The organism is Sphingomonas sp. LY54, assembly GCF_035594035.1.
Lineage (GTDB): Bacteria > Pseudomonadota > Alphaproteobacteria > Sphingomonadales > Sphingomonadaceae > Allosphingosinicella.
Window position 1 is genome coordinate 1,171,523 of sequence record NZ_CP141588.1, and the last position, 57,671, is coordinate 1,229,193.

Consider the following 57,671-nt stretch of genomic DNA (forward strand, 5'->3'; position numbering starts at 1 on the left):
AACGAAGACCGGCCGGGACCCCGCGTCCCGGCCACTTTGGCCTTCCGGGTCCTTTGCCCCGGCTGCGTTATTGGCTAAGCTGAGCGGGCAATGACACGTAAGATCGACATCGAGACCCTCTGCGCGGAAAAGGGCCTGCGCATCACCGAGCAAAGGCGGGTGATCGCCCGCGTCCTCTCCGAGGCCGACGACCATCCCGACGTGGAGGCGCTGCACGCCCGCGCATCGGCGGTGGACCCCGGCATCTCGATCGCGACCGTCTACCGCACTCTGCGCCTCTTCGAGGAAGCGGGCATCCTCGAGCGCCACGATTTCGGCGACGGCCGCGCCCGCTACGAAGCGGCGAGCGAGGCGCATCACGACCATCTGATCGACGTCGAGACCGGCCAGGTGCTCGAGTTCGTCGACGACGAGCTGGAGGCGCTCCAGCGCCGAATCGCGGAGAAGCTCGGCTTCCGCCTCGTCGACCACCGCATGGAATTGTACGGCGTCGCGCTCAACCGCAAATAGACGATGCGGCTGACGCTGCGCCTTGTCGCCATTGCCGGCGGTCTGCTCGTCTATGTACCGCTCCATTATCTGTGGAAGCTGCTGGGGTGGCGTTCGCCTTGGCCGCGCCATTTCCTCGCCTGGGCGGCCCGCGCCGCCGGCATGCGCGTCCGCACGACCGGCCGGCCGCTGCCCGGCAACGTGCTGTTCGTCTCGAACCACCTGAGCTGGCTCGACATATTGATCGTCGCCGGCGCGACCGGGGCGGCCTTCGTCTCGCGCGACGACATCGCCCGCTGGCCGGTGATCGGCTGGCTGGCCCGGCTCAACAACACTATCTTCGTCGCACGCAGCCAGCGCGGCGCCGTCCGTGATCAGGCGGACGCGCTGCGCGACGCCCTAGCCAGCGGCCAGCCGGTCGCGCTCTTCCCGGAAGGCACGACCGAAGGGGGGCACGAAGTGCTGCCGTTCCGCGCCAGCCTGTTCTCCTCGCTCCTCCCGCCGCTCCCCGGCGTGAAGGTGCAGCCGATCGCGATCGACTATGGCGCAGCCGCTCGAGAGATCGCTTGGGTCGGCCAGGAGCCGGCCGCGGCCAATGCCGGGCGCGTCCTGTCACGGCGCGGCAGCACGGAGGTGACGCTGCATTTCCTGGAGCCGGTCGATCCCGAGACGGTGGGCGACCGCAAGGCGTTGGCCGAGATGAGCCGGGCCGAAGTGGTCGACGCGCTCTTCCCTTCCGCCGCCGCCCGCCTTCCACTATAGGCGCTGCGATGAACGAGCGGAATCCAAAGACTTTTCACGTCAAGTCCTTCGGCTGCCAGATGAATGTCTATGACGGCGCCCGGATGACCGAGCTGCTGGAGTCGCAGGGCCTGACCGCCGCCGCGGACGGCAGCGACGCCGACCTCGTCGTGCTCAACACCTGCCACATCCGCGAGAAAGCGGCGGAAAAGGTCTATTCGGACATTGGCCGGCTGAAGCGCGAGGACGGATCGCGGCCGATGATCGCGGTCGCCGGCTGCGTCGCGCAGGCCGAAGGCGCCGAGATCCCGCGCCGCGCGCCCGCCGTCGACATCGTCGTCGGCCCGCAGGCCTATCACCGCCTGCCCGAACTGCTCGAACAGGCCAAGGGCGGACGCCGCGCGCTCGACACCGACATGCCGGTCGAGTCGAAGTTCGGCGCCCTCCCCGCCCGGCGCAAGCAGGGCCCGACCGCTTTCCTCACCGTGCAGGAAGGCTGCGACAAATTCTGCACCTATTGCGTCGTGCCCTATACGCGCGGCGCCGAAGTCTCGCGGAGCTGGGCCGCCATCGTCGACGAGGCCAAGGCGTTGGTCGACCGCGGCGCGCGCGAGATCACCTTGCTCGGCCAGAACGTCAACGCCTGGACCGGCGAGGACGATAAGGGCCACATGCAGGGTCTGGACGGGCTCGCCCGCGCGCTCGACGCGCTGCCAGGGCTGGAGCGGATCCGCTATACGACCAGCCATCCCAACGACATGACCGATGGCCTGATCCGCGCCCATGCCGAGGTGGAGAAGCTGATGCCCTTCCTGCACCTGCCGGTGCAATCGGGCAGCGACCGCGTACTGAAGGCGATGAACCGCAGCCACACGACATCGAGCTACATCGCCATCATCGATCGCGTCCGCGCGGCACGGCGGGATATCGCGCTTTCGGGCGACTTCATCGTCGGCTTCCCCGGCGAAACCGACGCCGAGTTCGAAGACACGCTGAAAATCGTCGAGGCCGTGAACTACGCGCAGGCTTACTCGTTCAAATATTCTCCGCGGCCGGGTACCCCCGCCGCGACGATGGAAGGTCAGGTGCCGGCCGAAGTGATGGACGAGAGGCTGCAGAGACTGCAGGCGCTGATCAACATTCAGCAGATCGCCTTCAACGAGGCGACGGTCGGCCGCCAGACGTCGCTGCTGCTCGAGCGGCGCGGCAAGAAACCTGGCCAGCTGATTGGCAAGTCGCCCTGGCTGCAATCTGTGCATTTGGAAACCAGCGCCGAACTGGGTGATCTGATCGAGGTCGAAATCGTCTCGGCCGGGCCGAACAGCCTGGCCGGCGCCCAATTGATGAGGAATGCGGCCTGATGGCGCAGAAGAAGGCCACCGAATCCACTGCGCCGCGTGCCCGCGTCGAGATCGAATTTGCCGAGCCCCATTTGCTCGGCCCGCTGTTCGGTGAGTTCGACCGCAATCTCGTCGCCATCGAGGACCGGCTCGGCGTCTACATCGCCGCGCGCGGTGCGCGCGTCCAGATAGAGGGCGAGCCTGAGGCCGCGGCCCGCGCCCGCGACGTGCTGAACGGGCTCTACAACCGCCTCGACGAGGGCCAGGACATCGACGCCGGCATGGTCGACGCCGTGATCGCCATGTCGGGCCAGCCGACGCTGGAAGGCATCATCGCTCCGGATGCAGCGGAGCTGCCAAAGGTGATGATCCGCACCCGCAAGAAGACGATCGTGCCGCGTTCCAAGACCCAGGCGGTCTACATGGAGGCGCTGAACCGCGACGACATGATCTTCGCGCTGGGGCCGGCAGGCACCGGCAAGACCTATCTCGCGGTCGCGCAGGCGGTCCAGCAGCTGATCGGCGGCTCGGTAGACCGGCTCATCCTTTCGCGCCCCGCGGTCGAGGCGGGCGAACGGCTGGGCTTCCTGCCCGGCGACATGAAGGAGAAGGTCGATCCCTATCTCCGCCCGCTCTACGACGCGCTCTACGACATGCTGCCGACCGAGCAGGTGGAACGGCGCATCGCCAGCGGCGAGATCGAGATCGCGCCGATCGCGTTCATGCGCGGCCGCACGCTCTCCGACGCCTTCATCATCCTCGACGAGGCGCAGAACACCACGCCCGCGCAGATGAAGATGTTCTTGACCCGCTTCGGCATGCGCAGCCGCATGGTCATTTGCGGCGACCCCAAGCAGGTCGACCTGCCCAATCCGGGCCAGTCAGGCCTTGCCGACGCGGTGTCGAAGCTGGAAGGAATCCCCAAGCTCGCCACGGTCCGCTTCGGCGCCGGCGACGTCGTTCGCCATCCGCTCGTCGGCAAGATCGTCGATGCCTATGAGGGGCCGCTCGAATGATCCTGGTCGAAGCCGATTCCGGGGAGGAATGGGACAGTCGCATCGACTGGGAAGAGCTTGCCGAGCGCGCCGTCCTCACCGCCGTCTCGAGCAGCAGTCACGCGCGGCTGATCAACAGCGACCTCTCGGTGGAAGTCTCGATCAAGTTCACCGATGACGACGAGGTGAAGGCGCTCAACGCCGGCTACCGCGACAAGGACAAGCCGACCAACGTCCTCTCCTTCCCGATGATCGAGGGCGACTTGCTCGATTCGATCGCCGCCGCTGACGCCGGCGAGGTCCTGCTCGGAGACATCGTGCTGGCTTATGGCGTGTGCGCGCGCGAAGCGGCCGAAAAGGGCATCCCGACTGAGACGCATGCGGCCCATCTGGTCGTGCATGGGACGCTCCATCTGCTCGGCTACGACCACGAGACCAACGACGAGGACGCCGAGGCGATGGAGGCGGTCGAACGCCACGCCCTCGCCGCCATCGGCATATCCGATCCCTACGCAGTGACAGAGGTGCAAACTCAACTCGATGCCTGACGACAGCAGTAGCAGCGCCCAGCATAACGGGCGTACATTCTGGCAAGGTCTTCGGACCATGATCTTCGGCGACGAGGGAGAAGCGACTCTCCGCGATCAGATCGAGGAGGCGATCGAGAATCACGAAGGCGAGGTGCCGCGGGTCGGCGACCTTTCGAGCGTCGAGCGGCAGATGCTGCGCAACCTCCTCCATTTCGGCGAAAGCACGGTCGGCGACATCGCCGTCACGCGCGGCGACATGATCGCCGTTCCGGATACGGTCAGCTTTCCCGATCTGGTCGCCGCCTTTGCCGAAGCCGGCCACAGCCGCCTGCCCGTCTATCGCGAGGACCTCGATAGCGTCGTCGGGATGGTCCACATCAAGGACGTGTTCACGGTCCATGTCGCGACCGGCGAACCGCCCGCCACGATCGAGGGGCTTATCCGCACGCCCCTCTTCGTGCCGGAATCGATGGGCGTGCTCGACCTGCTCGCGCGCATGCGCGCCCAGCGTGTCCACCTCGCCATCGTCGTCGACGAGTTCGGCGGCACCGAGGGCCTGGTCACGATCGAGGACGTGGTCGAGGAGATCGTCGGCGATATCGAGGATGAGCATGACGAGCATGCGCCGGGCATGCTGATCCTGCTCGAGGAGGGCCTGTGGGATGCCGACGCCCGCGCCGAACTCGAGGACGTGGCCGAGATGATCGACGCCCGCCTCGCCCAGGTCGAGGAGGATGTGGAGACGCTGGGCGGCCTTGCCTCGGTGCTCGCGGGCCATGTGCCGCAGCTGGGCGAAATCGTCACGCATCCGAGCGGCTGGCGGCTCGAAGTGACCGACAGCGACAGCCGCCGCGTCAACCGCCTGCGCCTCCACGCGCCGCAGGAAGGCGCGCTGTCCGAATAAGGGTCGCGCCTACGCGAAGCTGTACGGCACCACCGCGCGGTAATTGGGATCGACGCGGATGGCCCTGCCCGCCGGCGGGAAGGCGCGCTGCTCGCAATTCTCGCGCGGGCAGATGCGGCAGGAGACGCCGATCGGGGTGGCGCTGGTCGCGCCCCGAAGGTCGAGCTGGTCGCTGTAGATGAAGTCGGCGGCGTGCGTGACCTCGCAGCCCAAAGCGACGGCGTAGCGCCGGCTCGGCCGCGCGTAGCTGCCCGACGGCTTCACCAGCCCCTTCGCCATCGAGACGTAGCGCACCCCGTCCGGCGTCTCGGCCAATTGGACCAGGATCCGGTCGGGAATCGCCACCGCCTCGTGCACCATCCAGAGCGGACAGGCGCCGCCGAAACGGGCGAACTGGAGCCGAGTGGCCGAATGGCGCTTGGTGATGTTCCCGGCCATGTCGACGCGGCAGAAATAGAAGGGGATGCCGGCCGCGCCGGGCCGCTGGAGCGTCGAGAGGCGGTGGCAGGCCTGCTCGAAGCTGACGCCGAAACACTGGCGGAGGGCGTCGATATCGTGCCGCGTCCGCCGAGCCTCGGCGCGGAACGCGGCATACGGCATCAGGAACGCGCCCGCCGCATAATTGGCGAGGCCCACCGACAGCAATTGGAACGCCTCCTCTGACCGGAGAGGCGCGGCCTGCACCACCGTCGCGATGATATCGGCAAGCTCCAGTCGCATTAATTGATGGGCGAGGAGGAAGGCGTCGCTCTCCGGCGGCAATGAGCGGTCGATGTCCAGCACGCGCCGCTCCGCATCGAAGCGGCGCAGCGCCGACCCCGACCCTTCCGCGGAACGCCGGATGGTGACGCTGTGTCGCTCGCGCAGCAGCTTTTCGATCCCGGCGGCCAGCGGCCCCGACGCCCTGTCCATCCCGGTCGCGGCAACCTCCGCCGCCCGGTCGATCGCATCGACATAATTGCCTTCGTTGTGAAACCAGTCGCGCACCTCGTCCCACGGCAGCGGCACGCCGCCCGAAGGACCGCGCTCGAAGGCGTCGTCGAGGGTCCGCAGTTGGTTCTGCGACCGGCGAAAAGCCGCATGGACCGCGACCAGCCGCTCGGCGAGCAAGGGCTGGCGCTTGACCGCGCGGCGCAACGCCTCCTCGGGGAGCGGCGGCGCGCCCACGGTCGGATCGAGCGCCGCCTCGGTCGCCTGGGCCAGCAGCGCAATATCCTCGTCGGCATGGATCTCCGCCCAGTCGGCGGGAAAGGCGCGGGCGAAGGCCATCAGCACCGTCTCGGTCATCGGCCGGTCGTCGCTCTCGAGCTGCGACAAATAGCTGACCGATATTCCGACGCGCGCGGCCATCGCCGCCTGGCTGAGCCCGAGCCGCACGCGCAGCGCGCGGGCGCGGGTTCCGACGAAGATGCGGCGGGCGGTTGCGTCCGACAATGAGCGACTCCTTTGCAAAGTCCCTATACACATTTTCGCAAGTTTACATTTGCGCTTGGGCGGCAAGGCTGGAAGGGCACAATCTGCGAAACTGTCTTGAGGGCGAGCATGTCGGCCAATCTGGAAACACTCGAAGCACGCCGCACCCAGGCGCGGCTCGGCGGCGGCGAGAAGCGTATCGAGGCGCAGCACGCCAAGGGGCGGCTGACCGCACGCGAGCGGCTCGACGTGCTGCTCGATGAGGGCAGCTTCGAAGAATATGACATGTTCGTCGAGCACAATTGCGCCGATTTCGGCATGGAGAGCCAGAAATTCCCCGGCGACGGCGTCGTCACCGGATCGGGCACGATCAACGGCCGCCTCGTCTATGTCTTCGCGCAGGATTTCACCGTGTTCGGCGGCTCATTGAGCGAGCGGCACGCGCAGAAGATCTGCAAGGTGATGGACATGGCGATGAAGGTCGGCGCGCCCGTCATCGGTTTGAACGACAGCGGCGGCGCTCGCATCCAGGAAGGCGTCGCCTCATTGGGCGGCTATGCCGAGGTGTTCCAGCGCAACGTCCTCGCTTCCGGCGTGGTGCCGCAACTGAGCCTGATCATGGGCCCGTGCGCGGGCGGCGCAGTCTACAGCCCGGCGATGACCGACTTCATCTTCATGGTGAAGGACAGCTCCTACATGTTCGTCACCGGCCCCGACGTGGTGAAGACCGTCACCAACGAGGTCGTGACCCAGGAGGAGCTGGGCGGCGCAATCACCCACACGACCAAGTCGGGCGTCGCCGATGTCGCGTTCGAGAACGATATCGAAGCCCTGCTCGCGACCCGCGACTTCTTCGACTTCCTGCCGCTTTCCAATCGCCACCCTTTGCCGCAGCGGCCGACGAACGATCCATGGGACCGGATCGAGGACAGCCTCGACACATTGATCCCGGACAGCGCCAACAAGCCCTACGACATGCACGAGCTCATCCGGAAGACGCTCGACGAGGGCGACTTCTTCGAGGTGCAGCCGACCCATGCCGGCAACATCCTCACCGGCTTCGGGCGGATCGAGGGCCGCACCGTGGGCGTCGTCGCCAACCAGCCGATGGTGCTGGCCGGCGTGCTCGACATCAAATCGTCGAAGAAGGCCGCGCGCTTCGTCCGCTTCTGCGATGCCTTCGACATCCCGATCATCACCTTCGTCGACGTGCCCGGATTCCTCCCCGGCGTCGCCCAGGAGCATGACGGCATCATCAAGCACGGCGCCAAATTGCTGTTCGCTTATGCCGAGGCGACCGTGCCCAAGATCACTGTCATCACGCGCAAGGCCTATGGCGGCGCTTATGACGTGATGGCGAGCAAGCATCTGCGCGGCGACTTGAACTACGCCTGGCCGTCGGCCGAGATTGCGGTGATGGGCGCCAAGGGCGCCGTCGAGATCATCTTCCGCAAGGACATTGGCGATCCGGAGAAGATCGCGGCCCGCACCAAGGAATATGAGGACCAGTTCGCGAACCCCTTCGTGGCCGCATCCAAAGGCTTCATCGACGAGGTGATCATGCCGCATTCGACGCGCCGCCGGATCGCGCTCGGCCTCCGCAAGCTGCGCGACAAGCAGCTCGAAAATCCGTGGAAGAAGCATGACAATATTCCGCTCTAATGCCGCTGAGGTGAGAGCATGAAGCTCGGCCGCCTCAACCATGTCGGGGTCGCGACCCCGTCGATCGAGAAGAGCATCGCCTTCTATCGCGACGTGATGGGCGCGGAGGTGATCCACGCGCCGTTCGATCTGCCCGCGCAGGGCGTGAAGGTGTGCTTCGTCGATACGCCCAATACGCAGATCGAGCTGATCGAGCCTCTGGGCGAAGCCTCGCCGATCCACGGCTTTCTCGCCAAGAACCCGGCCGGAGGACAGCACCACCTCTGCTACGAAGTGCCCGACATCCGCGCGGCGAAAGCCTGGTTCGAGGCCAAGGGCGCCAAGGTGCTCGGCGAGCCGCGCATCGGCGCCCACGGCACTTTGATCTTCTTCGTCCATCCCAAAGACATGGGCGGCGTGCTGACCGAGATTATGGAGACCCCCAAGGGTGACCACTGAGCCCAAACTGACCCGCGCCGAATGGGAAGCGCTTGCCGCCAAGGAGGTGAAGGGCCGCGACCTCACCTGGCACACGCCCGAGGGCATCGCGGTGAAGCCGCTCTACACGGCCGAGGATGTGGAGGGGATCGACCCCGGCCTGCCGGGCTTCGCGCCGTTCACGCGCGGCGTGCGCGCATCGATGTACGCCGGGCGTCCCTGGACGATCCGCCAATATGCAGGCTTCTCGACCGCCGAGGCGTCCAACGCCTTCTACCGTCGCAACCTCGCCGCCGGCCAGAAGGGCCTGTCGGTCGCGTTCGATCTCGCGACTCATCGCGGCTATGACTCGGACCACCCGCGCGTCACCGGCGACGTCGGCAAGGCGGGCGTGGCGATCGACACGATCGACGACATGAAGATCCTGTTCGACGGCATTCCGCTCGACAAGATGTCGGTCTCGATGACGATGAACGGCGCAGTGATCCCGATCCTCGCATTCTACATCGTCGCGGCCGAGGAGCAGGGCGTCGCCCAGGACCAGCTCGACGGGACCATCCAGAACGACATTTTGAAGGAGTTCATGGTCCGCAACACGTACATTTATCCGCCCGACCACTCGATGCGGATCGTGTCGGACATCATCGGCTACACCTCGCGCCACATGCCGAAATTCAATTCGATCTCGATCTCCGGCTACCACATGCAGGAAGCCGGGGCGACGCAGCTCCAGGAACTCGCCTTCACGATCGCCGACGGCCGCGAATATGCCAAGGCGGCGATGGCGACCGGCCTCGATCTCGACGCCTTCGCCGGCCGCCTGTCCTTCTTCTTCGCGATCGGCATGAACTTCTTCATGGAGGTCGCCAAGCTGCGCGCCGCGCGCACGCTGTGGCACCGCGTGATGACCGATCTCGGCGCGAAGGACGAGCGCTCGAAGATGCTGCGCACGCACTGCCAGACGTCGGGCGTGTCGCTGACCGAGCAGGACCCGTACAACAATGTGATCCGCACCACCGTCGAGGCGATGGCGGCGGCGCTGGGCGGGACACAGTCCCTTCACACCAATGCGCTCGACGAGGCGATCGCGCTGCCGACCGACTTTTCGGCCCGTATCGCCCGCAACACCCAGATCGTGCTGCAGGAAGAGACCGGCATCACCAACGTCGTCGACCCGCTCGGCGGCTCTTATTATGTCGAGGCGCTCACCCAGGAACTGGTCGACAAGGCCTGGGAAATCATCGAGCGGGTCGAGGCCGACGGCGGCATGGCCAAGGCGGTCGCGCATGGCTGGCCCAAGGCGATGATCGAGGAGGCTTCGGCCGCCCGCGCCGCCCGCGTCGACAAGGGCGAAGACGTGATCGTCGGCGTCAACCGCTACCGGATGGAGGGCGAGGACGCACTCGACATCCTCGACATCGACAATGCCGCGGTCCGCGACGCGCAAATCCGCCGCATCGAAGAGGTGAAGACCGGCCGCGACGAAGCGCAATGCACCGCCGCGCTCGACGCGCTGCGCACAGGCGCGCGCGGCAAGGACAATCTGCTCGGCCTTGCGGTCGAGGCAGCACGCGCGCGCGCCACGCTCGGCGAGATTTCATCGGCGATGGAGGATGTGTTCGGCCGCTACGATACGGTGCCCGTCCCGGTGAGCGGCGTTTACGGCGGCGCTTATGCGAACGACCCCAAATGGCTGCAGGCCGGCCAGGGCGTAGACGCCGTCGGCCGGCGGCTGGGCCGCAAGCCCCGCATGCTGGTCGCCAAGATGGGCCAGGATGGCCACGACCGCGGCGCCAACCTCGTCGCCTCGGCCTTCGCCGATCTCGGCTTCGAGGTCGTCCCCGGTCCGCTCTTCCAGACCCCCGAGGAAAGCGCCCGGCTCGCGGTCGAAAAGGATGTGGACGTGGTCGGCGCCTCCAGCCTCGCCGCCGGCCACAAGACGCTCGTCCCCGAGTTGATCGGGCACCTCAAGGACCTCGGCCGCCCCGACATAAAGGTCGTCGTCGGCGGCGTCATCCCGAGCCAGGATTACGAGATGCTGCGCGCCGCCGGCGTGCAGGCGATCTTCGGCCCCGGCACCAACCTTGTCGATGCGGCCGGCGAAGTGCTGAAGCTGCTCGGCCACAATTTCCCGCCGATCGAGGAAGCCGCCGAATGAACTTCCCCACCCCTCATCCCCGTGAAAGCGGGGATCCCGCTTCTTCTTTCTTTCCGGCGCCGCAGGAACAGCGGGATTCCCGCCTTCGCGGGAATGACGTGAGAACGGATTGGACACGCGAGGAGATCGCGGGTCTCTTCGACCTCCCGTTCATGGACCTCGTCTTCGAGGCGCAGCGCATCCATCGCGAGTGGCACGCGCATAACGAGGTCCAGCTCTCAACCCTGCTCAGCATCAAGACCGGCGGCTGCGCCGAGGATTGCGGCTATTGCAGCCAGTCGGCCTTCGCGGAATCTGGCCTCAAGGCGGAAAAACTGATGGAGGTCGAGAAGGTCCTCGCCGCCGCGCGCGAGGCCAAGGAAGCCGGGTCCGGCCGCTTCTGCATGGGCGCCGCCTGGCGCGAGCCCAAGGACCGCGACATGGACGTGATCGTCGCGATGGTCGCGGGCGTCAAAACCATGGGCCTCGAGACCTGCATGACTTTGGGCATGCTGAGCGACGAGCAGGCGAGCCGCCTCGCCCATGCCGGGCTCGATTATTACAATCACAATGTCGACACCTCGCCCGAATATTATGGCGAGGTCATCACCACCCGCACCTATCAGGAGCGGCTCGACACGCTCGATCGCGTCCGCGCCGCCGGCATGTCGGTCTGCTCGGGCGGCATCGTCGGCATGGGCGAGACCCGCGAGGACCGGGTCGGCTTCGTCCACACGCTCGCCACCCTTCCCGCCCATCCCGAGAGCGTGCCGATCAACGCGCTCGTCCCGGTCCGGGGCACCAGCCTCGGCGACCGCCTGCTCGCCCAACGCGAGACCAAGATCGACGATATCGAGTTCGTCCGCACGGTCGCGGTGGCGCGCATCACCATGCCGCGCTCGATGGTCCGCCTGTCGGCCGGCCGCGAGAGCATGAGCGAGAGCACCCAGGCCTTGTGCTTCCTGGCTGGCGCCAACTCGATCTTCACCGGCGACAAATTGCTGACCGCCGGCAATGCCGGCGCCGGGGCGGACGCCACCCTGTTCGCCAAGCTCGGCCTCCAGCCGATGACCAGCGAAGAACCGGCGCGGGTGGCCGCGGAGTGATCGCGCGCCTGCTTTGCGCGCTGGCGATGATGCTCGCGACGCCGGCCCTCGCCCAGGCGCCGGCTTCGCAGCCGACCCCGATCGCGATCGGCGAGACGCACAGGATCGCCTCGCGGCACATGAGCGACGCCCGCACAATCAACGTCTACCTGCCGAGCGGCTATGCCGATCCCACCAAGCGCTTCCCGGTCCTCTATCTGATCGACGGCGGGCTGGAGCAGGACTTCATCCACATCGCCGGGACCAGCCAGCTCGGCGGCATCTGGGCGCGCTCCGAGCCGGTGATCCTCGTCGGCATCGAGACCAAGGACCGGCGGCGCGAGCTGATCGGCCCGACCCAGGACGTAAAGCTGCTGATCGATTATCCGACCGCAGGCTTCTCGGCTGGATTCCGCAACTACATACGCGACGAAGTGAAGCCGCTCATCGAGAAGAATTATCGCACGACCGGCGACGACGCCGTGATCGGAGAGTCGCTCGCAGGCCTCTTCATCGTCGAGACCTTCCTGCGCGAACCCTCCCTGTTCGACCGCTACGCCGCGGTGAGCCCGAGCCTCTGGTGGGACCAGCAGCGCCTGTCGGGCGAGGCGGCGGGCCTGCTCAAGGGCCGCAAGAAAGCCGACACGCGGCTGTTCCTGACGATCGGGGACGAAGGCGCGGAAATGCAGGCCGGCGTCGACCGGCTGCTCGATGCGCTGGCGGCCCATCCTGCGGCGGCGGGCCAATATTGCTACGCGCCGCGGCCACACTCGACCCACGCTACAATCTATCACGACGTGTCGCCCGAGGCGCTCCAGTACCTCTTCCCGACCTCGGTCGACCACGACCCTAAAAGCGGATTTGTCATCGCATGTTCAAAAAAATCCTGATCGCCAACCGCGGCGAGATCGCCTGCCGCGTCATCCGCACGGCGAAGAAAATGGGCATCGCAACGGTTGCGGTCTATTCGGATGCGGACGCGCGCGCGCCGCACGTGCGGATGGCAGACGAGGCGGTGCATATCGGCCCGTCGGCGGCGGCCGAATCCTATCTGGTTGCCGACAAGATCATCGCGGCCTGCAAGGCGACCGGCGCCGAGGCCGTCCATCCGGGCTATGGTTTCCTGTCGGAGCGGACCAGCTTCGCCCAGGCGCTGGCCGACGCCGGCATCGCCTTCATCGGCCCCCCGGTGAACGCGATTGCGGCGATGGGCGACAAGATCGAATCGAAGAAGCTCGCGAAGGCAGCGGGCGTCAACGTGGTGCCCGGCTATCTCGGCGAGATCGCCGATACCGACGAGGCGGTGAAGATCGCTTCCGAGATCGGCTATCCGGTGATGATGAAGGCATCGGCCGGCGGCGGCGGAAAGGGCATGCGCCTCGCCTATAGCGAGCAGGACGTCCGCGAGGGCTTCGAGGCGACCAAGCGCGAAGGGCTCGCCTCGTTCGGCGACGATCGCGTGTTCATCGAGAAGTTCATCGAGAGCCCGCGCCATATCGAGATCCAGGTGCTCGGCGACCAGCACGGCAACATCGTCTATCTCGGCGAGCGCGAATGCTCGGTGCAGCGCCGCCACCAGAAGGTGGTCGAGGAAGCGCCCTCGCCGTTCGTCACTCCGGCGATGCGCAAGGCGATGGGCGAACAGGCCGTCGCGCTGGCCCGCGCGGTCGGCTATTACAGCGCCGGCACGGTCGAGCTGATCGTCAGCGGCGCTGACACGACCGGCGAGAGCTTCTACTTCCTCGAGATGAACACAAGGCTCCAGGTCGAGCACCCCGTGACCGAGGAAGTGACAGGGCTCGATCTCGTCGAGCAGATGATCCGCGTCGCCGCCGGCGAGAAGCTGGCCTTCACCCAGGACGACGTAAAACTCACCGGCTGGGCGATCGAGAACCGCGTCTATGCCGAGGACCCCTATCGCGGCTTCCTCCCCTCGACCGGCCGCCTCGTCCGCTACCGCCCGCCGCAGGAAAGCGAAGGCGTGCGCGTCGACGACGGCGTCGTCGAGGGCGGCGAGGTCAGCATGTTCTACGACCCGATGATCGCCAAGCTCGTCACCTATGGCGACACGCGCGAGCAGGCGATCGACCGCCAGATCGCGGCGCTCGACGCGTTCGCGATCGACGGCATCGGCCACAATGTCGATTTCCTGTCGGCGCTGATGCAGCACCCGCGCTTCCGCGAAGGCCGGCTCACCACCGGCTTCATCGCCGAGGAATATCCCGAGGGCTTTGCCGGCGCTCCGGCGGACGGCGCGCTGAAGCGCAAGCTCGCCGCGCTCGGCGCGCTGGTCGCGACCGCCGAGACCGAGCGCGCGCGCCATATAGACGGCCAACTCGGCGAGCCGCTGCCCGCATCGACCTCATGGGTGGCCCGCATCGACGGCGAGGATTTCGAGGTCTCGGTCAACGGCGAAAGTGTCACGGTCGCCGGCACGCCGCTCACCGTCGATATCGGCTATGCGCCCGGCCAGACTTTGGTCGAGGCGCTGATCGACGGCGAACCGCTGGCGGTCAAGATCGAGCGCAAGGGCTCGTCCTGGCTGTTCACGACCCGCGGCGCCCGCCATGGCGTGCGCGTGCTCAATCCACGCACGGCGAAGCTCGCCGGCCACATGATCGAGAAGACGCCGCCCGATCTCTCCAAATATCTGCTCTGCCCGATGCCGGGGCTGCTCACTACGCTGCACGTCGCCGAAGGCGACCGCGTCGAGGCGGGCCAGCCGCTCGCGGTGGTCGAGGCGATGAAGATGGAGAATATCCTGCGCGCCGAGAAAGCTGGCATCGTCGCCAAGGTCGACGCCAAGCCCGGCGACAGCCTGGCCGTCGACGCGGTGATCCTCGAGTTCGAGTAACACGGCCAACGAACGAGTTGCAGCTCCCCGGCGAAAGCCGGGGCCCACCCGACCATCTCCTGGGCCCCGGCTTTCGCCGGGGAACGCTGCAGCCCCCGACCCCGCGTAACGACCCTCTCCCCTTGGCGGAGAGGGGCCGCTATGACCCCGCGACCATGCACGGTCCTGTCCTTCCCCGCAAACGGTTCGACGCCGCCATCGCCTTCATCCTGGTGACGGCGGTGCTCGACATCATGGCGATGGGGATCGTCATCCCGGTCCTCCCGGCCTTGATCGAGGACTTCACCGGATCGAACGCCCAAGCCGGGATCTATAACGGCCTGTTCGTCGCGCTTTGGGCGGGGATGCAATTCATCTTCTCGCCGATCATCGGGTCGCTTTCCGATCATTATGGCCGCCGCCCGGTTATCCTCGTCTCGGCGGCCGGCCTGGCCGCCGATTTCGCATTGATGGCGCTGGCGCCGAACCTCTGGTGGCTCGCGGTCGGACGCATCCTCGGCGGCATCACATCGTCGAGCTTCACCACCGTCTTCGCCTATATGGCCGACATCACCGCGCCGGAAAAAAGGGCGCGTGCCTACGGGCTGATCGGGGCGGCGTTCAGCGCCGGCTTTGTCGCCGGACCGCTGGTCGGCGGCGTGCTCGGCGAATGGGGCCCGCGCGTGCCCTTCTGGGCGGCGGCGATCCTGAGCGCCCTCGCCTTTCTCTACGGCCTGGTCGTCCTTCCGGAATCGCTGAAGCCGGAGAACCGCATGGCTTTCTCGTGGAAGCGCGCCAATCCGTTCGGGGCGCTCCGGCTGCTGCGCTCGCACGCCGAGCTGACCGGCCTCGCCCTCGTCAACTTCCTTCTCTATTTCGCGCACCACGTCTTCTCGGCCGTGTTCGTGCTCTACGCCGCCTATCGCTATGCATGGGGGGCATCGCAAGTGGGCGTCCTGCTGGCGATGGTGGGGCTGCTCGACATGCTGGTCCAGGGCGTGCTCGTGGGACCGGCCGTCAAGCGCTGGGGCGACCGCGCGGTGATGGTGTTCGGGCTGGTCGGCGGCGGCATCGGCATCGCCTGCATGGGGCTGGCGCCGACGGGGCTCGCCTTCACGCTCGCCATGTTGCCCAACGCTTTGTGGGGCCTGGCGATGCCGACGCTGCAGTCGCTGATGACGCAGCGCGTCTCCGAGAGCGAGCAAGGCCAGCTCCAGGGCGCCAATATGAGCGTCGCCAGCATTGCGGGGATCGTCTCGCCGCTTTTCTTCGGCTTCGTCTACTCGGCTTCGGTCGGTGCGAATCCGCTCATCCCGCATCCCGGCACCTCCTTCTTCCTCGCCTCGCTCGTGCTGCTGGCCGGGGCCGCGATCGGCGCGCTGGTGGCCCGCCAGGCGGCGCGGCGCGGCGACAGCTGAGCGCAACTTCGCCGCCCGAAATCGCGCATTCGTCGCGCCGCTGCCGGGTTCGCCGCAGCAAAAGGCGCTTCGGACGACTGTCCCATGACCGCAACACACCCCGCGCCTAATCGCCGGCCCAAGCCTGATCCATCCCGGACCAGGCGGGACAATCTGAAAAAGAGCGAAGGGGTTTGGAATGCGTGCAGTTGCAGTTGCTTTGACGTCGCTTGTTGCCTTGGCCGCCGCCTCGCCGGCCGCCGCGGAGGGCTTCCGCGCCGAGATTCATGCCGGTTGGGATCATGTCTCGGCCGACGGCCCGGACGATGACGGCGTCGCTTACGGTATCGGCCTCGGCTATGATTTCGCGATCGGCGAGAAGGGCTTTGTCGGCCTCGATTTCAGCTTCGATGACAGCTCGATGAAGGAGTGCGACACCAGCGTCCTCGTCGCCAACGACACGCTCTGCGTAAAGGCCGGCCGCGATATCGCCGCCGGCATCCGCGGCGGCGTCAAGGTCAGCGAGGCGGGCAAGCTCTACGCCCTCGCCGGCTACACCAACGCCCGGTTCAAGAGCCGCTACACGACCGCCGCGGGCGTCACGACGAGCGATGGCGCGAACCTGGACGGCTTCCGCCTCGGCGCGGGCTACCAGCACGACTTCGCCGGCGGCGTCTACGGAAAGGTCGAATATCGCTACTCGAACTACGAAGCCGGCCTCGAGCGCCACCAGGCGCTGCTCGGCGTCGGCCTGGCCTTCTGACGATGTACGGGAGGTTTCCGATCGCCGGCGACCTCCCGTTGCCCACCGTTCCTGCGCCTTCGTCGCGCGAACGGGCACTTTCGTCCCGCTTCTGTGGGCTTGGCCTCCGCCGCGGGCGAGCGTTCGCGCATGGCGTGGGTACCCGAATGCTGAGTGACAGCCTGCCGGCTTTACGGCAGAAAGCCTTGTCGATCAGACGAGGGGCCATCACGCTCATGCCGACCGCCCGTTCCGATGCCCGTTGGCCGGAAGCCATCCTGCTGACGGTCGCGCTGTGGCTGTTCGTCCTGCTGATGTTCCTGCCGGTGATCGCCGCGCGCCACCCGGGAGGGACCTGGGCAAGCGTCGTGCTCGACGCCGCGACCATCCCGATCTCGATGCTGTTCGCGATGCCCTTGTTCGTGGTCTTCCGGAAGACGCTCGACTGGCCGCAGACCGCGCGTATCCTCGTGCTCGTCGCCGCCGTGATCTTCACCGGCGTCGCCAACCGCATCTTCGACATCTTGTGGACCGGCTGGGTCGCCGAAAATCTCGAGGCGAGCTGGTACGATCTGCCGCGCACGATCGAGCGCAGCTACGACGCGATCCTGAAATATCTGCTGGTCTTCTCGGTCAACGTGACCCTGTTCCAGCTCGCTTTCTCGCGCCGCCGGGAATCGCGCCAGGAACGGCAATTGGTCGACGCGCGCCATGCTGCGCAGCAGGCCCAACTCGCGGCGCTCCGCTACCAGCTCAATCCGCATTTCCTGTTCAACACGCTGAACTCGATCTCCGCCCTGATCGTCACTCGGCGCAACCACGACGCCGAGCAGATGACCGACAAACTGTCGAGCTTCCTGCGCACCTCATTGGCCTGCGATCCCGCCGAGCTGGTGCCGCTCGAGGAGGAACTGGCGCTGATCGAGGAATATCTCTCGATCGAGGCGGTGCGCTTCGGCGAAAGGCTGGAGGTCACGATCGACTGCGAGCCCGAAGCCTTGCCGGCGCTGGTCCCTGGCTTCCTCGTCCAGCCACTGGTCGAGAATGCGATCAAGCATGGCGTCGCGCCGTCGCGTGACCCGGTCCACATCATCGTCCGCGCCCGGATCGAGCATGGGGACCTGTGCATCACCGTCGAGAATGACAGCCCCGCGCAAGCCACCAATCTGCATTTCGGACGCAAGGGCGTAGGATTGTACAACGTCAAGCAGCGCTTGCTCGCAGTCTATGGCAAGAATGCCAAGTTGTCGGCCGAGCGCGTCGACGGGCACTACGTGGCCACTATTTGCATTCCCGAGATCCTCAACGTGCGTTGAGAGGCGGCCGCGCCGCATTGACTAAGGCGGCCCACGCCGGGATATGTCGTTCAGACACTGACTTCCTGTGGGGAGAGGCAGGATGCGCGTTTTGCTGGTCGATGACGAAACCCTCGCGCTGGATCGGCTGCGAACCTTCTTCGACGACATCGAGGGGGTGGAAGTGGTCGGCCAGGCGCAGGACGGCGACGAAGCGCTTGCCCGCATCCGCGAACTGACTCCGGACCTCGTCATCCTCGACGTGCAGATGCCGGGCAAGAACGGCCTGCGCGCCGCCGCCGAGCTCGACATCGAGCCGCGCCCCGAGCTCGTCTTCGTCACCGCCCACGAACATTATGCCCCCGACGCGTTCGACGTCGATGCCGCCGACTATCTGCTGAAGCCGGTCCGCTTCGACCGACTCCGCCAGGCCGTCGACCGCGCCCGCCGCCGCCAGGGAATGCGCGAGCAAGCCGAGCGCGCGGGGAAGCTCGAGCAGGAAGTGCAGGCGCTGAAGGCGAGCGGCGTCCACGCGCTCGACGACAACGGTTTCTGGGTGCCCGAGCGCGACGGACAGCGCCGCGTGCCGATCGACAGCATCGACTGGATCGAGGCGGCGCGCGATTATGTGCTGCTTCACACCGACGTCCGCAGCCATTTGCTGCGCACCACGATGGCGGCGTTGGAGGAGAAATTGGCGGGCTCGGCGCTGCTGCGCGTGCACCGCTCGGCGTTCGTGCGGCCGGATCGGGTGGTGGAGGTGAAGCGGGCGAACCGCTCGCTGTGCCTGGTGCTCGCCGACGGCGCCGAAGTGCAGGTCGGGCCGAGCTACGTCAGCGCCGTGCGCGAGGCGCTCGGGCTCGACTGACGCGCGTGCCTTAGAAGAGGCTGCGCGGCAGCCGCGGCGTCTGGCGCTGCTCCCGAGTGCTGCTCTCGCCCCGCAGCTTCGCACCGAACAGGCCGTTATACGGGTTGGACCGCGCCTTGCCGGCCTTGTCGGCGGGGGCGACGCGGTCCGCGCCGTCGGTCTGGTTGGAAATCACTTGGTCGGACATCGTCGCCCCCGTCAGAAGGCCATCGGCGTAGACGTCGCGACCGTCACCAGCATGGTGCTAACGAACAGGGCGGCGAGACAGGTCGACACTGTGCGGAACAGTTCGGCAGTCATGATCTTTCTCCCTTTTTCGATTTCGGCCCGATTGGCCGGTGACGCTGGGACTAGATGAGAGTGCTCGCGGCATCTCCTCTTGTTCGACGGTGTAGCCCCAGGCTTCGACGGGAGCGCGGACCGAGCGACAAAGGCGACCGACTTGGCGACGAAGCGGCGCCGGCGCCGCGAATCCAGTTCGAGCGCAAGCCGCGGGGTGCGGCCGAAGCCGGTCCGCCCCACATAAGGGCATGGACGAATTGAACGATTGGCCGCGCATCGAAGCGGATCTCGACGCGCAGGGCTGGGCGGTGCTCCCGGCCCTGCTCTCTGCCGACCAGTGCGCCGCAATGGCCCCGCTCTACGATGCGGACGACCGTTTCCGCAGCCGCGTCGTCATGGCGCGGCACAATTACGGCCGGGGCGAATATCGCTACTTCTCTTATCCGCTGCCCGAGCTCGTGGCCGGCCTGCGAACCGACCTCTACCCGCGCCTCGCGCCCGTCGCGAACCGGTGGCACCGGACGCTCGGCATAGACGTCGCATTCCCCGACGCTCACGCCGACTTCCTGGCGCGCTGCCACGCCGCCGGACAGCAGCGGCCGACGCCATTGCTGCTGCGCTACGGACCCGGCGACTATAATTGTCTCCACCAGGACCTCTATGGCGCCCACGTCTTCCCGCTTCAGATCGCCACCTTGCTATCCGAGCCCGGCCGCGATTTCGAAGGCGGCGAGTTCGTGCTGACCGAACAGCGCCCGCGCATGCAGTCCCGCGCAACAGTCGTGCCGCTGCGCCAGGGCGACGCCGTCGTGTTCGCGGTCAACCATCGGCCCGCGACCGGCCCGCGCGGCGCCTATCGTATTGCCATGCGCCACGGCGTCAGCACGATCCGCGCCGGCCGCCGGCACACGCTCGGGATCATCTTCCACGACGCCGCTTGATTGCACGGGATGCAACCGGGACCATGGGCTGCGCATTTGCGCCCTGCTCTCCCGGATCCCAAATCCATGCCATGACCAACGCCCGCATCCGCAACGAGAAGCTGAAATCGAAGATCATGTCCGCCGAGGATGCGGCGGGACTGATCGAATCCGGAACGACGGTGGGCATGAGCGGCTTCACGGGCTCGGGCTATCCCAAGGCGGTGCCGCTCGCCCTGGCCGCGCGAATAGAAGCCGAGCGGGCCCGCGGCAACCCATTCCGCCTCAAGGTCTGGACCGGGGCCTCCACCGGGCCCGAGCTCGACGGCGCCCTCGCCAAGGCCGACGGAATCGAATTCCGGCTGCCCTACAATTCGGATCCGATCGCGCGCGAGAAGATCAACAAAGGCGAGATGGAATATCTCGACATGCATCTCAGCCAGGTCGCGCCGATGGCGTGGCAGGGCTTCCTCGGCCCGCTCGACACCGCGCTGATCGAGGTGACGGCGATCCGCGAGGACGGGTCGCTGGTGCCCTCCTCCTCGATCGGCAACAACAAGACCTGGCTCGACCGCGCCGACCGGATCATCCTTGAGGTCAACAACTGGCAGAACCCGGCGCTCGAGGGCATGCACGACATTTATTACGGCACCGCGCTTCCGCCCAACCGCGTGCCGATTCCCCTCGTCCATCCCGACGACCGTATCGGCGAGGCCTATTTCCGGATCGATCCCGACAAGGTCGCGGCGATCGTCGTCACCGACAAGCCGGATCGCAACCTGCCCTTTGCGGCGCCGGATGAAGCGGCGCTCGGCATCGCCGACCACCTGATCGAATTCCTGGCGCACGAAGTGAAGATGGGCCGCCTTCCGGCCTCGCTGCTGCCGCTCCAATCGGGCGTCGGTAACGTCGCCAATGCGGTGCTCGGCGGGCTGATCGACGCCCCCTTCGAGAATCTCACCGCTTATACCGAGGTGCTGCAGGACGGGATGCTCGACCTGCTCGATGCGGGAAAGCTGCGGGTGGCGTCGGCGACGGCCTTCTCGCTCAGCCCCGATGCCGCGGCGTCGCTCAACGCGCGGATGGACGCTTTTCGCGGCAAGCTGATCCTGCGTCCGCAGGAGATCAGCAACCACCCCGAACTGATCCGCCGGCTCGGCTGCATCGCGATGAACGGGCTGATCGAGGCTGATATCTACGGCAACGTCAATTCGACCCACATCATGGGCTCGCGCATCCAGAACGGGATCGGCGGCTCGGGCGATTTCGCGCGCAACGCCTTCCTCTCGATCTTCATGACGCCGTCGACCGCCAAGAAAGGCGCGATCTCGGCGATCGTGCCGCACGCGAGCCATGTCGATCACATCACGCAGGACGTGCAGGTGATCGTCACCGAGCAGGGCCTCGCCGATCTTCGCGGGCTCAGCCCGAAGCAGCGCGCCCGGACGATCATCGCGAATTGCGCTCATCCCGATTACCGCCCGGCGCTCGAGGATTATCACGCCCGCGCGCTCAAGGGCTCGTATGGGCTGCAGACGCCCGTGCTGCTCGGCGAGGCGCTGTCGTGGCACGAGCGCTTTCTGCGTACCGGATCGATGAAAGTCTGAGCCCGCGCTCAGAGCGTGCGAAACATCACGTGCGCGTCGACCAAGCCGTGGGCCGGATGGGCGAAGACCCCGGGCAACGTCGCCAGGATCGCGAAGCCGAAGCTCTGCCACAATGCGACGGCCCGCTCGTTCGTGGCGACAACAAAGTTGAACTGCATGGCGCGATAGCCCCGCGCCCGCGCCCGATCGAGCGAGTGGGCACACATCGCCCGGGCCACGCCCTTGCCGGCGGCCGCCGGCGCGGTGGCGTAGCCGCCATTGGCGACATGGCTGCCCCCGCCTAACTGGTTGGGCTGGATATAATAAGTGCCCAGCACCTCCCCGTCCTGCTCGGCCACATAGGCTTCGTGCGGAGCGCCGCACCACGATGCGATCGCCTGCTCGCGCGTCCAGTCCCTGGGAAGCGCGAACGTCTCGCCGGCGCGGATGTGGGGCTCGAGCACGGACCAGACCGCGTCGGCATCGGCGGGGATATAAAGGCGAATGACCATGTCCCCCCTTAGCAAGCCCGCCGCATCGGTCCATCCGCGCTGCGCCGCTTATTGAGGACGGCAGCGGAACGAAGCGGCCGCGACGGGGGTTAGGCTAAAACGAAATTATCCGGAGGGCCTGCCATGAACCGCAACATCAGCATCAGCATCGGTGCCTTGATTCTGATCATCATCGTCGTCGCGATCATCTTCTGATCCTCGCGCCCGCGGACTTCGCGGGCGTCAGGATTTGGCGCGGTAGCTGCGCTGCACGATGTCCTCGTAATCGAGCTCGACGCAGGCGCCGTGCCAGCGCACGATGTGCCCGCTCTCGTCATATTCGGGCATGGCCCGGCTCAGCATCCAGCGATAGTCGCCGGATTTGTGGCGCAGGCGATATTGCGCCTCGAAGCGGACGCCCGCCTTCAGGCTGCTCCGCCATGCGGCGTAATATTCCACCTTGTCGTTGGGGTGGATGAAGGGCCGGCGATGGTGGTCGAACTCCGCCATGTCGAAGCCGGTAAACTCCTTCCAGCGCCGGGAATGGTAGGTAAAATCGCCGGCCGGGTTGGCGCGCCAGATCAGGTTCGGAAGGTGCTCGAGCGTTTCCCTCAGTTCGGCCTCGCGCGCTTCGGAACTCGCGACGGCCGATTTGAATGCGATCGCGGTCTTGCGCGTAATGTCCGCCAAAGCGAGGATGAAGGCGAGGTTGATCGCGGCTAACGCCCAATGCGCGGGCGCGTCCGAAAACGCCAAGGCCGGAGTGATGGGCAAGGCCGCCAAAGCAAGCTGGCCGAGCGCTATGACCGGCCGGCCAGCGTTGCGCGCGCATATGCCGGCCGCATAACCGATCGCGACGCAGACCACCAACAGGTGCAGCGGTCCGTCCGCGGTACGGGTCAGTACGAAGAAGGCGAGCAGTCCTAGCAGTCCGGAAAAGACCCAGGCACCGATCTCGTAAGAGACTTCGGCCTTGGCCGACGAAGATCCCATCCGGCTGCGTCGCTGCTCGACCAGGGAATGGACGACCCGCAACGTGGCGACCACGGGGATCGTCAGGCCCGCCGCCACGCACAAAGCGTCTGTGGTGGAAGCTGCCGTCATCAGGCCGGCGACCGAACCCGCGCCGGCGCCGATCGCAAGGCTTTTCGGGGAGGCGAACAAGGTGCCGACCAGCTGCCGCCGGGAGCGCGCATCGAGATCGCGATCCGCTTTGACGAGCGCAGGAATCGCCATCTCGTCTGTCGCCAGTCCCGCCCCCTCGTCCATCAATCCCGGCTAGGGCGGCGATATTAAATTCAGGTAAACTAACAACATATTTACTGACCTGGCGAGGAAGAAAGAGGCGGTGCCGCCGAGGCGGATCGGCCCGCCTCTTGACTTTGCGGCGCGCAGCATCCAGATGGGCCAGGCGCGAAGTAGCAGAGGCAGCGTGATCGTCCGCATTTCGGACCGGCCTCCTTCGCATTACCAGGCTTCCCTTTTCACGCGGGTCGTCAGAACCCGCTGTGTTCTGCGCGACCGTTTAATGTGCGCAGACGCCGCACATTTTTGTGAGTCAAATACCCATGTCATTCGAAAACCTCGGCCTTTCGCAGCCGATCATGCAGGCGCTCGCGCTCAAGGAATATACGACCCCGTCGCCGATCCAGGAGCAGGCCATCCCGCAGCTCCTTCAGGGCCGCGACCTGCTCGGTATCGCCCAGACCGGCACCGGCAAGACCGCGGCGTTCATGCTGCCGTCGATCGACCGCCTGACCGCTTCGGACAAGCGCCCGGCGCCGCGCACCTGCCGCATGCTGGTGCTGGCGCCGACCCGCGAACTGGCCAGCCAGATCGCCGACAGCGCGAAGGCCTATAGCCGCTTCAGCCACATGTCGGTGGTGACCGTGTTCGGCGGCACCTCGGTCAACAAGAACCGCCAGGACGTGGCGCGCGGCGTCGACATCCTCGTCGCCACCCCGGGCCGGCTGATGGACCTGATCGAGCAGCGCATATTGTCGCTGAACGCGGTCGAGATCCTGGTGCTCGACGAGGCCGACCAGATGCTCGATCTCGGCTTCATTCACGCGCTGAAGGCGATCGTGAAGATGCTGCCGATCAAGCGCCAGTCGCTGTTCTTCTCGGCGACCATGCCGAAGGCGATCAAGGAGCTGGCCGACAAGTTCCTGACCGATCCGGTCCAGGTGTCCGTGGCCCCCGCCGCCACCACCGCCGAACGCGTCGACCAATATGTAACCTTCGTCCAGCAGGCCGAGAAGCAGGCGCTTCTCACCATGATGCTGCGCGCCGGCTTTGCCGAGCGCGGCAATATGGACCGCGTGCTTATCTTCTCGCGAACCAAGCATGGCGCGGACCGGGTGGTGAAGCTGCTCGCCGGCAACGGCATCGCCTCCAACGCGATCCACGGCAACAAGAGCCAGCCGCAGCGCGAACGCGCGCTCGGCGAGTTCAAGGCGGGCAAGGTCAAGGTCTTGATCGCGACCGACATTGCCGCGCGCGGCATCGACGTTTCCGGCGTCAGCCACGTCATCAACTTCGAGCTGCCCAACGTGGCCGAGCAATATGTCCACCGCATCGGCCGCACTGCGCGCGCCGGCGCTGCGGGCGTGGCGATCGCCTACTGCGCGGACGACGAGAAGGCGTATTTGAAGGGCATCGAGCGGCTGACCAAGCAGAAGATCGAGGTGGTGCCGCTGCCCGAGAACTTCATCGCCGAGGCCAACCGCATCAAGGCGACGCGCGTGGCGGCGCCCGCACCGACGGGCGGGCAGCGCCACGATCGCGGCGGCGAGGACCGCAACCGGGTCAAGCGCCCCAAGAGCCGCAAGCCGAGCTTCGGCGCGGCCGGCGCCCCCAAGACCAACCGCTCGCGCCGCCGCGCCGCGGCCCGGTAACGGCCCTCTCCCTTCGGGGAGCGGTATCGTCTGGCTTCCATGCCCCCGTCCGAATAAGGCGGGGGCATGTTGCGTTTGGCCCTCCTCCCGCTCGCCCTGATGGGCACCCCCGCCCCGGCACAGGATGCGGACGAGCCGATCGTCGTCACCGGCCGCGGCCTCCAGGCCGGGCTCGGCGAGAGCGTCTACGACACGATCGTGATCGACCGCGACCGCCTGACCGGCTCCGCGTCGGGCCGGATCGACGAGATCTTGAAGGAGGTGCCGGGGTTCCAGCTCTTCCGCCGTTCCGACGCGCGCTCGGCCAACCCGACCAGCCAGGGCGCGACGCTGCGCGCGCTCGGCGGCAACGCCTCGAGCCGGGCCTTGCTCGTCCTCGACGGCGTGCCGCAGAGCGATCCGTTCGGCGGCTGGATCAGCTGGCCGGCCTACGACCCGCAGCGCCTGGGCGCGGTGCGGGTGGTGCGCGGCGGCGGATCGGGCATCCATGGCCCGGGCGCGCTTGCCGGCACGATCGAGATGTTCAGCGCCGACCCCGCCGACGTGCAGGGGATGAACGGGAGCCTCTTCTACGGCAGTCGCGACAGCGTCGATGCCCATGCCGGCCTCGGCGCACGCCTGGGCGGCGGCTTCCTCTCGCTATCGGGCGCCTATGGCCGCGGCGACGGCTTCATTCCGATCGTCGAGGACCAGCGCGGCCCGGCCGATCGCGCCTCCCCCTATGAGCAAGCGAGCGTTGCCCTGCGCGCCGTGGCTCCGCTGTCCAGCGAGACCGAACTGCAGGCGAGCGGCCTCTGGTTCCGCGACGAGCGCGAGCGCGGCCTCGCCTTCAGCGGGATCCGCACCGAGGGCGCCGACGCCGCCTTGCGCCTGGTCGGCCGCAACTGGTCGGCGCTGGGCTACGTCCAGACCCGTCAATTCTACAACAGCTTCGCCGGCGTCGACGCCGGGCGCACGACCGCCAACCGCGTTTCGGAGCAATATAATGTCCCCGCCACCGGCCTCGGCGCGCGCTTCGAGGTCCGCCCTTTGACCAGACCTTTCGAGCTGCGGCTCGGCGGCGACTGGCGCGAGACGATCGGGGAGACGCGCGAGCGCTTCAGCTTCCAGAACGGGATCGGCACGCGCGGCCGGGTCGCGGGCGGCCGCACCCGCACGGTCGGCGGCTTTGCCGAAGCAGCGTGGGAGAGCGAGGCGCTGACGCTGACCGGAGCCGGCCGCATCGACCGCTGGTGGATCCGGGACGGATCGCTCGAGGAGCGCGTCTTCACCACCGGCCAGATCGTCACCGACACGATCCATCCCGACCGCTCGGGCTGGGAGCCGACCGGCCGCGCCGGCTTCGCCTTCCGTCCCGCCGGCGCGGTGACCGTCCGCGGCGCCGCCTATCTCGGCTGGCGCCTGCCCACGCTCAACGAACTCTATCGCCCGTTCCGCGTCGGCGCCGATTCGACTTTGGCCAACGCGGCGCTCAAGCCGGAGCGGCTGCGCGGCATCGAGGCGGGCGTCGACTACCGGCCGCTCTCGACCGCGCGCATCGGCCTCACCCTCTTCGCCAACCGGCTCGAGGACGGCATCGCCAATGTCACGGTCGGCCCCGGCGGCGGCGGCACGATCAGCCAGCGCCGCAACCTCGATTCGATCCTCGCCCGCGGCGTCGAACTCGACGCCGGTCTGGATTTCGGGCCGTGGTCGCTCTCCGGCGGTTATTCTTATGTCGATGCCGAAGTGGAGGCCGACGGCCCAGCCTTGCCGCTCGACGGTCGCCGCCCGGCCCAGACCCCGCGCCACAGCGCTGCCGCCACCCTCGCCTGGAAGGGCCTGAGCGGCGCGCGGGCGGCGGTTACCGCGCGCTATGTCGGCAGCCAGTATGAGGACGATCTCGGCGAACAGCTTCTGCCCGACGCGCTCACCTTCGACGCCGTCGCCTCGGCCCCCCTCCTCCGGCGGCTGACGATCGAGGCCCGCGTCGAGAACGCCACCGACGCCCACGTCGCCGCCGGCATTTCCGGCGCCGGCATCGTCGAACGCGCCACGCCCCGCACGATTTGGCTGGGCCTGCGCTGGGGCGGCTGACCCGTCAGGGCAGATAAGCGATCAGTCTCGTCCAAGGGTGTCGTGGGCGGACGTGCAAGCGCAGCCGCAGGAGATGGGCTCGCGCCGTTGCATCTCCCGCAGGATATCGTTCGCGCGGAGCGCCCTGGCCCGCAACCGCTCGCGCTCGGCCCTGTCGCGCGAGCGGCCGGCGGCCAGGAACGCGATGGCCGCATTTTGGGCTAGTCGATCGAGATCCTGTTGCACTGACGGCTCTTCTGTCGGGAGATTCTAACGGAAGGGAGGCCATGCCCACGGCTTCCAGTCTTCGCGGCGGTGCGTCGAAACCGCATCACCCGGGCAGGCGCCCCCCCGGCTCCCACATAGCCGCGATTGCCCACGGTCGCCCGGCCGTCAAGGCAGCGGCGGCGCCTCTGGAACGTCCGTTCCAGCGATTGGGACATGGGTGCAAATCGGTGAACGCCGGAGGCGAGAAATGACGCGCGATCGCCCGGGTGCGGTCGGCGGGCCGGATCAGCTTTCGGGATCGGCGGTAGCGGCAGCGGCGCGGGCATCGCTGGGCGTCATGCCGAAGCGCGCGCGGAACAGGCGCGTCAGATGGGCCCCGTCGCTGAACCCGAGCCTTTCCGCGATCGCGCCGATCGGTTCGCGATCGCCGGACTCCTGGAGCGCGCGCAGCGCGGCCTGGAGCCGTCGCTCGCGAATATAGGCCTGGACGCCGCCTTCCTGGGCGAACAGCCGATGGAGACTGGTGCGCGACATTCCCAGGCGTTTGGCAAGATCGCCGACCCGGAGCGTAGGCGATCCCAGTCGCTGCGCGATCTCTGCGCGGGCGCGCAGGAGCGCGACACCTTGGGACGCCGCGTCCCGCATTTCCCCATCCCCGACCCAAGGATCGGCAGCGACAACGAGCAGGTCGAGGACGCTGCGCGCCAGCTGCTCGGCGCGGGCCGCCGGCAGCATCGGAGCCGCTTCGACGAGTTGGAGGAGGTGGGCGCCGAGCAGCGTGGCGGTCGGTCCGCTGACCACTTTTCCGTGCGCCGCCGCCGGATCGATGCCGAGGCGAAGCGCGAGCGCCCGCGGCACCGCCAGCATCGCGGTGCGGCTTGCGGTCGATTCATGACGGGAGGTGCGCGCCATGTCTCCGAACAGGAGCGAGCCCGCGGCATGGTTGAAGTCCCGGTCGCCGAACACGCCGCGGGCCTGGCCCTCGGCCATGAACTGGACGGCCAGGAAATCGGCCTCGGAGGCGCGCAACGCGGCTTGGCTGCGCTCATAATGTTGCGCGGTGATGCTGACGTCGACGATGCGCACCCCCCCGATCTGCAGATCGCGCGATTCCACGTCGAAGCACTCGAGCGGGCGGGTTTCGTAGAGCGGCGCGAGGCTCGGCGAGAGACGGTGCCGCCAGGCCTCGTGCCGGTCGGCCGGCGCGAGCGAGCGCGTCGAATAAAGCCCCACCGCCAGGCGCGGCGCGGCTTCGCCCGACGGCGTCGGCCTGGAAGATTTCGACCCCGGCATTCTTACGCGCTGCCCCTGCTGCCCGGGTTCGGGCCTAACGACTTTGGGCGGGCGGCAAAAGCCCGCGACAGCCGGCGGCGGAGAAATGGGGAGAGGGTGTCGGGCAAAAGTTGTCGAAAAGCCCAGAACAACGTGCTTTCTTCAACAAACGTCCACAGCCGATCCCGTTTTTCCCCGAAGATTCTCAAGCGCTCATGGTTCCGGTGATCCAGAAAATGGCTTGGCTACGACTAGGTGCACGACGATATGGAATGTGAGCATCCTAGGAACAGCCCGAGCCGACCCTGTCGGTTTGCCTGCATGATCAAGTCAAAGCCGGGGCCGTTGGACAGCGAAATGATCCCGCGAAGAAAACAGGGATTAGCACCCACCAGAAGGATAATTCGCCGAGACCCGCCGCAATGGCTGTGGCGATAAGAGCGAATATTGAAAGCAACCAAGCGTGGTGGCACTTTTTCTCTGGAGGCTAGCCTGCCAGCTCCTGAATCCGCGCCAATATCGCATCGCCGTGCTGGTAAATTTCCACCGGATCGAGCAGCGGGTGCCTCGTCTCATTCTTCGCCGTGAAGGTTCCGAAATAGCGAGCCGTGGGGCTATTGAAGTGCATCCGCGCGATGGTCTTGCGGTTGTTATCGTCTAGCAAAATCGCGCAATAAGATTTGGCATCGCGCATTACGATCCGCTTGGGATCGACTGCTTTAGCTCCGATAGCCCGCACGATGTTGAAGCCCGCAATCTCATCTTCGGTGGTGAAGGTTGCCTCCTCGCTAGCGGTTTCTGGCTCAACATCTTCTCCGGGGGTGGAAGCAGTCAGAGCGGACGTCAGCCGCTCCGTGACACGATCCCGAATTAGGGAGGAGACAGAGCTAACGATGAGTGACTTGAACAAATCTCTGATTTGCGTCGTGAGCCGCCCCGTGTGGATCCTTCCCGCGATGAGCCGCACGAACTCCTCAGATGGCTCCTGAAACTCCTTTTGAAGCTCCTTATAAACCAGCGACTGCATCTTGAGGTTGCCGGCCTCCTCTACAATCTGCTCAATACTGAAGCTGTGCTTGGTGAAGCGCTCTACGACACGAAGATCCGACTTGCGAACATTATCAAGTTGAAGTGTAAAAAAAGGCTTGTCGTCCATCTTGTTCGGGCTATCGATGTCCGAGAAGAACTTATAGACAACACCATTGGTGAGGATCGCTAAACGCGCGTCCGTCGTACTAAAATAACGGAACAGCTGCGAGGCATGGTTGATGTTCAGTTCTGAACTAGCGGGTTTACACTCGATCAGCATCTTTATCGAGCCGTTGTCGCAGATCGCGTAATCGACCTTCTCACCTTTCTTGGTGCCAACGTCGCAGGTGAACTCTGGCACCACTTCGGAGGGATTGAATACATTGTAGCCGAGCGCTTGGAGGAACGGCATGACGAGCGCGGTCTTTGCCGCCTCCTCGGTAAGAAGCACCTCCCGATGTTCACGGACGGTCTTGCTCAGTTCCGCAAGTCGCGCTTCAAGTTCCATAGGGTGTGCCCCCTTGCTCGGTCAACTATCGCTAGCCTAGCCCATTGAGCACTTGAAGCAAGCTCGAAGGGACCGTTCATTCCGCGGCCGCGCCGTGGTAATGAGGCGGCGAAGGAAGCTTACCCCTCTGCCGAGGGATACTTGCAGGTCTTGGAGATTCACATGCGATTTGATGAACCGGACGTACGTGATGCGTATCGACGCGGTGCGCGGGACCTCTATGAGACAATTGCGGGATGGGTGAAGCCTCAGCATGCCCGGGAGATCGGCGCTTGGCTCGGCGACCTAGACGCTTGGGAGCACGGTGAGCCTCCTACTCCACCTCATGGGCTGGGTTAGACGGCAGGGGACCAGTCACCTCCACCGCCCATCGAGCAGCCATGAAGCGCACCGCGCGATTACGACGGGGGTTTGGGCAGCCGGATTGCGTTCGATGAGCACGCCGCCGCCCACGCGCTTCGCCACATAGAAGATGACGTAAGGCTTGTTGGTGAAAGGATCGCGGAGCACGCGCGTCCCGATCCGGTCATTGATGAGGTAGCCCGCCTTAAAATCGCCGAATGCCATGGGGATCGGACTTCCGTCGGGACCGGCCATGCCTTCGTGGATGCGGACGAAAACGGTCTGTGGCGGTGCAAGCAGTCGCATCCAAACTTGTCTCCGCCAGCGAGCTGCCATCCTGGGCGCGGAAATGATATTCCTGGAAAATGCCAACAAGACTTACCCGTGAAGAGCTGCATGAGCTCGTCTGGGACCGTCCGATGACGAAGCTCGCGGCCGAATTCCGGCTGTCAGATGTTGCCCTGCATAAAATCTGCCGCAAGCACGACGTCCCGACACCGCCCGCCGGCTACTGGGCGAAGAAGGCTCACCGGAAGCCGGTGATGACGACGCCACTGCCAGAGGCGAGCAGTGGTGCAGCCGGCAAGGAGATCGTCATCCATGAAGGCGCCGCTTCCACCGAGACGGACGCGATGTCGCTGGCGCGAGCGAAGGTCCAGGAAGCACTTGCTGAGACCGCCCCTGACGTGCGGGCTGCGCAACACACATCCCTTGATCGGACCCTGGTTCGACTGGACAAAGCGAAACCGGACAGAAGCGGGCTCGTGAGGTTGGAAGGAAAGGGTCTGATTAGCGTAGTTGTGCAACCGGCGTCGCTGGATCGGATGAAGCGCCTCCTTGGAGACCTGGTGAGCGCGGCCGACGCCGCCGGCATGCGGATCGAGGGACGAGACGGGCCCGCGGCATTCTGCGTCGAGGGGGGGACGGTTGCTTTCGAACTTGCCGAGGTCCCTGACCGGATAGAACATGTCGCAACCGACGCAGAGCTTCGCGCCGTGGAGAGCTGGGAAGCGAAGCAGGAGGCTGAGCGCAAACGCTACGGCTACGCCTCGGGATGGGGGCGTCCACACATCCCCAAATGGGAAGAACGCTACCAGGGCCGACTGGCGGTCCGGCTGGAGGAAGTGCGGGTCCGCAGTGACGAGCAATATTACTGGGGTCCCGCCATCCGCCGCGTCTTTGCGGACAGCAGGACCCGTGACATCCTGAAGATGGTGCCGCGGATATTGTCTACCGCAGCCGCGATTGCGGTTGCGAAAAAGCAGAACCGCGCGGCCGACGAGCGCCGCCGCCTCAGGGAGGAGGAGGCCGACCGGCGCCGGGCGGAAGCGGAAAGACTCGCGGCGATGGAGCGTCAACGCAGCGCGCTGCTCGCCCCGCTCCTTGCAGAACATCAGGAACGGGTGAAACTGAGGGCGTGGCTGGAGGAGATCCCGACGGAGGAAGTCCTTCCTCCGCGCGTCGGGCGCCTCGTACAATGGGCGCGCGCACGGCTGGCCGCGCTGGACGACGCGGCGGCGCCTGCCGCGCTCGAGGAGAGGCTCGCGCGCGAACGGGTGTTTGGCGACGATTGACCGGACGTTGATGTAAAAATCGGCCCGGGTGCGCCTTTCGGGATAGCGGACAACACGAGTTCACATTGTCCAGAGCATGCCATCAGGTGCGATATGGCTCGATAGCCAGACGGAACGTGTCGGAAACCGCGCGTGCCTCCGCCAGCTGAACGTGGCGCCCGTAGCTGCGAACGGTATCGATCAGACCCCGCCGGAATTCGCGCGGCATGCGCTCTCCCATGATAACCTGACGAACGCCGCGACCACGACAGCGGCGGCCAAGATCCTGCCTGTCGTCGTCCTCCATCAGCAACCGCATCTCCCGCTGCCATGCCCAGTCGGACGGCAGCACGCAGAAAAGATCGCGCCAGAGGGCGCCCATCAGCTCGTGGGCCTCGTCCCGGTCTGCCACATATGTCGCAACCCACTCGCTGTCAGCAGTCGGGTCCGAAGCGACCTCGTCATGCCATTCACGCTGATCCACGGCCACAGCGAAGACGAAGCTGTCCACGAGTGGAGGGCGGTCGATATACCGCACGGCCCAGACCGGCATCTCGAGTTCCTCCTCAAGTGCCGCTTTGTCATACCCAATGCAGAATCCCTGCAGCGAGGCCGCACGCTCATGCCACATCCAGGCGCACTCCGGGTCCTGGCCGAACCGGGCGACGAACGTTCGCCCGGCAAGACTTCTCAACGCCCGGCCGCCGTCATCGATTGATTCGAAATACTCGTCTCGCAAGGCCATGGCGTCATCGATCCTGTGCCTGGGAAAGCCCCAGGCAGCCATGGCCGCTGCGAACCGCTCGGCATCGATCGCGGGGTGAGGGATTCCATCCACAATGCGTGCGCTGACGTCGTGCAGCCCGGCTTCGGTTCCTGCCACAACGTCCACCAGGCAGTCGCGAAGGCCCGCCAGTGCGGATTCGGTCGGCGGAAAGAACTGCACGATCTCGACCATATGTCTCCCTTCTACACAGACGGGCGCGCAGGCGGGTCTGCGTGCCTCAGGCGGAGCCGACAAATGAACAGATTTCCCGACAGGAACAGCCCCAAGCGGTCCATTTCGGGGCGGGACCTACAGCCCACCCCGGCCCATGTCAGCTTTCCACCCGTCAGCTCGATGCGATGGCGGACCTCATTGCAAGAGCGGCCACGATCCCGCGCCATGCCGGTTGCGGGATCATGCTTTACCTGTGCCCCCTGTTCTGGTTCAGCTTTCCCGTTTCACTGTTTCATAGACCAGTCGGGAAGTTAAGATGGCCGACCGGGAAGGCGCCCGTTTCCGCGTTGTGGCACCCACACCACCATACGAACACCTATGGGAACTGAACCTGACCGAGAGCACCTGGATCAGGATTCAGGGGGGAAAGCCTCTTTCCGTGCGCGGCGAGGGCTTTCGTCATGAAGGAAAGTTCTACTGGACATACTAAGACTTCGAGGGCGGGCTTTCCGGCTTCGTCGTTATCAGATCGGACGCCCCTTTAGATCCCCGCTGAGCAGTGGTCAGATCAGGACCAAGGTCCTGGACGTCTTGCACTAGGGCCACAGGCGAAGCGGGCGGGGGACTCGCGCAAGCCACCCAAGCCGGCAGGCACAGGCTGCAACACCCCCCCCATCGCTCGGGCCACACTCACTCCGGCCTGCGGCGGATCGACCAGACGAGCGCCGAGAGGCTGGTGACGAGCGTGGCAAGCGCGGTCAGCACGGCCGGATCGAGAAGGTTCATGACGGACTCCCTTGCTGGACGAGTTGCATGTTATCACCTATATGGCACAGTGTAGGAAAGTAGAAAGTGCGTCAGGGGCATTTTGCGGGCCGCAGGTCGTACTGACGGTCATCCCTGCAGCCACCTCGCCGGCTGGGGAGCGGTGCGGGAAGGAATCTTATGTAAAATGCAGGGATGCGGGCGCCCCCTTGCCGGCCACCGGCGGAGAGCTGCCTCGTCCGCCTCGGACCGGATGGAGGACTGCTGGTTTCCAGATGCGGGACATATCGCCTTTAGAGCGTCTCCGGGTTATCCTCGACCGCGCTGGCTGGCGGGTAATGCCTCCATGAACGACGAGGTCAGGGATGCCCGGGAGCACTCGCGAAGAAGGTCGAGGAGGAGCTTGCGCAGGCACTCGAGACCCTGAATGCGCGGATCGAGAAGTCCTACCGGGAGCGGCTTCAGGCGAAACTGGACACGACCACGCAGCTTGTCCTCAACGTCCATTCTGCGGCAGCGTCCGGCGCGGACGGTCCGCTCGACCAGCGCGCGCTGGCGAGCGGGGAAGCGGCGCGGCGCTACGGCAGCGACGCGATCCGCATGGCGTTCCTGCTGAACGGCGGCGCGCTGACAGCCATCCTTGCGTTTCTGGGTACCGAACAGGCATCCCGGCTCGAGCTTGGCACTGCCCTCGCACGGTTCGGGATCGGCGCGGTTCTCGCCGCAACCGCGTCCCTGATCGCCTATTTCGGCCAATCGACGCGGGCGACCGAGCGTGAGAAAAATACCTCCCCTTTGTGGAGTGGGGTCCTGTTCGGGGTGGCCGCCTTCCTGGTGGCCGTCAGTCTGCTGATGACGGTGTTCGGGGCCGCCGCCGCCCTCGAGAAGCTCCAGGAGCCCGGCCAGTCCAGGCAGTCAAAAATCGAGATCACCTTCTGATCCTGCGACGTGCCGGTCTGCAGATCGGAGAATGGCCCCTCCCGGCCCCGGGCGCCCCTATTCGCAACCCACGCCGTCATTGTCCCGGTCAAGATGCGAACCGTATCCGGAATCGCCGCGCATCACGGCGCAGCGCCGGCCGCACGCGCCTCTGCACAGTTCGCGAACCTTCTTCCGGCCTCCCGTAACACCACCCGGAGCGACCTGTCCGAACCGCCTGAAGCCGCCGACGTGGGCTCCCGCGATGGCAGTGATAATCGCCGGTCTTGCGGTTGGTATGGCAACCCGCTGCGTTCAGCCCGCCGGGATGAGCCGGCACGGGTTGTGGCAGCATGCCGGCAAGCAACAGAATCATGACACCGCGCATATTCAGCGTCCCCCTTCAGCCTGTGTTGCGCCCAACCGGGTCGACAAGGTTCGGAACAGTCCGGGCCCCGATGCCGGCCCGATACCGGTCGCCCCATTGAGGCTCAGCACATGAAGGGGACGCCGCCCTCCCCCGATCGCCACCGGACAACGCTGCGTTGTCAGTTCGTCCTGATTACCGCCGGGGGCTCGGGCTCCGGCGGCGGGGAAGTGCAACCCAGCATGCTATCGAGGCTGCCGAGCTGGACGGCGCCCCGCCGCGGAAACAGGAACAGCCGGCTGCGCAGTTCCACCTGAATCAGCGCAACGCGATAATTGCAGGGGTTCGCATTTCTGGGCGTGTTCTGGTCCATGATGAAGGCGGTCATCCGGCCGTCGGGAAGAGCGATCACCTTCCAGTAGCCCGATGGCACCCGATGATAGGCCGGACCGGCCGGCATCGCCTGCATGAGCCGCTCATACAGGGGCCCGGTGTAGACGTAGACGGGGCCGCCGGTCCCGAGCGTCACGCTCCGTTCCCGGCCTTCCAGACGCTGCCACGGACCCTGATTGAGGGCCGAGGCCTGCGGCGTCATGTTCGAATTGTAGTTGGTGTCATCCCAGAAAGGGGTGCCCGAGAATGCGGCGAGCGGCGCCTGGTGGCCATGATCGATGCGAAGCGCGGCCGGCGCTCCCGCGTACTGCTCTTCGCTGATCGTCTCGGAAGGATCGATCCATGCGTCAATCCTGTAGTTCCGGGTCCCCTGCGACGTGGCGATGGTCTGGGGCGTGACGCGATACGCGACCCAGTCGGCCATCTTCGTGAGGTCGTTGGACGACAGGGTGTAGATCTCGCGGACGATGGTGTCGTTCGTCGCCGGCGCCCCAACCGGGCAGCCCCAGAGGCAGTGGAACGTATACAGCTCGCTGTCGGCGGCCTCTGCCGGGCCCGCGAACAGAACCCATAAAGCAGCGAATACGGCCGCGGTAGTGCCACACCTAGGGCCCTGCATCTTGCCGGACGAACTCATCGCCTACGTGCGCTCTCGCAAGGGACGAGTCTTCGCGCCGAAGGGCATCGATGTGATCGGGACGATCCCCCTGACGCCGCCAGGAAAACCCGATCAGAAAGCATTGCGCGCACCAATACTGGATCGACGTCGAACGGAACGTCGGCTGATAAGACTTCCCAGCCAGGCCTCATACCCGTGCGCCAGGTCGCGCCCAAGCCGAAAGGGGCCTGTGAATGATGACCGGTCCTTGCCACTCAGCAGCCCCCGTTTTGTAGGCAGTCCGGAGTGAGGATAATCGAGTGAACCACGAACCAGCCGCTGATTCGGTAGCCTATCAGCCGGAGTTGCCCCCCCTCTTGATCAACTCGCTGCATCATCTCGAAGACCGTCGTCAGTGGCAATCTGAGATTACCCTCTGCATTTGGCTGAGCATTGTCCATCATGATCAGTAGATCTTGTACCAAGGAGCCCGCGCGGCGAATGTTGATGTCGCGCACCAAGCCGATCGCGTTCACATTAACTGCGCGCTGTGAATTGCAAACAACCGTGAAACACAGCTTGCCGAAGCGTGCGCATGCCTCGCCCATTTCCTTGAGTGGTACACCACGCCCGTCCGCATTCACGATGTGCCCGTGCTCATTGTGAGCCGTTAAAATGACTATCTTTTCTGGACCCTGAAGTGCCGCATTGAGGCTGGGCGAATGGATTGCCGTTGAGGACAGCAGCTGCCTTTTGAACTGCCTCACGTCTCCCTGGTCTTGCCTGGTCATCGGCCTGCCGAAGCGTGCCGCAAAGCGAACGGGATCTTCGGGAATTGTATCGACGACCGCCACCCGACGCGGAATTGGGGCGGTCCGCAGTTCGCCGTTCGCATCCTCTCTGACGAAGAATGGGAAGTGGTTCGAGCGTGCTCCTCCATCAAGGTTGGTTCTAAAGACGCTTTGGCTCGGAAGAATCTCAACTCCACGACTGGGCTGCCAACCAGTGACGAGAATGGCCAAGGCTGCCTGGATGCGTACGAACGTTTCTGGTGTGGAGCTCAAACCCGCCGTTGTCCTGAGTATTTCCATCGCGCGCTGCTGGCGCCCGACCCCTGCGAAGCTTGCGGCGGTCCGTATTGCCTCGCGAGCGACAGCTTCTCTTTCCGGCGTAGGTCTGATGCGCCCTCTTTGCGCGTCCGCCGGAACGGTGAAGAGCGCGCAAAATGCTGCAAGAGTCAGGAGAAGGTTGCGACGCTTCATTGAAGGTAATCTCGAAAGGAGAAACGGCGCTGGCCGAACTTCTGCGGAGGTGTCAGCGCTTTGAGGGCCTGCTTAACCAGGAGCGGCGAAGCCGCGCCGGTTATCAAGCACGTCTTCGCATCGACGTTACCGTCTCCCCAGTACCAGATGACGACTAGCCCGCCCGCGGCGAGCACAAAGGCAACGGTCGTGATCCAATATCCTCGGGAACGGATCAGGCTGGCGTAGCGCTCCTCGTCCAGCGAGTGACGCGCATTGTACCACCAGACCACCTCCTGTAGTAACGCGCCGAACGCGCCGGTGAGGAAGATTTGAGCGCCATTCATCTCTCATCCATTTTGGAAATAGGATTTAGAGAGAAATTAAACATTAAAAATCGAGCTGACTTGCGACCGCATCCTCTCATAAGAATACTTGATGATAACGGAATCTCAAGCATTAAGTACATCCAGTAATCCTGACGCCACCACGCAAACCAGTGCGTCTCTGGCGATATGTTCATCCAGATTGGATCTTTACCGAGTCGCAAAGCGGCATATCGCGGATCGGAAGTTTTCAAATTTAGCAGATTCCATATTGCTGGAGAACTGGTGCTCCACCTTTCCTGGATACGGCCTGTACCAGCCGATTGGTCACCGAGCGACAGTATGACACGCATGAAAAGCCCCCCAAGTTGGGAACCGGCTGGTCCAAACGCGACGCAACAGCCCTCTATTAGATTAGAGCATTCCTTCTTATGCTTCGATCATAACTGCCTCCAGAATGAACTAAGTTGACGTTAGCCGCGGTAGGGCAGTTCCCTCGGGATCCACGATCGACAAGCTTCTCGCGAGGCTGCGGAGCCTCCGCCCTTGACGGTTGCCTTAAACGGCTTGAACCTTCTTCATCGGGGTCGTTTTCCGTTGTTGGAGGAAAGATTGGCGGATCGCGCGCAAATGGCTGATCTCCCGGCAATAATCGAGGCCGGATCCAAAAGCCCCCTAGCCGTTCTCGCACTCAGCATCTGCATCCTGGCAATACTCGCGCTAAGCTTTTTTCGCGAGGCAAGCGAGCGTACCAGGGTGATCATCTTCCTTGTAATCCTCCTCAACTTTGCCGGCGCGCTCGGGATCGCTTACGCGGACTGGCGGAACAGGCCTGCCCGAGAAGCCGGGGAGCATGAGCCGACGGTCGCGCGGTCGGGTCCGGCGCCTACCATCTTGCCGCCCAAGAGTTCGGACGATCAGGAGGATCGCGGCGTCCCGGCGGATCCGCAGTCGGATCCGCCGCAAACTCAACGTCAGTCATCAACAAGCACGCCGAGCCCTCATCCTCAAGAAAGCAGGAACGGGGAGGCCTATAGCGCGGCGGAGCAGCGTGTTATGCGGGAGGCGCGCCTGTCCGGGTCGATGCAAACTATCGAAAGCTCTGTCCGACCTGGTGAGTGGAACGAGATCGACACCTTGAGCGACTATGATCCACAACGATGCGACACCACGGCTTTGAACGTGCGATTGGCCAACCGCCCCCTCCATGGGGAGTTCCGCACAGAACTGACGACCACGACGTACGAGGTGGATGGGGAGTGCCGGATGGTGAGTGGGCCGGCGACGGTGATCTATTACCGGCCGAAATCCGGATACTGGGGCAAGGACATATTCTCCTACATTGCGCCTGCTTTAGATCGAACCATTGTAGTCCGGACGAAGGGAGAGGGGGCGCAATAGGTTCCCGCGCCCATCCTACCTGCAGATCAGCCGCTCGCGCAGACCAGTCAGGTCGTGACACCCATGACAGCCACGGCCAGATAGCTGGGCGGGCTCGGCGTCAGCCGGTGATGGCGAAAGCCTCCGGGAACGTCAGCGTCAGCACCGTCCGTCCCTGATCCTCTGCCACCTCGATACGATGGCCGAGCTTGAGCGAGCTTGGGCGAACGTCTGCTTCCGGGCCAACGCCAAACTGCGCTCAAGGTCTGGAAGTGGCGCACAGCGGACATGACCGAGGGTGGCCGTTAACGGACGGTCTGCTTCAGGGGCGACGGCGGAAGGCGGACCTTCGCGGCTCCCGCACGCTCTGCGTCCGCTAACGTCTCGCTGTGGTCATTCCCCTCCGATACAAGTTGCGACCGTGGCGCAGAAGCATGCACCTTCTCGCGATCTGGCGTCGTGTCTAGGCGGATCAGGTGAGCACTACAGTTTCTGGACTGGGGACCGCCCCCGTTCTCGTAATGGTCATTGAGAAGGAGCTTGCCCGATCGAGCCCCCCCAGCCCCACGAGTGTTTCCATGAAGGCTATCGTTCGGCTGTGGACCTTCGAGTTCGTCCAAAAGAGCACCTCGTTAAGCTGCAACCAGCCGCGGACGGCGCGCGTGGCGTGGCGCTCGGCATCCCGGTAATCCTCTGCGTTCCATGTCGAGCGGTCGCGGTCTGGTCGAAACTCGGGCTTTGAGAAATACATCTGCCGGAGCCGCTCAATCATCTCTTGCATCCCATATGCGAGTTCCACTGCATCCACGAAAGGTCGGTCTTCCTGGCTGAAGCCACGGATCCGGCTCCCTGGGAGTTCCGTTTCCAAGCCGCGTCGAATTCGGCTTCGGTCGAGCAGAAGGTCGTCCGGAAGATGGTCCGGATATCGTCGTCGTAGTGCACCCATGCTGATGTCGAACATGCTGCTGTCGACAGCATTGCTGGCGCGCAGGTTAGAAATGGCAGTCAGCACGATCTTGCGGGCGTGCGCGTCCGGCAAGACGGCGCTTGCGGAACTCACATCGAGGCCTAGCAACCGGGCGAGACTGGCCCGGTCGAGCGAGAGCTTCAGCACCATCGCCGCCGAGATTTTTCCGTTACTCCCTGGGTTGCCGACCCACCGCGTGAATGTTTCGGAGGCGAGGGCGAGCGCGGTTGGTGCAATGAATGACGCGCCCACGATGCTCCCGACGAACCGCTCGACTTCATGGCGCTTCAGGCCATCGTCAAGATGCCCGATAGTGACTGCAAGTCCGAGCGCGCGATCGGCCGCCGGTGGAGCGGCGGCAAGGGCTCGCGCCTGAACAAGGGAGAACGCGTTGACGAGTTCGATCTGACGCTCGGCATCCAAGCCTTTGAACCGCCTCTGGAGCGAAGCTTTCGCATCGACCTGCACTTTCCCGGTCCCATCAACCAAGACCGCCGCATCGCCGCTGAGCAGATCACTGCCCGTCACGCCAAAGCCGAATAGGACAAGTTCGACACCGAATTTGCTGGTGCTGCTGGCGTAACGGCGCAACTTCGACTTGGTATTGTCTACGGCAAAATCGGCCCCCGCCCCGCCAGACTCAATCAGCCGGAGTAGCGTGTCAATATTACCCCGGGTGAGCGCTCGAAATGCTGAACGCGCAGCATCCGAACGTGCTAGGAAAGTGCCTTCGATCTCACTGGTGGCGCCCGTCAATCGGCTCTCTTCAATCTGCATAACTGCAGAGACTTTTGCCCGCACTGCATTCTCCGCCTCGGCGAGAACCTGCTTGAACAAGTTGTCGTACCGGGCGACGATGGCGCGCACACCCGCCAGTGCCGCCTCTAGGTCGGCGACGGTCTTGCTAGATGTGACCCGGAGTCTGTTTAGCGCGGCTCCCACCTCTCTGCCATTCGCTTCAAAAATCCTTTGAACCTCTGCCTTAAGAGCATCACCCGCAGAGGTAACAAGTTCGTTCGCGGTGGGCTGCAGCCTATCGCGTATGTTTGGCTCGGCGAATGCCGGAACCGAACGACCCAAGACCCCAAGAGCCGTCTCAACGGCTCCGCCCGGATCTGTCGCCCACCCGCTTGCCGCATCAACGGCACCGGCAAGCTGTGCCGAAATCCACTCGATCAGCGCTGGGTCGCCGATTTCCCCAATGCCGAGCACACCTTGAAGATCTCGGACTAAGGCAGCCCGTAGACCGTCATCCTGTATTAATACCGCAGCCTTATCCTTGATAAGGTTTCCGGCCTCGGTTCGGAGCCAAGTCCCGGGAGCGAGCAGCGGCTTCACGGTCTTCAGCGCGTCGTCCCAATGTTCAAGCGCGCCCGCCAGCAGCTGGTGAACATTTTTTGCAAGCTGCGCGGCATCGATGACGACGCCCAGTTGGGCGCCGAGGCCTGCCCCGCGAGCTCCTTGCCTCGATAGGCTGGCAATGAGTTGCGACGTTCCTCGCGCGCCCGGCGGTCCAGCCCGGAACGTCAGAAAGTATTTCCCCGACAAGTTGAAGCCGACCGTGAGACTTGCGCCTAACTGAGCCTCCGCCCACTGCCCCAACGCGGCGACATCGGCGAGTGATACTGCAACCTTGACCTCGCCGCTTCCTTCCATCTCGTAATGGATGCCGGCGAGGTCGCTGTTTTCAAAAGCTGACCAGACTGAATCGAAGTCGAATGGATCCGGTAGCTTGGCGAGGCGCTGGGCGGCCGCGAGGGCATAAATCGTGTTCGGGTCGGCGACCGAATAATAATATTCGAGCGTGCAAGCTCCACTGGCGCTTGCGGCCACGCTGAGATTGCCGACGCTGAACGGCAGGGTCGCACTGCCGGTAGGCTTTAGGCTCCCCGCGGCACCCATCCTGAGGAGCGCCCCGGGCATCGGGTCACTATAGGGCCAAGTGTCACCCGCTTCCATCGACAGCGTCGCAGCGGCGCTGAGCGAAAGCGCGTAGTCGGGATCGCCCACGGAGGAGGGGGTGCTCGCTACCGATTGAACGCGGCTGATGATCGGCCAAGCTATGCGTCCGAAATCACGGCCTGCCTGCCGTTCGTCGAAAGCGCCGATGGGCCGGAGTAGCTGCAAGATCGTGTCAGGAATCCGGTCGAGCAGTGACTTCAGCTTTCCAGCGTGTCGTTGCAGGACTTCTAGCGCTTTCTTGGCGCCAATCTTTCCAAACGCCTCCGTTATCGGGTCAGATGAGGCGCCATCGGCAACCGCTCGCAGGAGCGACAGTGCGGAATCGAAATCTTTCAGCTCCCCCGCCAGCGCCGGCCAGCTCTCGGCCAATTGTCCAAGTGCTTGGAACAAGGCAATATCATCATCAAGTCGGGTCGACTCGGCAGTTCGGAGTAACAGCCTTTTCACCTCCACTTGTTGTCCTTCCGAATATCTGCCTGCTAGTCGGTCAAAATGGCCCCGGTGTTTGCGCTATCAGGTCACGCTGTTCCCGGGTTGTGCGGCCCCAATGCCAGTAATTGAGACCAACAAGACCCAGCGGAGCTTTGTAGTTCTCGAGAAACAGCTTGAGCTGACTGGTCGCGAGGCTTTCGCTCAGGTCCGCTTCCGGAGCGATGTGACCGGTCATAACCAGCGGTCGTCGGTAGAGCGCATCCCAACGATCGTAACAGAGCCGGACGTACGCCTCCGGCTTCCGCAGGGGATAGTCTGCCTCGTTTGCCTTCACGAAGCGCAGCATCTTCGGATTGGGTTTGTCGATGAACCAATAAGCTTGTGGATTGAAGCAGTCGACGAGCGGCGCCGCCTCTTCGAAGATTGCGGGCTCCTGGTAGTCGATAAATCCGTGACTACTAATGCACAAACCTTTGGCAACGGGGCGCACGAGTTCCACAAAACGTGCGACCTCTGACTGCGTCCACCTTGCCTCGTTGACCCCCTGCTCGATGTCGGCGACATAGTCTTCCAAATCGAAGGTTTTCAGCGCGCGGATTGCCAGATCGGCCTCGCGTGCCGGATCCTCACCTTGGCACCATCCCCAACCTCCCACTGCTATACCGGCCTGCTGCGCGGCATTCACCAGCCTCTTTTGGTGAATCAGATCACCGTCTCGACTGTCGCCGACATAGTTTATGCCGTGAATCCGGACCCAAAGATGCTTGAGCCCGCACCGCGTCATCTCCGCGACGGCACCCTCGATCGAGCCGAAGCGTTGCACGATGTCGCGAACAAGATATGTGTATGCGCCTCGCCCAGAGAAAGCCGGCCGTTGACCAGTACTGGCCATTGTCGTGTCCGCCGCCACTATCGGGACCATGGGCGTGGCGCCCTCCGGCCGACCGCTCGACCTCATCTGTGCTGCGTAGCGGGTATGCGGATCAGCCATCAGGAACGGATCTACGGCATAGATCCGGTTCTCCCGCATCAAGCCACGGCTGCGCATATTGTTGAGCCAGTCAGAAAGCGGATTTAGCGTGACGCCGCCTCCGCTCTTGGAACTTTGGCTGACGTGCATCTGACCGGTTTCCGGAGAGCGGACCACCTGGACCACATGGTCGATCCCGTAGCGGCGCGGCGGAATGTTCCGCTCCCATGAATAAGTGCCGAAGTTGATGCCGATCAGCATCCCTTCACGAACATTGGCGACATCGACCTCCGAGCCTCGAAGAATCGACCCGGTCCGGGCTGCAACTCCAGCGACCTGGCCATCGGAATGGGTCCGCAATGCACCACGATCGTAATTGTCGAACACGCTTTCAGGCGCCGCGGCGGCGTTGATCGACTTGAATGCCTTGATCGTGATTTCCGCCACCCAGCCGGAGCAGTCGATCGCACCTTGAGCACTGTCTTTGTCGCCAAGCTTGTAGCGCACCTTAGCGCCGATTGCTTCGACAGACGTGTTCCACAAGATCTCATTGAAGCCGGGCAAAGCGGGGGGCGCAACGGCATCTGGAACGGTAAGGAAGCGGCGCGCGACGAAGCCTTGCTGCACGCCGATCTCCGCCTTGACGAACCACCAATGATCATCGGGGCCCCCAACCTCGCGGAGGGCCCGAGTGCCCCGGCCGAACTGAGCAGCGATGGGCCCGTCCAGGCCGGGCGTCTCCCGAACATTCAGCCGGGACGCGACGACGATAAAGATGTCCTGCACGCGACGAGCTCAGCCGACCGCTTCGTCGAGACTGTTCGTCGAGGCGACGGTCGAGGAGCCGTGCGGCGCAGCCTTGTACGCAAGGTAGGAAGCGTGGCTGATGCCCAACAGCCAGACGAATTCATTCCCGAGCGGAGGGAATGCGATTAGGATGCGCCCGTCGACGAACCTCGCCCACAGCATGCCGCCGTAAAGAGCAACCAACCCCACTGACACGACGAACTGCTGTATCTTGCCGAGATCAGGGCTCGCGACGTTCGACACTTCTTCGCCGCGGAACATGTCCGCCCAGGAGGCTTGCGACGCGTTACTGCGGGAAAACACGACGCTGTCGCCACTACTCTGATGCGGCCCGGCAAGCAGGTTGCTTGCGGATCGCTCTGGCAGCAGCTCGACGCTCGAATTGCTTTTTTTCATGCTGAGGATCAACGGTGTTGCGGCCAACGAGGCGGAAGAGATGCCCATCGCGATTAGCAGCTCGGCTGGGATGCCGAGCGCGAGGGCTGCTTCGCCTTTTGTCGCATAAGCTTTGGCAGCGGCGGCGACGATGACGGCCGATAGGACTAGAATAGTCCAGAGCGTCGCCTGAAATTTGGATAGACTCACGCGATTGCGATTATCAATCACGACCCCGTCGGGTCGGCCGCTGACGCTCGCGCCGATCACGGCGATGACGAGCAGAAGAAGTAGGATAGTCACCGCCCAAGTCCACTGCATGGGCAGGCGCACGTTGAGAACGTCCGCGGCTCGAGTGTTCACCACTAAGACCAGCACTCCGATGATCGCAGCAACCCACGCGCCCCGATCGGGTCTTTGGGTAAACCAACCCCACCCTTTCATGAGGCCTCCTTCGTGGCGACTCAATCCGATATTTCATTAAGACTGTCGGAAGCGGCGGCTGTAGTCTAGCTATGTTACATCCATTTCGGATGATGTAGCCGAGAGTCCTACTGGTTCTCGTCAAGCTCATATCTTACATAGGCGACGTGCATGCGGTCTTTGACCCCGTTCGGGATTACGCCGAATACAACGTAGAAACGCGATGAATCCTTGGTACCTGCCTAGAGGCATTTAACATCAGAATTGCTTCGTTTCTGTCTTCTTAAAAAGAGTCATTCAAAGCTGACGATCTGGACTACTCCAGACCCAATGTGGACACCTGTCCATGAATCAAGAGACTATTGACGACTGTTCGCGCCTAAAGCAGAATTGGCCTATAGAATAGGGACGGGCACTTGAACGACTCTGATGCATCCTCCGCGCTGCAGATCAGCCCAAACCGAGATTCGTCGGACCAGCCGAAGAGCCTCATTTTGTTTTCCGACGGAACTGGAAACAGCAGCGCGAAGCTTTTCAAGACCAATGTCTGGAGAATGTATGAAGCAGTCGACCTCGGGCCGAGTTCGCCGGGCAAACGCAAGCAGATAGCCTTCTACGACAACGGGGTCGGAACGTCCGCCTTGATGCCGCTGGCGCTGCTTGGCGGAGTGTTCGGTTTCGGCTTAAAGAGGAATATTCTCGATATTTACCGATATGCATGCCGGAACTACAAGCCGGGAGACGATATCTACGGCTTCGGGTTCAGTCGAGGAGCGTTCACAATTCGCTTGGTGATCGCGCTAATCGCGAGCCAAGGACTAGTGTCTGTCGTGGGCGAGCGCGAGCTTCGGCTGAGAAGCATGGACGCGTATCGCGCCTTCCGTCGCGATTTCCTACCCCGACGGCTGCATATTCCGACCCGAATTCTGAGGCTGATCTCATCGGCTTTGCGCGGCGCTTGGAGGCGCGCCTGCGGGATTGCTCCGTACGACCAGCAATCCAACCGCGAAGCACTCATCAGCTTCCTCGGCGTGTGGGATACTGTCGCTGCTTATGGCGGCCCTATCGTCGAGATCACGCGCGGCATAGACAACTGGATCTATGCACTCAGCATGTCCGACTATTGCCTTGACTCTCGGGTGCGACGCGCGCGTCACGCGCTGGCCATCGATGACGAGCGGGATGCCTTCCACCCCCTACTCTGGGACGAGGTGCACGAAGCACGGCTGGTCAGCCAGGATGAGGTTCGTGAGGGTCGGCTTACGCAGGTGTGGTTCACGGGAATGCACGCCGATGTCGGCGGCGGATATCCGGACGAGAGCCTGAGCTACGTATCATTCCTATGGATGCTGACAGAAGCGCAGAACGCGGGCCTGAGAACGCTGAACACTGTAACCGATCGCTTCCGCGCCCTTGCCAATAGCGCTGGGCCGATACACGATAGCCGATCGGGAATTGGCGCTTACTATCGCTATCAGCCCCGCAACATCGGGGCCTGGCTGCATCCGGCGGACGGCGAGTCCATCGTCCACGACCCCGACCTCAGCGACCCCAAGGGGAACCCACAGGGCCTTCTGACTTCGATAAATGTTCACGAGAGCGTGATCGCCCGCATTTCTTCAGGAACAGATGGTTACGCTCCCTTCACGCTTCCCGCACAAGTCAAAATTGTGCCGCCGCTAGCGGGCGGGGAGACGGCGCTGCAATCCGATTCCGAAACGCCGAACGTTCGCCCGGCAGAGGAGCAGCGGCCGCTGCCAATGGTAAGCCCGGCGATGCGGGAGCGGATTGAGCACCCTGAAGCTGGAGAGAGGCGAGTTGACGCGATGGCAGCGGTGTGGGATCTGGTCTGGCAGCGGCGCGTCTACTATTTCGCGACGCTTCTGCTGACGATCGCACTTGTTACAATGCCAGTGTGGGTGGCGGCTGCACCTGAACCGCCGGTGCTCGCCGACGGTAGGACCTGGATCGGCGGCCTCATTCGTATCCTTGCAGTCGCGACACCGGAATTTGTCGACCCGTTGATCGACGCGATGGCCAACAACAGCTTCTACTTCCTCCTCATCGTGCTGGCTATTTGTCTGTTGGTCTGGCGCGGCAAGGCCACTGAACTGCGCCTCCGCGACAAGAGTCGTGCGATATGGAGGCAATCCATCGACGGCAGTCATCCCGAGTCCTCGCGGCCGTCACTGCTTCAAAAGCTGCGTACGAATCCACTTTACCGCCGGCCGCTGCGCTTCCTAAAGTGGAAGTTCTTTCCGACTCTGACGGCTGCACTCATCGTGGTGCTCCTGACGTGGCTAATAGCCGGGGCCTACGCGCAGTTGCGCCTCGCCGGGCTCGAGCGCGACCACAGCTTCTGCAGCCGATCGGGTGCGGACGAGGCTCTGACGATGCGGCAGCTCGATTTTTCTCCCGCCTCAGCCTGTCAGTCTGTCGGCGCCACGGTCCGGAAGGGCAGCAAGTATATCGTCGACTTGGAGGTTGTGGAACCGTGGCGCGATGGACGTGTTCGAGCGGATCCCCGCGGCCTGCCAGCAGGCCGCCTTGGCCTAGGAGGATATGCCGGTGTGCCATTCCGGAGGGTCATAACGGCCAATTATCTGCAACCGCTCGTCGGGATACGCAGTGCGTCTGGGGCTATCGGCGGGCGAGACAGGGTCCATATCGAAGCGCTCAATTTCCGGCAGCAAGGAGACAATCCTACCACTTGGCGGGCGGAGTTCGAGGCTGGCCGGAGCGGCGAACTGACGATCTTCGCAAACGAGGCTGTGCTGCCCTTCCGACCCGGCGCGCGAAACAACCAATATTTCTATCGCAGCAGCGACTACGGCAATCATGGAACCGCCTGTGTCACTATCCGCCGCGCCGACCGGGCTGGCGAGATGCCGCTAGCACCCGAAAACGGCGCATGCGCAGCAGCAGAGACGAGAAAAGCCGACGTGAGCTCCGCCGCACGTGCCGAGGCAATCCTGTCCTCCACCCCCGTCCCCGCAGCAGCAAACATCGCACCGGCCGCGGCCATCGGAAACGGAGATGCTGGGGCGCCGCTCGCACACTAAGAAACGAGCGTTGGCGCGCCGCCGCCGAGGTGTGAATAAGTCATAGAGCAGTGAGCCGGTTCGCAACGCAGCATCTCCGAGAGCTCGACTATACTAGCCCCCTGGGCCAAGTGTTCGCGGATTTTGGCGACCCGGCCGTCGTCCGCCCTGCCCGCGCTCATCGCGGTATTTCTGTTTCGAGGGTCGCTCTTCGGCAGGACCCACGATGTCGCAGCACTACTCCTGCTGCTGGCGACGGCCGAAATGGGTTCCGTGTTTCCGTCCATCTACCGGAGCCTGGGGCAGTTCTGAAGGACGCCTGTACGAGGCGGAGCCGAAACCGAGGTGGAACTGACCAGTGCTGGCTAGGGCGCCGTCCATGGGATGCACCCTACGAATGTCTGAAATGTCGAATGCCGCCCCCCCCCCCGGCTAAACGAACGTCCGATCGCCGGCCGTCCGGAGAACCGCTGAGTGTCCGAAACTGGCGCAATGCGGACATGGCGGACCGACACAGTGAGCAACTCCCCCGTCCGCCAGCGGGCCTTATGTAAAATACGGTTCAGGTGCCCGAGCCGTTGTCTGCTCTGTGTGCGGGAGCCCCGGGGACGGCCGCACGCCGGCGCGGATCGAGATTCAGGGGGGCTCATTCGTCCGCCAGGTCCTGGAGGGCGGAACGGATGCGCGGCCTGAGCGCGTTTATGAAGGCATTCGTGCGCTCCTGAAGCCATGCCAGCGCGCGGGCGCGGTCCGCCGGATCCTCGAGATCCTGTACCGCAAAGTCCTCCGCAATGACGGGCCGATCACCCCCAAAATCTATCGTCACCCCGGGCCCGAGCTCTTCTGCCAGCTCGTCCGCGTGGGCGGCCAGAGCCTTCGATGCCCGCTCCCCTACGGAAGCGCGGTTGGAGGACAGATCCAGACCGACGCGGTTGCCCCGCATATCCCGATAGACCGTCAGCCAACTGGAGCCTCCCGGTGCTCCGAACTTGAACACTACGTGCCCGCCAAGCGCGGCTGAAGGAGGCATCTGGTCAGGATCGTCGAGTTGAAGCCCTGCCAGATAGTCCTTCCAGAAGCGCTGTCGAACAGCATTAAGCCGCTCCCGAGCCGCGCGCTGCTCCGGGGTCTCGATCGAGCCTGGGGGCCCCTCCCCCTCCTCCTCCGCCTCCGAGACTGCGAAACCCGCGGGGACCTCGATGACGTTCCTCACGACGGTGTGAGTTTTTGCAAGCACGCGCGGCACAACCATCCGTGCACCGTCGCTGAGCTGATAGATCGGCATCTCGACGAGACCCAATGTAAAATGAAGCCCCGAATGGCCCTGGAGATATTCGGCGATCGTCTCCACACCCACGCGGATGCCGTCGCCCACGATCAGGAGCAGAAACCGCCCCCGCCTCAAATTCAGGGTCAGCGCATCGTTAAAGCCGATCTCATCCACCTCATGGCCGGCCGCCCGCACCAGATCCAGCAGCACATTCCCTTCCGCATTAAGCCGACGGGTGGCCTCCCGCTGGAGGTCAGACGAGGTCCACAGCGCCAGCTCCTTGGCATAATCGAGGATCTGGCCAACCACCTCCCGCCTCCCCTCGGGATTGCGCCAGAGCTTGCATTCCACCAGCACAGGCAGGCCGCTCGGCGTGATCATAAAATTGTCGACCGCGCCCGCGGGTGTGCGAAGCTCCCGGCAGACCGGCACGGGATTAGCGAAAAGCGGATCAATCTCGGCGATGGGCAGGCAGGAAGGAAAGCGGTGAACGAGCTCCTGAATCGCGGCCTCGGTCATTCCGTGGCCGCCGAGGCCGAGCTCGAGCAGGCTGGCAGGCTCGACGTTCTGGCCGTCACTGGAAATCATCAGAGGCGTGGAATGCTGCCTTTCCATTAAATACTCTCCCCGATGTTTGAGCTGACCTTTCAGCGTCCCAGGAGCAGCCCTAGCTGTCACTGCGAAATCTTGCGGCCAGCCTTCCCGGCACGGCTTGCCCAGCCAGTCGTGTTCAGCATATCTGACATGTGTTGCGGAATAAGGATGAAATCTTCTGTCCAATGATCCCGCCGAGGGTTTCGATATTTTTGTAACTCTGGTGGGAGACATCCCGCGCAGCAGGCAAATCGACCTTGCCGATCAGCTTCTCGAGTTGTTGCCCGCCGATGCCTTCCGGTTCCAGAGGGGCGAGCTGCTTTTGCATGATCTCGCTTCCGCTGATGTCGCGCTGCCCCCGCTGAGCGATCAGCTGGAGGGTGTCTGGAGCCGCCGGGGGAACGACCTGATGGACAGATACGTGCCGGTATCGCGAACACATCACCTTCGATGCCCGACGTGCGGGCTTGATTCAGAACTGGACGTGACCGCCCTGGTCGATGTCCGGCTGATCAGATCCGGCACCAGTGTCGATGACGCGCGGGACCCCGCCATCCGGTGGAACGACAGCTCACGCTGTTCGTGCTCCTGCGGATGGACAGGGACTGTAGGCATGGCCAGGTGTCAGGCCTGAGCCGGCAGGCTAGTTTACCCTGTCATAGAACTGCTCAAGCTTATCGGCGATAGCTACTGCCGCAACGCATTGCTTCTCGCTTGGTACCCGGTTGGGGAGCAGGCTACAGGCCTGCAGTATGCCTGCCTCCCTTGGACCGAGCTTGCCTATCGACCGCCCGAAGGCGAGAAGCTGGGCCCAGTACTCTCCACCCTGATTGACGACCTCTCGCTGGGCCTCGATGCTGCTGATCTGCCGTCTCACGCTGCGCTTCTCGCGATCGATTGCGCGGACCGATTCCGGGTCCACCAGTACTGCCTGGAATCCCGGCGCATACTCCACCGGACATTTCGCCAGTGCTGCCCAGCAGGCCTGCTTTTTCGCCCATTCGCTCATGTTGCGAACACCGGCCGGAGGATTGGTGATCACACTATTCGCCGCCTCCGCAGCCGCGAGCAGCGCGCGCTCCAGCTCGACATGGACCCGCTGCATCTTCCAGGTATTATCCAGGTCGATCAGTCGCCCGCGTTGATGCGCGTCATGCACGACCTTGGCTATGGCATACGTCACGATGTTGGCACGGTAGCCGCCGGTATACCAGGGCTGCGCAGGCACGACCCTCTCGAGATTCCTGAAGATGATGGCCTTGGCGATCAGCCTCTGAAACCAGACCTCATCAAAATGGGCGCCTTCGCTCCTGCCCCACTCCTCGCCGATGACTTTGGCCAGTTCAGCAAAGTTCTTCTGTGCTCCGTAGCTCACGATGTGCGGCTTGCAGCGATATGAGTTCTCGAATTTCGCAAGATCCGTTTTCGTGAAGAACTGGGCCTTCGGGAACATGGCATCGAAGTTTTTGCGCTCGGCCGCACTGCGGCGCCCCCGCTCATCCGCGAACTGTCCCCTGGCGCGCTCGTAGAACCACTTGTGCTCCCGATAATTGCTGTCGCCGATCGGGGCGAGCATCCGTCGGGAAAATTCCTCCATCTTGATGTGGAAAGGATGATTGGCGAAAAAGTCGGCAGCATTCACCTTGTTCTGGCTATTCGCGAACTGCGAGATGTTCGGCACCACGAGTTCGGATCGCTCCGGTGGGACGACGGTGAGCTTCATCTGTACGTAAACGTCTTTCAGCTTCTCCGCCGCAAGCTTTCGCGCAGCATGAATCGATGCGGTGGTCTGTCCGCCGTTGACGATCTGAAAGTTCGATGCAGACATGAGAAGGAGGCCCTCGCCCATATCGGCGACCTCGACGCTCTCGGCGGTTGTAGTGAGGCCATTGTTGTAGGAGAAGAACATGGACGGGTCGTCCTTGATCGTATCCCGCATCCCTCGGTTAACGTTGCCTCGAGCCTGGAGGAAGCTGCGCACATTGGCCTCGAGCAGCCGAGCACCCCATTTATCGTATATGGCGGCAAGCTGACTTCCCGGAATGACAGCGATGTAGCTTTCGAATGGGGCGCCATCGAATGATGCCTTCAGAACCGGTACTGGCTCGCCGAAATCCTCGGCAAAGTCGATGACAAGATCTTCCCGCGTCTGGCCGGCCTCAATGAACCTCTGGATTCTACCCAGATCCCACACGTTCGTCGTCACAGGAACATCACCGATTCGTCCAACCGGGTTCGCGTCGGTCCTGGACTTGTTGATTCGGTTCGTGACAAGAATGAGCTTTATCTTTGAGAACCTTTTCCAGGACCGCTTGATCAGATCTGCGAGGACAAAGGCCTGACCGCTTTCCTCGAGGTTTTCCCGATATTCACGGTCGTTTGCCGCCATGATGAACTGAACCAGACGCGACAGAAGCTTCTTGACCTCGGGCCCTCCGATCGACTCCGGTCCCGCTCCCCGGTGGAAGTCAGAGATCACCACGCTGAGCGTGCCCTCCTCATCTTCCGGATCCCATCCATAGGCGTCGATCTGGAGCGGCTTTTTCTTGAAGATTCCCTCGTGGTAACACTGGGCGAAGGAGGACAGCTCGCCGGCCTCCGCCAGAATTTCTCCCATCTTTTCGAGAAAGGCCTCCGTGGTGATCAGCCCTTGCGCATCGGCATCACCCTGGACTTCGGCAAGCCACTCCCGGTGAAACTCGATCAGTTCGTCCATTCCCCCACTCCCCCAAGAATTACGTTGTCCAGCACCCCGGGCTCGACCGTGAAAGGTGCGCAGACATCAAGCGCGATGCTGTATCGTACCGAGGACACTCCCGGTTTCAGCGGTGCAGTGACGCGCGGAAACTCCCCCTGAACCTCAAATTCCTGGCTCTTCCCGACCGTCCAGCGGCGGTCCGAATAATCGTCATCGAAGTCAAAGCCTGTATCGGTGATCGCAAGCTCCCAGAGACGGTACGCATCGGGTTCAGCAGCGGCGTACAGCCGCTCAAGCTCGAGAACATGATCGGTCAGCGTCAGGCCGCTCGGCTTGATGGCCGCGTCGACTGGAGAAACGACTAGGAAGAGGCGGAAACCGTCGACATCTGAAAGCTGATCTTCGGAAGAAATCTGCACGGACGGCCTCGCCGCACCACGTCGTGCCTTGACCTCGACGAGGCAGCCGTTGAGCTCGAAATCCTTCGCACTCCCCAAGGGCCCCTTCCAGGCTTCGATCGCCGGATAGAGACCCAGCAGATCGACGAGCCGTCGCAAAAACCGGAGCTCCCCGACGAGACCGCGCTGCTCCTCAAGGCTGAGCAGGTCATTGCGACCGCCTCGCAGGAGGTGATGCCATCGCATCGTGCGACGGATGGCTCTTTGAAGCGCATCGGCATCGTCGGAAGCAGCCTCGGCGGCCCTCACAATATCCAGACACAGACTGGCAAACAGTTCCCGCTGCTCGAGGTCCTTCAGAATGAGAACGAGCGCACGGCTTCCGCCAATATCCTGAAATCCGATATCGAGATTCCGCATCTTTGGCAGCGGCGTCGTTTCCGCCACGCCAGGCGGAATGCGCAGCAGAACACCGGGCTCAGCCCTGCCCGAGACAACCCAGAAAAAGTCGTATCTGCCATCCGGATCGACCCGCCGGGCGTCGACGCTTCCGGGTGCCAGCGTCTGCCATGGATCCCTCGCCTCAGTCATCGAGGCTATCCTCATCGACCCCGTCATCGTCGCCGAAGAGCTCCCGCAGCGCCACAGGATTGAGTACGTATTCGACCTTTTTGTCAGGACGTCCGGAAATCGGGAAGCTGAGAGCCCAGCCGACCACCGGCTCAGCTGGAACCTGCGCCCCCAGATCGTCCGCCAGCTCTTCCCTCTTGAGATCAATATTGTACAGGACAAGCAACGGCTTCTTGCGCCTGGCGCGATAGATCCGGTCCGGATAATTCAGCCTGCCGACTTCAGGCTTTGCATCTTTCGCTGCAACCTCGGTCTTCCTGTATTCGTCCTCCGCGAGCTTAGCCTGTTCCGGCTGAACTCCGGTCCTCTCCACTCCGCGCGACGCCAGGCGCGCCTTCTTGCCGCTGATCGCAATGACACCGCGCCTGAGTTCGTCTTCACCGACCTTGCGTCGAGGTGGGATGATTTCCCAGCCCGCCACGATCTGCGGCACTCCCTCCGCATGGTCGCTCTTCAGGCTGGCGATCAGAACGTCCCAGTGACCGAGTTCATCATGCGCCCGTTCAGCGATATAGTTACGGACCGGCCTGGGGTCCGTCAGAACCGACTCCCGTTCATTCTCGAAAGCCCTCAGAAAGTCGTCCACCAGCTCCCAGCCGACGTCCCTGAGCAGGAAGCCGCCGGTCACATTTTCTGCTACCTCCGGACCATGGCCCGCCGCGGTTAACTCCTTGAGGAAGTGATCGCGCGCCTCCCTGTTGCGCGCCAGCGCCGGCGGCGATGCCGAGAGCTTCGCCGTTTCGAGGAAGCTGTTCGACAATCCGACCATGACATGCTTCTTGCCGGCACCCATCTTGTTGCGAGCCGTGACCATGAGCGCGCTGGGATGGCTTCGCACCGCGAGGCCGAACTGCTCGGGGGTCGCATTCGCCTGCTGCATCCGCTTCAGCTCGAGCTGCAACTCCTCCGTCGCTTCGCCGATATGGGCGTACCAGGAGGCGGCCTCTTCGGGCATCCAGATACGGCACAGATCCTCGTAGTCCGGCCGATAGCCGAACCAGCGGCCCATCTGCATCAGCGTGTCGTACATCACGGAATTGCGCAGGAAATAGGAGACGGTCAGCCCTTCAAGCGTCAGACCGCGTGACAGCGAGAATCCACCCACGGCTACAACCGTCTGCCCCTTGCTTCCATTGTCGTAATCAAGTGTGGCGGAGGAAGCGGCATTGACCGCAACCACCTGAGCCGAGGCAACGACGGGAAGAAGGCCCAGCCGGACCTCGTCCCAGCTCGCGGCCTCCGCATATTCTTCCCGCCAGCACCTCATGATCTCGGCGATCTCGGGATTGCGTTCGGCTGCATCAGGCCGCCCACCCTCGACCCGCACGGCATCCTCAATATCCTTCAGATGCTGATGCAGCCGGTTGCGGATCAGTCCCTGTATGCCCGTGAATCGTGACGCGTTCACGAGCATCGACGCATGCTGCCCCCCCTGTCCGCGAAGGTTGCGTATGACACGCGCGACCAGGAAGCACCGCAGGGCATCAACCATGCTGTCCGGGAGACTGGTCAGGACATGATCGATCCGGTGCTTGACCGGAAGCACATCGGCATGGTCGCCGATGTAGCGCAGGTGGGATGGGCGCTCCTGATCATCATCGGGAACACCGTCGATGAAAACCTTGCGCGCCCCGAAATAATTGGTTGGCGCATCCAGCCCGAAGATGAAGTGCCTCGGAAACAGGTCCTGCTTGTACACCTGGTCGTCGCTGTCAGGATCGATGAAAATATTGGCGAACGGCGTGGCCGTGTACCCGACGTAGCAACTGCGTCGGAAGAGCGCGAGAAGTTCGCGGATCTGCCCGTTGATCCGCGACACCTCATCCTTTCCGTACTTGATATCGATAGACGCATTGTCAGCCTCATCGTCGATCAACAGCATGGGCTGGTCGACCATGTCGGTGCCATGGGTTGTGCTGTGCTCTTTCAGCCAGTCGACAAGATTGGCCAGCGTGCGTGAATTCTTCTTGATGACGAGCACGACCGGCACTGCATAGGAGGCAATCTGGCTCGTGTTCGTGGTCGCGGTCGCCTTGTTGAAGTCCCTCAGCGTCGTTGTGAGACTGACGGGGGCCCTGCGATCATCGAACTTTCCGACGCCGATGACGCGGGGCTTGTCCTTCGTTTCTTTCTTTTCGAGACGCCCGGTGTCGCGTCCGACGAAACCCTCATCGATCCGGCCCTGCGTCTGGTTTCGCAGATTGTTGTGGATACCGGCGATAACAACAATCAGTCGATAGCCTGCATCTGCAGCCTTACAGACGAGGCCAGTGTAGTTCTGGGTCTTCCCACTCTGAACGTGACCAACAACCATCCCCTTCCTGTCCCAGGGGCCCGCCTCTCCCGGGTTGCCCATTCGGTCGAGGATGCTGTCTGTGATGGTGTCGGTCGAGGTGATGACGTCAGCCGGCAGCCGCTTCGACAGCAGAAGCTTCTTATACCGGCTCCAGTAATGGGGATCGATTGTTGCCCTGGCCTCATGCAGCCAGGGCTTGAACTCAGGGGCATCGACGATCGCCCCGATTCCCATGTTGATGCCGTTTCGCTCTTCGAGAAGTCTGGCCAGCCGCTCCGCCTGTTCGTCCGATACTTCACCGAAAACAGGAATTGCGCGCATCTGCTCGATCAGCCGGCGGATGCTCTCAGCGGTCCGGTCCTTCTCGCGGAGGACCATGGGCGAGACAGTCTCTTCCAGGAGTTCCAACGCCTCACTCATTTATGTTTCCTTCGCTGATGATCTTCCGGATCACGGCACTCGCCGCCTCCCAGTTGGATTTGAAGAGTTCGATGGGATGAAGAGTGTCGAGAACCTCTTCGGCTTCGAGACCCCGATCCAGCAGCACGGGCACCATGGCCTTTGCCAGCTGGTAGAGAACCCCTTCATCGGCATCATCCACCTGGACCTCCTCGGCACAGCCCGCGAAGTCCGCCTGGAGGGAGGCAATCGGAACGGTTGAGCCGAGAACACCGATGATGTTGGTGAATTCGTTCTGCATCTCGGCCGGGAGCCGCGCCGAGAATTCCGCAAGGACCGGATGCGACGGGTCCGGCCTGTAGATGATCGCCCCATCGCGCTGGATGCGATGCCACAGGGGCATGTATTCCCGGTCCACGAGGCGCTGGCCGCGGCGCTGATACGTCCTTTTGGAGGTGAGTGAGAGCCGTTCGACCAGAAGTCGCATCCTCTCCCTGACTTTGGGAGGGAGTTGCGCCGAGGCCTTCTTGACGTCGATCTTCCAGTCAGCGTCCATAGTGTTCGGGATATCGACCCGGATCCGACACAGCTTGGTCAGCTCGGTCTGGCGTGCCAGACCGAGCCAGCTGCCGGCGATGATCAGGCGGCGCCCGCGGTAAACGTAAAAACCCTGAGACCGCAGGTGCCCCTCCGGCCCGCCGAGATCCTCCCAGTCTCCCCTCGAGACGGACTTGTGGTGGGGCAGAGTGAAGCACTGGAACTCCACGGAGCCATGAGCCATGTCCAGCCTGTCCACCCGATCGGCCTGATGACCTGCGAACCGCGTACCGAAGGGGTCGATCGGATCGAGAGGTCGGTCGTTCAGAAATAACTGTAACGGCGGTCGATCATCCGACATGAAGCGGTGGAACACCAGCCTGAGGTGTCGCTCCGCCTGCGCAATCGCGCGATTGATATGTTGCGCTCGCCCTGCGTCGTTCTCGATACCGCCGCCCAATCGGTCCAGGCTACGCCAGATCACGAGAGTTCCGTCTCCGGTGAGACGGTCGGACCATGGAATGTCCGCAGCATCGTCGTGAAGCTGGATCTCCCAGAGGTTGGTGTGGGCGACGACATCGAGGTCCCAGGTAGCACCTGCGGTTACACCGGCCTTGCGGGTCAGAACCGTAAGGCGTTTGCACTGCGAGAAACTTGCGCTTTTCAGTCCCAGCCCGAAGCGGCCGAGATCATCGGCAGCACGCGCACCGAGGGGATTGCGTGATCCCGGCCTCATCCCTTCGATCAGTTCGTCGGCGGTCATGCCCGCGCCATCGTCGAGAATAGCGATCGCTGGATCGGCACCGGCAAGGTCGGAAAGAATTTCAATCCGACGTGCCCCTGCTGTGATCGAGTTGTCGAGGATATCCGCCAGCGCCGTCTCGCAGGAATATCCGATGTCCCGAAGGCTCTGGATCAGGGACGCCGCGTGGG

45 protein-coding genes and 2 pseudogenes (2 of these 47 running past the window's edge) are annotated in these 57,671 nt (G+C 63.9%); 25 read left to right on the forward strand and 22 right to left on the reverse strand.

Annotated features, from left to right (window positions below):
- The 7 genes from SH591_RS06005 to SH591_RS06035 form a co-directional block, all read left to right on the forward strand.
- On the forward strand, positions 1-2 hold a 2-nt sliver of the coding sequence (locus SH591_RS06005) for a Ros/MucR family transcriptional regulator (protein WP_322832022.1). It extends 427 nt beyond the left edge of the window; only 2 of the gene's 429 nt are visible here; its start codon lies beyond the left edge, outside the window; its stop codon straddles the left edge of the window (only 2 of its three bases are visible, at positions 1-2).
- An 88-nt stretch (positions 3-90) separates the two neighbouring features.
- A complete protein-coding gene (locus SH591_RS06010; protein ID WP_322832023.1) occupies positions 91-510 on the forward strand; it encodes a Fur family transcriptional regulator in 420 nt (139 codons plus the stop codon).
- Between the two features lie 3 nt (positions 511-513).
- Positions 514-1,251 carry a lysophospholipid acyltransferase family protein gene (locus SH591_RS06015; protein ID WP_324750946.1) on the forward strand — a complete coding sequence of 246 codons (738 nt, stop codon included), beginning with the start codon at positions 514-516 and terminating at the stop codon, positions 1,249-1,251.
- Between the two features lie 8 nt (positions 1,252-1,259).
- A complete protein-coding gene (gene miaB, locus SH591_RS06020) occupies positions 1,260-2,591 on the forward strand; it encodes a tRNA (N6-isopentenyl adenosine(37)-C2)-methylthiotransferase MiaB (protein ID WP_324750947.1) in 1,332 nt (443 codons plus the stop codon).
- A complete protein-coding gene (locus SH591_RS06025; protein ID WP_322832026.1) occupies positions 2,591-3,586 on the forward strand; it encodes a PhoH family protein in 996 nt (331 codons plus the stop codon). The genes miaB and SH591_RS06025 overlap by 1 nt, the downstream gene beginning before the upstream one ends.
- The gene (gene ybeY, locus SH591_RS06030; protein WP_324750948.1) at positions 3,583-4,113 is read left to right on the forward strand and encodes an rRNA maturation RNase YbeY; all 531 of its coding nucleotides are present in this window, start codon (positions 3,583-3,585) and stop codon (positions 4,111-4,113) included. Before SH591_RS06025 ends, ybeY begins: the two co-directional genes overlap by 4 nt.
- A complete protein-coding gene (locus SH591_RS06035; protein WP_416385211.1) occupies positions 4,106-4,999 on the forward strand; it encodes a hemolysin family protein in 894 nt (297 codons plus the stop codon). The genes ybeY and SH591_RS06035 overlap by 8 nt, the downstream gene beginning before the upstream one ends.
- Before the next feature lie 9 nt (positions 5,000-5,008).
- Here SH591_RS06035 and SH591_RS06040 read toward each other — a convergent pair whose 3' ends face one another.
- On the reverse strand, positions 5,009-6,466 hold the full coding sequence (locus tag SH591_RS06040) for a helix-turn-helix domain-containing protein (RefSeq protein ID WP_416385212.1): 1,458 nt from the start codon (positions 6,464-6,466) through the stop codon (positions 5,009-5,011).
- 75 nt (positions 6,467-6,541) lie between these two features.
- Between SH591_RS06040 and SH591_RS06045 the strand changes: the two genes are divergently transcribed.
- The 10 genes from SH591_RS06045 to SH591_RS06090 all read left to right on the forward strand — a co-directional run bounded on the left by SH591_RS06045 (position 6,542) and on the right by SH591_RS06090 (position 18,848).
- Entirely contained in the window at positions 6,542-8,074 is a 1,533-nt protein-coding gene (locus SH591_RS06045) for an acyl-CoA carboxylase subunit beta (protein ID WP_324750951.1), read from the forward strand.
- A gap of 18 nt (positions 8,075-8,092) precedes the next feature.
- A complete protein-coding gene (gene mce, locus SH591_RS06050; protein ID WP_324750952.1) occupies positions 8,093-8,512 on the forward strand; it encodes a methylmalonyl-CoA epimerase in 420 nt (139 codons plus the stop codon).
- Complete coding sequence (gene scpA, locus SH591_RS06055; RefSeq protein ID WP_324750953.1) at positions 8,502-10,649, forward strand: methylmalonyl-CoA mutase; 2,148 nt, start codon at positions 8,502-8,504, stop codon at positions 10,647-10,649. Before mce ends, scpA begins: the two co-directional genes overlap by 11 nt.
- A gap of 98 nt (positions 10,650-10,747) precedes the next feature.
- Complete coding sequence (bioB, locus tag SH591_RS06060) at positions 10,748-11,734, forward strand: biotin synthase BioB (RefSeq protein WP_416385213.1); 987 nt, start codon at positions 10,748-10,750, stop codon at positions 11,732-11,734.
- On the forward strand, positions 11,731-12,603 hold the full coding sequence (locus SH591_RS06065; protein ID WP_324750954.1) for an alpha/beta hydrolase: 873 nt from the start codon (positions 11,731-11,733) through the stop codon (positions 12,601-12,603). Before bioB ends, SH591_RS06065 begins: the two co-directional genes overlap by 4 nt.
- Complete coding sequence (locus SH591_RS06070; RefSeq protein ID WP_324750955.1) at positions 12,585-14,567, forward strand: acetyl/propionyl/methylcrotonyl-CoA carboxylase subunit alpha; 1,983 nt, start codon at positions 12,585-12,587, stop codon at positions 14,565-14,567. Before SH591_RS06065 ends, SH591_RS06070 begins: the two co-directional genes overlap by 19 nt.
- A gap of 155 nt (positions 14,568-14,722) precedes the next feature.
- Entirely contained in the window at positions 14,723-15,964 is a 1,242-nt protein-coding gene (locus SH591_RS06075; RefSeq protein ID WP_324750956.1) for a TCR/Tet family MFS transporter, read from the forward strand.
- A 178-nt stretch (positions 15,965-16,142) separates the two neighbouring features.
- Positions 16,143-16,706 (forward strand): outer membrane protein, encoded by a 564-nt coding sequence (locus tag SH591_RS06080; protein ID WP_324750957.1) that lies wholly within the window; start codon positions 16,143-16,145, stop codon positions 16,704-16,706.
- 215 nt (positions 16,707-16,921) lie between these two features.
- Positions 16,922-18,001 (forward strand): sensor histidine kinase, encoded by a 1,080-nt coding sequence (locus tag SH591_RS06085; RefSeq protein ID WP_324750958.1) that lies wholly within the window; start codon positions 16,922-16,924, stop codon positions 17,999-18,001.
- Between the two features lie 82 nt (positions 18,002-18,083).
- Positions 18,084-18,848 carry a LytR/AlgR family response regulator transcription factor gene (locus SH591_RS06090; RefSeq protein ID WP_322832039.1) on the forward strand — a complete coding sequence of 255 codons (765 nt, stop codon included), beginning with the start codon at positions 18,084-18,086 and terminating at the stop codon, positions 18,846-18,848.
- Between the two features lie 10 nt (positions 18,849-18,858).
- Here SH591_RS06090 and SH591_RS06095 read toward each other — a convergent pair whose 3' ends face one another.
- Entirely contained in the window at positions 18,859-19,035 is a 177-nt protein-coding gene (locus SH591_RS06095) for a hypothetical protein (RefSeq protein ID WP_324750959.1), read from the reverse strand.
- 343 nt (positions 19,036-19,378) lie between these two features.
- Here SH591_RS06095 and SH591_RS06100 point away from each other — a divergent pair, with 343 nt between their 5' ends.
- Both SH591_RS06100 and SH591_RS06105 read left to right on the forward strand, forming a co-directional pair.
- Entirely contained in the window at positions 19,379-20,071 is a 693-nt protein-coding gene (locus tag SH591_RS06100) for a 2OG-Fe(II) oxygenase (RefSeq protein WP_324750960.1), read from the forward strand.
- A 71-nt stretch (positions 20,072-20,142) separates the two neighbouring features.
- Entirely contained in the window at positions 20,143-21,657 is a 1,515-nt protein-coding gene (locus SH591_RS06105) for an acetyl-CoA hydrolase/transferase family protein (RefSeq protein ID WP_324750961.1), read from the forward strand.
- A gap of 8 nt (positions 21,658-21,665) precedes the next feature.
- On the opposite strand, the gene SH591_RS06110 is transcribed toward SH591_RS06105, so the two are convergent.
- Together SH591_RS06110 and SH591_RS06115 are read right to left on the reverse strand one after the other, a co-directional pair.
- Positions 21,666-22,148 carry a GNAT family N-acetyltransferase gene (locus SH591_RS06110; RefSeq protein WP_324750962.1) on the reverse strand — a complete coding sequence of 161 codons (483 nt, stop codon included), beginning with the start codon at positions 22,146-22,148 and terminating at the stop codon, positions 21,666-21,668.
- A 222-nt stretch (positions 22,149-22,370) separates the two neighbouring features.
- On the reverse strand, positions 22,371-23,396 hold the full coding sequence (locus SH591_RS06115; protein ID WP_324750963.1) for a PAS domain-containing protein: 1,026 nt from the start codon (positions 23,394-23,396) through the stop codon (positions 22,371-22,373).
- Positions 23,397-23,695: 299 nt separating this feature from the next.
- Between SH591_RS06115 and SH591_RS06120 the strand changes: the two genes are divergently transcribed.
- Both SH591_RS06120 and SH591_RS06125 read left to right on the forward strand, forming a co-directional pair.
- Entirely contained in the window at positions 23,696-25,024 is a 1,329-nt protein-coding gene (locus tag SH591_RS06120; protein ID WP_322832045.1) for a DEAD/DEAH box helicase, read from the forward strand.
- Between the two features lie 66 nt (positions 25,025-25,090).
- On the forward strand, positions 25,091-27,100 hold the full coding sequence (locus SH591_RS06125) for a TonB-dependent receptor (RefSeq protein ID WP_324750964.1): 2,010 nt from the start codon (positions 25,091-25,093) through the stop codon (positions 27,098-27,100).
- A 492-nt stretch (positions 27,101-27,592) separates the two neighbouring features.
- Here the strand turns inward: SH591_RS06125 and SH591_RS06130 are convergent, their stop codons facing one another.
- From SH591_RS06130 to SH591_RS16270, 3 genes and pseudogenes are all read right to left on the reverse strand, one after another.
- Positions 27,593-28,600, reverse strand: a complete 1,008-nt coding sequence (locus SH591_RS06130) for a helix-turn-helix domain-containing protein (protein WP_324750965.1) — start codon at positions 28,598-28,600, stop codon at positions 27,593-27,595.
- A gap of 466 nt (positions 28,601-29,066) precedes the next feature.
- Positions 29,067-30,116 (reverse strand): type I restriction endonuclease, encoded by a 1,050-nt coding sequence (locus SH591_RS06135; protein ID WP_324750966.1) that lies wholly within the window; start codon positions 30,114-30,116, stop codon positions 29,067-29,069.
- 398 nt (positions 30,117-30,514) lie between these two features.
- Positions 30,515-30,686: pseudogene (locus tag SH591_RS16270) on the reverse strand (phage major capsid protein); the annotation flags it as partial.
- Positions 30,687-30,877: 191 nt separating this feature from the next.
- On the opposite strand from SH591_RS16270, the gene SH591_RS06145 reads away from it, so the two are divergent.
- Positions 30,878-32,032 (forward strand): hypothetical protein, encoded by a 1,155-nt coding sequence (locus SH591_RS06145; RefSeq protein WP_324750968.1) that lies wholly within the window; start codon positions 30,878-30,880, stop codon positions 32,030-32,032.
- 82 nt (positions 32,033-32,114) lie between these two features.
- On the opposite strand, the gene SH591_RS06150 is transcribed toward SH591_RS06145, so the two are convergent.
- Positions 32,115-32,969, reverse strand: coding sequence for a hypothetical protein (locus SH591_RS06150; protein WP_324750969.1), 855 nt, complete (start codon positions 32,967-32,969; stop codon positions 32,115-32,117).
- Between the two features lie 1,347 nt (positions 32,970-34,316).
- Here SH591_RS06150 and SH591_RS06155 point away from each other — a divergent pair.
- Positions 34,317-34,655, forward strand: a complete 339-nt coding sequence (locus SH591_RS06155; RefSeq protein WP_324750970.1) for a hypothetical protein — start codon at positions 34,317-34,319, stop codon at positions 34,653-34,655.
- Positions 34,656-34,712: 57 nt separating this feature from the next.
- Here the strand turns inward: SH591_RS06155 and SH591_RS16275 are convergent, their stop codons facing one another.
- From SH591_RS16275 to SH591_RS06170, 5 genes and pseudogenes are all read right to left on the reverse strand, one after another.
- On the reverse strand, positions 34,713-34,778 hold the full coding sequence (locus tag SH591_RS16275; protein ID WP_416385231.1) for an excalibur calcium-binding domain-containing protein: 66 nt from the start codon (positions 34,776-34,778) through the stop codon (positions 34,713-34,715).
- Positions 34,779-34,929: 151 nt separating this feature from the next.
- Positions 34,930-35,022: pseudogene (locus SH591_RS16280) on the reverse strand (hypothetical protein); the annotation flags it as partial.
- Positions 35,023-35,182: 160 nt separating this feature from the next.
- The gene (locus tag SH591_RS06160) at positions 35,183-36,031 is read right to left on the reverse strand and encodes a DNA/RNA non-specific endonuclease (RefSeq protein WP_324750971.1); all 849 of its coding nucleotides are present in this window, start codon (positions 36,029-36,031) and stop codon (positions 35,183-35,185) included.
- 236 nt (positions 36,032-36,267) lie between these two features.
- Entirely contained in the window at positions 36,268-37,254 is a 987-nt protein-coding gene (locus SH591_RS06165) for a hypothetical protein (protein WP_324750972.1), read from the reverse strand.
- Positions 37,251-37,580 (reverse strand): hypothetical protein, encoded by a 330-nt coding sequence (locus tag SH591_RS06170; protein ID WP_324750973.1) that lies wholly within the window; start codon positions 37,578-37,580, stop codon positions 37,251-37,253. The genes SH591_RS06165 and SH591_RS06170 overlap by 4 nt, the downstream gene beginning before the upstream one ends.
- Before the next feature lie 609 nt (positions 37,581-38,189).
- On the opposite strand from SH591_RS06170, the gene SH591_RS06175 reads away from it, so the two are divergent.
- Complete coding sequence (locus tag SH591_RS06175; protein WP_324750974.1) at positions 38,190-38,960, forward strand: hypothetical protein; 771 nt, start codon at positions 38,190-38,192, stop codon at positions 38,958-38,960.
- Between the two features lie 451 nt (positions 38,961-39,411).
- Here SH591_RS06175 and SH591_RS06180 read toward each other — a convergent pair whose 3' ends face one another.
- From SH591_RS06180 to SH591_RS06190, 3 genes are all read right to left on the reverse strand, one after another.
- Entirely contained in the window at positions 39,412-42,237 is a 2,826-nt protein-coding gene (locus SH591_RS06180) for a hypothetical protein (RefSeq protein WP_324750975.1), read from the reverse strand.
- 118 nt (positions 42,238-42,355) lie between these two features.
- The gene (locus SH591_RS06185) at positions 42,356-44,056 is read right to left on the reverse strand and encodes an SH3 domain-containing protein (protein ID WP_324750976.1); all 1,701 of its coding nucleotides are present in this window, start codon (positions 44,054-44,056) and stop codon (positions 42,356-42,358) included.
- Positions 44,057-44,065: 9 nt separating this feature from the next.
- Positions 44,066-44,896, reverse strand: coding sequence for a hypothetical protein (locus SH591_RS06190; RefSeq protein ID WP_324750977.1), 831 nt, complete (start codon positions 44,894-44,896; stop codon positions 44,066-44,068).
- Between the two features lie 395 nt (positions 44,897-45,291).
- On the opposite strand from SH591_RS06190, the gene SH591_RS06195 reads away from it, so the two are divergent.
- Positions 45,292-47,937, forward strand: a complete 2,646-nt coding sequence (locus tag SH591_RS06195) for a DUF2235 domain-containing protein (protein WP_324750978.1) — start codon at positions 45,292-45,294, stop codon at positions 47,935-47,937.
- Positions 47,938-48,562: 625 nt separating this feature from the next.
- Here the strand turns inward: SH591_RS06195 and SH591_RS06200 are convergent.
- From SH591_RS06200 to SH591_RS06225, 6 genes are all read right to left on the reverse strand, one after another.
- A complete protein-coding gene (locus SH591_RS06200; RefSeq protein WP_324750979.1) occupies positions 48,563-49,801 on the reverse strand; it encodes a hypothetical protein in 1,239 nt (412 codons plus the stop codon).
- A gap of 115 nt (positions 49,802-49,916) precedes the next feature.
- The gene (locus SH591_RS06205; RefSeq protein WP_324750980.1) at positions 49,917-50,222 is read right to left on the reverse strand and encodes a hypothetical protein; all 306 of its coding nucleotides are present in this window, start codon (positions 50,220-50,222) and stop codon (positions 49,917-49,919) included.
- A 201-nt stretch (positions 50,223-50,423) separates the two neighbouring features.
- The gene (locus SH591_RS06210) at positions 50,424-52,496 is read right to left on the reverse strand and encodes an AIPR family protein (protein WP_324750981.1); all 2,073 of its coding nucleotides are present in this window, start codon (positions 52,494-52,496) and stop codon (positions 50,424-50,426) included.
- Entirely contained in the window at positions 52,484-53,467 is a 984-nt protein-coding gene (locus SH591_RS06215; RefSeq protein ID WP_324750982.1) for a PD-(D/E)XK motif protein, read from the reverse strand. Before SH591_RS06215 ends, SH591_RS06210 begins: the two co-directional genes overlap by 13 nt.
- Positions 53,460-56,222 carry a Z1 domain-containing protein gene (locus SH591_RS06220; protein WP_324750983.1) on the reverse strand — a complete coding sequence of 921 codons (2,763 nt, stop codon included), beginning with the start codon at positions 56,220-56,222 and terminating at the stop codon, positions 53,460-53,462. The genes SH591_RS06215 and SH591_RS06220 overlap by 8 nt, the downstream gene beginning before the upstream one ends.
- A protein-coding gene (locus SH591_RS06225) for an ATP-binding protein (protein WP_324750984.1) crosses the window boundary here: on the reverse strand, positions 56,215-57,671 show its 3' portion. The gene runs 61 nt beyond the window's last position; only the last 1,457 of its 1,518 coding nucleotides appear in the window; the start codon falls outside the window, past its right edge — the gene reads right to left on this strand; the stop codon is at positions 56,215-56,217. Before SH591_RS06225 ends, SH591_RS06220 begins: the two co-directional genes overlap by 8 nt.

Excerpts from the sequence above, each read along its gene's own strand:
- SH591_RS06070 (WP_324750955.1), top strand. The coding sequence starts at position 12,585 with ATGTTCAAAAAAATCCTGATCGCCAACCGCGGCGAGATCGCCTGCCGC.
- SH591_RS06105 (WP_324750961.1), top strand. The coding sequence starts at position 20,143 with ATGACCAACGCCCGCATCCGCAACGAGAAGCTGAAATCGAAGATCATG.
- ybeY (WP_324750948.1), top strand. The coding sequence starts at position 3,583 with ATGATCCTGGTCGAAGCCGATTCCGGGGAGGAATGGGACAGTCGCATC.
- SH591_RS06110 (WP_324750962.1), bottom strand. The coding sequence starts at position 22,148 with ATGGTCATTCGCCTTTATATCCCCGCCGATGCCGACGCGGTCTGGTCC.
- SH591_RS06215 (WP_324750982.1), bottom strand. The coding sequence starts at position 53,467 with ATGACTGAGGCGAGGGATCCATGGCAGACGCTGGCACCCGGAAGCGTC.
- SH591_RS06130 (WP_324750965.1), bottom strand. The coding sequence starts at position 28,600 with ATGCCGGGGTCGAAATCTTCCAGGCCGACGCCGTCGGGCGAAGCCGCG.
- SH591_RS06095 (WP_324750959.1), bottom strand. The coding sequence starts at position 19,035 with ATGTCCGACCAAGTGATTTCCAACCAGACCGACGGCGCGGACCGCGTC.
- SH591_RS06015 (WP_324750946.1), top strand. The coding sequence starts at position 514 with ATGCGGCTGACGCTGCGCCTTGTCGCCATTGCCGGCGGTCTGCTCGTC.
- SH591_RS06090 (WP_322832039.1), top strand. The coding sequence starts at position 18,084 with ATGCGCGTTTTGCTGGTCGATGACGAAACCCTCGCGCTGGATCGGCTG.
- SH591_RS06025 (WP_322832026.1), top strand. The coding sequence starts at position 2,591 with ATGGCGCAGAAGAAGGCCACCGAATCCACTGCGCCGCGTGCCCGCGTC.
- SH591_RS06160 (WP_324750971.1), bottom strand. The coding sequence starts at position 36,031 with ATGAGTTCGTCCGGCAAGATGCAGGGCCCTAGGTGTGGCACTACCGCG.
- SH591_RS06035 (WP_416385211.1), top strand. The coding sequence starts at position 4,106 with ATGCCTGACGACAGCAGTAGCAGCGCCCAGCATAACGGGCGTACATTC.
- SH591_RS06210 (WP_324750981.1), bottom strand. The coding sequence starts at position 52,496 with ATGGACGAACTGATCGAGTTTCACCGGGAGTGGCTTGCCGAAGTCCAG.
- SH591_RS06045 (WP_324750951.1), top strand. The coding sequence starts at position 6,542 with ATGTCGGCCAATCTGGAAACACTCGAAGCACGCCGCACCCAGGCGCGG.
- SH591_RS06135 (WP_324750966.1), bottom strand. The coding sequence starts at position 30,116 with ATGGAACTTGAAGCGCGACTTGCGGAACTGAGCAAGACCGTCCGTGAA.
- SH591_RS06200 (WP_324750979.1), bottom strand. The coding sequence starts at position 49,801 with ATGGAAAGGCAGCATTCCACGCCTCTGATGATTTCCAGTGACGGCCAG.
- SH591_RS06080 (WP_324750957.1), top strand. The coding sequence starts at position 16,143 with ATGCGTGCAGTTGCAGTTGCTTTGACGTCGCTTGTTGCCTTGGCCGCC.
- SH591_RS06125 (WP_324750964.1), top strand. The coding sequence starts at position 25,091 with ATGTTGCGTTTGGCCCTCCTCCCGCTCGCCCTGATGGGCACCCCCGCC.
- SH591_RS06145 (WP_324750968.1), top strand. The coding sequence starts at position 30,878 with ATGACGAAGCTCGCGGCCGAATTCCGGCTGTCAGATGTTGCCCTGCAT.
- SH591_RS06100 (WP_324750960.1), top strand. The coding sequence starts at position 19,379 with ATGGACGAATTGAACGATTGGCCGCGCATCGAAGCGGATCTCGACGCG.
- SH591_RS06175 (WP_324750974.1), top strand. The coding sequence starts at position 38,190 with ATGGCTGATCTCCCGGCAATAATCGAGGCCGGATCCAAAAGCCCCCTA.
- SH591_RS06205 (WP_324750980.1), bottom strand. The coding sequence starts at position 50,222 with ATGTGTTCGCGATACCGGCACGTATCTGTCCATCAGGTCGTTCCCCCG.
- SH591_RS06150 (WP_324750969.1), bottom strand. The coding sequence starts at position 32,969 with ATGGTCGAGATCGTGCAGTTCTTTCCGCCGACCGAATCCGCACTGGCG.
- SH591_RS06165 (WP_324750972.1), bottom strand. The coding sequence starts at position 37,254 with ATGAAGCGTCGCAACCTTCTCCTGACTCTTGCAGCATTTTGCGCGCTC.
- SH591_RS06075 (WP_324750956.1), top strand. The coding sequence starts at position 14,723 with ATGCACGGTCCTGTCCTTCCCCGCAAACGGTTCGACGCCGCCATCGCC.
- SH591_RS06155 (WP_324750970.1), top strand. The coding sequence starts at position 34,317 with ATGGCGTTCCTGCTGAACGGCGGCGCGCTGACAGCCATCCTTGCGTTT.
- SH591_RS06010 (WP_322832023.1), top strand. The coding sequence starts at position 91 with ATGACACGTAAGATCGACATCGAGACCCTCTGCGCGGAAAAGGGCCTG.
- miaB (WP_324750947.1), top strand. The coding sequence starts at position 1,260 with ATGAACGAGCGGAATCCAAAGACTTTTCACGTCAAGTCCTTCGGCTGC.
- SH591_RS06170 (WP_324750973.1), bottom strand. The coding sequence starts at position 37,580 with ATGAATGGCGCTCAAATCTTCCTCACCGGCGCGTTCGGCGCGTTACTA.
- SH591_RS06040 (WP_416385212.1), bottom strand. The coding sequence starts at position 6,466 with ATGTGTATAGGGACTTTGCAAAGGAGTCGCTCATTGTCGGACGCAACC.
- SH591_RS06120 (WP_322832045.1), top strand. The coding sequence starts at position 23,696 with ATGTCATTCGAAAACCTCGGCCTTTCGCAGCCGATCATGCAGGCGCTC.
- SH591_RS06085 (WP_324750958.1), top strand. The coding sequence starts at position 16,922 with ATGCCGACCGCCCGTTCCGATGCCCGTTGGCCGGAAGCCATCCTGCTG.
- SH591_RS06190 (WP_324750977.1), bottom strand. The coding sequence starts at position 44,896 with ATGAAAGGGTGGGGTTGGTTTACCCAAAGACCCGATCGGGGCGCGTGG.
- mce (WP_324750952.1), top strand. The coding sequence starts at position 8,093 with ATGAAGCTCGGCCGCCTCAACCATGTCGGGGTCGCGACCCCGTCGATC.
- SH591_RS06220 (WP_324750983.1), bottom strand. The coding sequence starts at position 56,222 with ATGAGTGAGGCGTTGGAACTCCTGGAAGAGACTGTCTCGCCCATGGTC.
- SH591_RS06115 (WP_324750963.1), bottom strand. The coding sequence starts at position 23,396 with ATGGACGAGGGGGCGGGACTGGCGACAGACGAGATGGCGATTCCTGCG.